The 57,671-nt window shown below is 66.9% G+C and carries 42 protein-coding genes (1 of these 42 running past the window's edge); 12 read left to right on the top strand and 30 right to left on the bottom strand.

Going from position 1 to position 57,671, the window contains the following annotated elements:
* From H609_RS0108705 to H609_RS0108660, 9 genes are all read right to left on the bottom strand, one after another.
* Positions 1–1,259, bottom strand: the 5' portion of a protein-coding gene (locus H609_RS0108705; RefSeq protein ID WP_028484762.1) for a nitrate reductase. 1,432 nt of this gene lie to the left of the window's left edge; the window shows 1,259 of its 2,691 coding nt (coding positions 1–1,259); the start codon lies at positions 1,257–1,259; its stop codon lies off the left edge, out of view.
* Position 1,260: 1 nt separating this feature from the next.
* Positions 1,261–1,632 carry a nitrite reductase small subunit NirD gene (nirD, locus tag H609_RS0108700; RefSeq protein ID WP_028484761.1) on the bottom strand — a complete coding sequence of 124 codons (372 nt, stop codon included), beginning with the start codon at positions 1,630–1,632 and terminating at the stop codon, positions 1,261–1,263.
* Complete coding sequence (nirB, locus tag H609_RS0108695) at positions 1,629–4,109, bottom strand: nitrite reductase large subunit NirB (RefSeq protein WP_028484760.1); 2,481 nt, start codon at positions 4,107–4,109, stop codon at positions 1,629–1,631. Before nirB ends, nirD begins: the two co-directional genes overlap by 4 nt.
* A complete protein-coding gene (locus tag H609_RS0108690) occupies positions 4,109–4,906 on the bottom strand; it encodes an ABC transporter ATP-binding protein (protein WP_028484759.1) in 798 nt (265 codons plus the stop codon). The genes nirB and H609_RS0108690 overlap by 1 nt, the downstream gene beginning before the upstream one ends.
* A gap of 10 nt (positions 4,907–4,916) precedes the next feature.
* Positions 4,917–5,864: a nitrate ABC transporter permease gene (ntrB, locus tag H609_RS0108685; protein WP_026280635.1), complete on the bottom strand. Its 948-nt coding sequence runs from the start codon at positions 5,862–5,864 to the stop codon at positions 4,917–4,919.
* Positions 5,865–5,875: 11 nt separating this feature from the next.
* Positions 5,876–7,294 carry a CmpA/NrtA family ABC transporter substrate-binding protein gene (locus tag H609_RS0108680; protein WP_018879832.1) on the bottom strand — a complete coding sequence of 473 codons (1,419 nt, stop codon included), beginning with the start codon at positions 7,292–7,294 and terminating at the stop codon, positions 5,876–5,878.
* Between the two features lie 486 nt (positions 7,295–7,780).
* On the bottom strand, positions 7,781–9,094 hold the full coding sequence (locus H609_RS0108670) for a nitrate regulatory protein (RefSeq protein ID WP_028484758.1): 1,314 nt from the start codon (positions 9,092–9,094) through the stop codon (positions 7,781–7,783).
* Positions 9,095–9,221: 127 nt separating this feature from the next.
* Positions 9,222–9,578, bottom strand: coding sequence for a DsrE family protein (locus tag H609_RS0108665; protein ID WP_017941855.1), 357 nt, complete (start codon positions 9,576–9,578; stop codon positions 9,222–9,224).
* A 90-nt stretch (positions 9,579–9,668) separates the two neighbouring features.
* On the bottom strand, positions 9,669–9,911 hold the full coding sequence (locus H609_RS0108660) for a hypothetical protein (RefSeq protein WP_019590155.1): 243 nt from the start codon (positions 9,909–9,911) through the stop codon (positions 9,669–9,671).
* A 303-nt stretch (positions 9,912–10,214) separates the two neighbouring features.
* Here H609_RS0108660 and H609_RS0108655 point away from each other — a divergent pair, with 303 nt between their 5' ends.
* Positions 10,215–10,772, top strand: coding sequence for a TMEM165/GDT1 family protein (locus H609_RS0108655; protein WP_028484757.1), 558 nt, complete (start codon positions 10,215–10,217; stop codon positions 10,770–10,772).
* Here H609_RS0108655 and H609_RS0108650 read toward each other — a convergent pair.
* The 6 genes from H609_RS0108650 to H609_RS0108625 form a co-directional block, all read right to left on the bottom strand.
* On the bottom strand, positions 10,707–11,483 hold the full coding sequence (locus H609_RS0108650; protein ID WP_018876968.1) for a TVP38/TMEM64 family protein: 777 nt from the start codon (positions 11,481–11,483) through the stop codon (positions 10,707–10,709). The genes H609_RS0108655 and H609_RS0108650 overlap by 66 nt on opposite strands.
* A gap of 5 nt (positions 11,484–11,488) precedes the next feature.
* On the bottom strand, positions 11,489–12,871 hold the full coding sequence (locus H609_RS0108645; RefSeq protein ID WP_028484756.1) for a replication-associated recombination protein A: 1,383 nt from the start codon (positions 12,869–12,871) through the stop codon (positions 11,489–11,491).
* 401 nt (positions 12,872–13,272) lie between these two features.
* Positions 13,273–13,932: an outer membrane lipoprotein chaperone LolA gene (gene lolA, locus H609_RS0108640; protein ID WP_028484755.1), complete on the bottom strand. Its 660-nt coding sequence runs from the start codon at positions 13,930–13,932 to the stop codon at positions 13,273–13,275.
* 135 nt (positions 13,933–14,067) lie between these two features.
* Positions 14,068–16,401: a DNA translocase FtsK gene (locus H609_RS0108635; protein ID WP_038036209.1), complete on the bottom strand. Its 2,334-nt coding sequence runs from the start codon at positions 16,399–16,401 to the stop codon at positions 14,068–14,070.
* A gap of 60 nt (positions 16,402–16,461) precedes the next feature.
* Positions 16,462–17,217: a DUF429 domain-containing protein gene (locus tag H609_RS0108630; RefSeq protein ID WP_018876972.1), complete on the bottom strand. Its 756-nt coding sequence runs from the start codon at positions 17,215–17,217 to the stop codon at positions 16,462–16,464.
* Positions 17,214–18,455: a methyltransferase domain-containing protein gene (locus H609_RS0108625; protein ID WP_028484753.1), complete on the bottom strand. Its 1,242-nt coding sequence runs from the start codon at positions 18,453–18,455 to the stop codon at positions 17,214–17,216. The genes H609_RS0108630 and H609_RS0108625 overlap by 4 nt, the downstream gene beginning before the upstream one ends.
* A 74-nt stretch (positions 18,456–18,529) precedes the next feature.
* Here H609_RS0108625 and H609_RS0108620 point away from each other — a divergent pair, with 74 nt between their 5' ends.
* Genes H609_RS0108620 through H609_RS0108610 form a run of 3 tightly spaced genes read left to right on the top strand, consistent with a single transcriptional unit; the run spans position 18,530 to position 20,381 of the window.
* Positions 18,530–19,654 carry a transporter substrate-binding domain-containing protein gene (locus tag H609_RS0108620; RefSeq protein WP_028484752.1) on the top strand — a complete coding sequence of 375 codons (1,125 nt, stop codon included), beginning with the start codon at positions 18,530–18,532 and terminating at the stop codon, positions 19,652–19,654.
* Between the two features lie 27 nt (positions 19,655–19,681).
* The gene (locus tag H609_RS0108615; protein ID WP_028484751.1) at positions 19,682–20,011 is read left to right on the top strand and encodes a hypothetical protein; all 330 of its coding nucleotides are present in this window, start codon (positions 19,682–19,684) and stop codon (positions 20,009–20,011) included.
* Positions 20,012–20,036: 25 nt separating this feature from the next.
* Entirely contained in the window at positions 20,037–20,381 is a 345-nt protein-coding gene (locus H609_RS0108610; RefSeq protein WP_018872340.1) for a hypothetical protein, read from the top strand.
* A gap of 7 nt (positions 20,382–20,388) precedes the next feature.
* On the opposite strand, the gene H609_RS0108605 is transcribed toward H609_RS0108610, so the two are convergent.
* Entirely contained in the window at positions 20,389–21,933 is a 1,545-nt protein-coding gene (locus tag H609_RS0108605; RefSeq protein WP_028484750.1) for a BCCT family transporter, read from the bottom strand.
* Positions 21,934–21,957: 24 nt separating this feature from the next.
* The gene (locus H609_RS0108600) at positions 21,958–22,389 is read right to left on the bottom strand and encodes a YbhB/YbcL family Raf kinase inhibitor-like protein (protein WP_018878013.1); all 432 of its coding nucleotides are present in this window, start codon (positions 22,387–22,389) and stop codon (positions 21,958–21,960) included.
* Between the two features lie 193 nt (positions 22,390–22,582).
* On the opposite strand from H609_RS0108600, the gene H609_RS0108595 reads away from it, so the two are divergent.
* The 3 genes from H609_RS0108595 to H609_RS0108585 are packed head-to-tail and all read left to right on the top strand — an operon-like array spanning position 22,583 to position 26,810.
* The gene (locus tag H609_RS0108595; protein ID WP_018879820.1) at positions 22,583–23,983 is read left to right on the top strand and encodes an MBL fold metallo-hydrolase RNA specificity domain-containing protein; all 1,401 of its coding nucleotides are present in this window, start codon (positions 22,583–22,585) and stop codon (positions 23,981–23,983) included.
* Positions 23,984–24,004: 21 nt separating this feature from the next.
* Entirely contained in the window at positions 24,005–25,675 is a 1,671-nt protein-coding gene (locus H609_RS0108590; protein WP_028484749.1) for a Na/Pi cotransporter family protein, read from the top strand.
* 31 nt (positions 25,676–25,706) lie between these two features.
* A complete protein-coding gene (locus H609_RS0108585; protein ID WP_028484748.1) occupies positions 25,707–26,810 on the top strand; it encodes an RNA ligase in 1,104 nt (367 codons plus the stop codon).
* Positions 26,811–26,860: 50 nt separating this feature from the next.
* On the opposite strand, the gene H609_RS0108580 is transcribed toward H609_RS0108585, so the two are convergent.
* Entirely contained in the window at positions 26,861–27,460 is a 600-nt protein-coding gene (locus tag H609_RS0108580) for an RNA ligase partner protein (protein WP_017941871.1), read from the bottom strand.
* A 131-nt stretch (positions 27,461–27,591) separates the two neighbouring features.
* On the opposite strand from H609_RS0108580, the gene H609_RS0108575 reads away from it, so the two are divergent.
* Both H609_RS0108575 and H609_RS0108570 read left to right on the top strand, forming a co-directional pair.
* Positions 27,592–28,443 (top strand): HDOD domain-containing protein, encoded by an 852-nt coding sequence (locus tag H609_RS0108575; RefSeq protein ID WP_019583116.1) that lies wholly within the window; start codon positions 27,592–27,594, stop codon positions 28,441–28,443.
* A gap of 53 nt (positions 28,444–28,496) precedes the next feature.
* Positions 28,497–29,078, top strand: a complete 582-nt coding sequence (locus H609_RS0108570; protein WP_018879817.1) for a BLUF domain-containing protein — start codon at positions 28,497–28,499, stop codon at positions 29,076–29,078.
* Here the strand turns inward: H609_RS0108570 and H609_RS0108565 are convergent.
* The 7 genes from H609_RS0108565 to H609_RS0108535 all read right to left on the bottom strand — a co-directional run bounded on the left by H609_RS0108565 (position 29,068) and on the right by H609_RS0108535 (position 47,341).
* Positions 29,068–30,777: a diguanylate cyclase gene (locus H609_RS0108565; RefSeq protein ID WP_028484747.1), complete on the bottom strand. Its 1,710-nt coding sequence runs from the start codon at positions 30,775–30,777 to the stop codon at positions 29,068–29,070. The genes H609_RS0108570 and H609_RS0108565 overlap by 11 nt on opposite strands.
* Complete coding sequence (locus H609_RS0108560) at positions 30,774–31,157, bottom strand: response regulator (RefSeq protein ID WP_018876984.1); 384 nt, start codon at positions 31,155–31,157, stop codon at positions 30,774–30,776. The genes H609_RS0108565 and H609_RS0108560 overlap by 4 nt, the downstream gene beginning before the upstream one ends.
* A 24-nt stretch (positions 31,158–31,181) precedes the next feature.
* Positions 31,182–34,256, bottom strand: a complete 3,075-nt coding sequence (locus tag H609_RS0108555) for an ABC transporter substrate-binding protein (RefSeq protein ID WP_255349533.1) — start codon at positions 34,254–34,256, stop codon at positions 31,182–31,184.
* A 2-nt stretch (positions 34,257–34,258) separates the two neighbouring features.
* The gene (locus H609_RS0108550) at positions 34,259–37,984 is read right to left on the bottom strand and encodes a PAS domain S-box protein (RefSeq protein WP_081659434.1); all 3,726 of its coding nucleotides are present in this window, start codon (positions 37,982–37,984) and stop codon (positions 34,259–34,261) included.
* Positions 37,985–38,055: 71 nt separating this feature from the next.
* A complete protein-coding gene (locus tag H609_RS0108545; RefSeq protein WP_019583112.1) occupies positions 38,056–39,126 on the bottom strand; it encodes an HD-GYP domain-containing protein in 1,071 nt (356 codons plus the stop codon).
* The gene (locus tag H609_RS0108540; RefSeq protein ID WP_028484744.1) at positions 39,123–42,170 is read right to left on the bottom strand and encodes a PAS domain S-box protein; all 3,048 of its coding nucleotides are present in this window, start codon (positions 42,168–42,170) and stop codon (positions 39,123–39,125) included. The genes H609_RS0108545 and H609_RS0108540 overlap by 4 nt, the downstream gene beginning before the upstream one ends.
* Positions 42,167–47,341 carry a PAS domain-containing protein gene (locus tag H609_RS0108535; protein ID WP_028484743.1) on the bottom strand — a complete coding sequence of 1,725 codons (5,175 nt, stop codon included), beginning with the start codon at positions 47,339–47,341 and terminating at the stop codon, positions 42,167–42,169. The genes H609_RS0108540 and H609_RS0108535 overlap by 4 nt, the downstream gene beginning before the upstream one ends.
* A gap of 578 nt (positions 47,342–47,919) precedes the next feature.
* On the opposite strand from H609_RS0108535, the gene H609_RS0108530 reads away from it, so the two are divergent.
* Positions 47,920–48,891, top strand: coding sequence for a manganese-dependent inorganic pyrophosphatase (locus H609_RS0108530; RefSeq protein ID WP_155988723.1), 972 nt, complete (start codon positions 47,920–47,922; stop codon positions 48,889–48,891).
* A gap of 331 nt (positions 48,892–49,222) precedes the next feature.
* Here the strand turns inward: H609_RS0108530 and guaA are convergent, their stop codons facing one another.
* Entirely contained in the window at positions 49,223–50,800 is a 1,578-nt protein-coding gene (gene guaA, locus H609_RS0108525; protein ID WP_028484741.1) for a glutamine-hydrolyzing GMP synthase, read from the bottom strand.
* Between the two features lie 64 nt (positions 50,801–50,864).
* A complete protein-coding gene (gene guaB / locus H609_RS0108520; protein WP_018866382.1) occupies positions 50,865–52,325 on the bottom strand; it encodes an IMP dehydrogenase in 1,461 nt (486 codons plus the stop codon).
* A gap of 193 nt (positions 52,326–52,518) precedes the next feature.
* On the opposite strand from guaB, the gene H609_RS0108515 reads away from it, so the two are divergent.
* Together H609_RS0108515 and xseA are read left to right on the top strand one after the other, a co-directional pair.
* Positions 52,519–53,292 carry a DUF4197 domain-containing protein gene (locus H609_RS0108515; RefSeq protein WP_028484740.1) on the top strand — a complete coding sequence of 258 codons (774 nt, stop codon included), beginning with the start codon at positions 52,519–52,521 and terminating at the stop codon, positions 53,290–53,292.
* Between the two features lie 11 nt (positions 53,293–53,303).
* The gene (gene xseA / locus H609_RS0108510) at positions 53,304–54,710 is read left to right on the top strand and encodes an exodeoxyribonuclease VII large subunit (RefSeq protein ID WP_028484739.1); all 1,407 of its coding nucleotides are present in this window, start codon (positions 53,304–53,306) and stop codon (positions 54,708–54,710) included.
* Positions 54,711–54,983: 273 nt separating this feature from the next.
* Here xseA and proB read toward each other — a convergent pair whose 3' ends face one another.
* From proB to H609_RS13385, 3 genes are all read right to left on the bottom strand, one after another.
* A complete protein-coding gene (gene proB, locus H609_RS0108505) occupies positions 54,984–56,102 on the bottom strand; it encodes a glutamate 5-kinase (protein WP_038035280.1) in 1,119 nt (372 codons plus the stop codon).
* Positions 56,103–56,113: 11 nt separating this feature from the next.
* Entirely contained in the window at positions 56,114–57,184 is a 1,071-nt protein-coding gene (cgtA, locus tag H609_RS0108500; RefSeq protein ID WP_018881249.1) for an Obg family GTPase CgtA, read from the bottom strand.
* A 362-nt stretch (positions 57,185–57,546) separates the two neighbouring features.
* On the bottom strand, positions 57,547–57,671 hold a 125-nt coding region (locus H609_RS13385), incomplete at its 5' end, for a 50S ribosomal protein L27 (protein WP_038036201.1).

Raw genomic sequence — 57,671 nt, 5'->3', positions numbered from 1 at the left:
TCGGCCAGGGCCTGCTCGAAGCGCGCGGCCTCGGGCAGGCTGAACAGCGGATTGGTGCCGATGATCCAGACCGCCTTCACCTGCCCCGACTCGACCGCGCGGAACAGGTCCAGCGCCTTCAGCCCCGGCTGGCGGGCGAGATTCGGCGCGCCCCAGAAACGCCCGACCCGGTCCAGGGCCGCGTCGTCGAAGCCCATATGCGCGGCCAGCTGGCTGGCCAGTCCGCCGACCTCGCGCCCGCCCATCGCGTTCGGCTGGCCGGTCAGCGAGAACGGGCCCATGCCCGGGCGCCCGATGCGGCCGGTGGCCAGGTGGACGTTGAGGATCGTCCCGGCCTTGTCCACGCCGCTGTCGGACTGGTTGATGCCCTGGCAGAAGGCGGTCACGGTGCGTTCGGTACGGGCAAACCACTGGAAGAACGTCGCCACCGCCTCCGGCTCCAGCTCGCAGGCCTCGGCGGTCGCGGCGATCGACGGGCTGGAGGCCCGCGCGGCCGCCAGGGCATCGGCAAAGCCGTCGACGTGGCGCTCCAGGAAGCCGGGGTCCAGCGCATCCTCCCGGCGCAGGTGGTCCAGCAGGCCGTTGAACAGCCAGGCATCCGTGCCCGGCGCCAGCGGCAGGTGCAAGTCGGCCGCCTGGGCGGTGGCCGTGCGCCGCGGGTCGATCACCACCAGCTTCATCCCGGGCCGCGCCGCGCGGGCGGCCTGCAGGCGCTGGAACAGGACCGGGTGGGCCCAGGCCATGTTGGAGCCCGTCACCACGACCAGATCGGCCTGCTCGAGGTCGGTATAGCTCCCCGGCACGCCATCCACCCCGAAGGCGCGGGTATGGGCGGCCACGGCCGTGGACATGCAGAGCCGGGAGTTGGTGTCGATATTGGCCGAGCCGACGAAGCCCTTCATCAGCTTGTTGGCGACGTAGTAGTCCTCGGTCAGGATCTGCCCGGAGACGTACAGGGCGACCGCATCCGGCCCGTATGCCGCGATGGTCTCGCGAAAGCCGTCCGCCACATGATCCAGCGCGGTCTCCCAGTCGACGCGCCGCCCGCCGATCTCCGGGTGCAGCAGCCGGCCCTCGTCATCGAGGGTCTCCGCCAGTGCCGCGCCCTTGGAGCACAGGCGACCGGCATTCGCCGGATGGGCGAGGTCGCCGCGCACCGCGACCGGAAACTCGCCTTCCGGCGTCGCGGTCACCTCCACGCCGCAGCCCACCCCGCAATAGGGGCAGGTCGTGCGGGTCACCGACTCAGCCGTGGCCATCTCAGCCCGCCTCGCGGCAGGCGACCGGCACTGCCGAGGGATCGTCCGCGGAATTGGCCGTGGCGCCGGAGAGATCCAGCCACACCTGACCGTCGGTCACCCGGATCGGGAAGGCATGGGTGCAGCCACTGTCCGCCCCGGTGGCCTCGCCGGACTTCAGGTCGATCACCCAGTTGTGCAGCGGGCAGGTCACGCGCTCGCCGTGGACGATGCCCTGCGACAGCGGCCCGCCCTTGTGCGGGCACTGGTCGCGCAGGGCAAACACGCGGTCATCCGCGGTGCGGAACACGGCGATGTCGCCGTTCGGGCCCGCCACCACGCGCGCACCCAGCGGCGGGATGTCCTCGAGCGGACAGATCGCGAGCCAGCTCATGCCGACACCCCCTGGCGCGGGGCCGCGTCCACCGGCGTGATCGGGATGAACTCGTGCGCCGCATGCCCGGCGGCCCGCTCGGCCCAGGGGTCCACCTGCGCCACCTCCTGCGACTCCAGGAAGCGGGCGTACAGCGCGGCGCGGTTCCCGGCGTCGTCCACCAGGCGTTCCTTCACCCGGGTCAGCCCGACGCGCTCGATCCACGGGGCGGTGCGCTCCAGGTAGCGCGCGTCTTCGCGGTAGAACTGCATGAAGGCCCCGGCGTACTCGAGCACCTCGGCCTCGGTCTCGACCTTGCAGAGGAAGTCGGTGGCGCGGACCTTCACGCCGCCGTTGCCGCCCACGTGCAGCTCGTAGCCCGAGTCCACGCAGACCACGCCCAGGTCCTTGATCGTGGCCTCGGCGCAGTTACGCGGACAGCCGGAGACCGCCATCTTGAACTTGTGCGGGGTCCAGGAGCCCCAGGTCATCCGCTCCAGCTGGATGCCGAGCCCGGTCGAGTCCTGGGTGCCGAAGCGGCACCACTCGGAGCCGACACAGGTCTTCACCGTGCGCAGGGCCTTGCCGTAGGCATGCCCGGAGACAAACCCGGCGGCGCCGAGATCGCGCCACATCGCCGGCAGGTCGACCTTGTTCACCCCCAGCAGGTCGATGCGCTGGCCGCCGGTGAACTTGACCGTGGGCACCTGGTAGCGCTCGGCCACCTCGGCGATCGCGCGCAGCTCGGCCGGCGTGGTCACCCCGCCCCAGATGCGCGGCACAACGGAATAGGTCCCGTCCTTCTGGATGTTGCCGTGGGCGCGCTCGTTGATGAAGCGCGACTGGGCATCGTCCTGGTAGTCCTTCGGCCAGGCCGCCAGCAGGTAGTAGTTGAGCGCCGGACGGCAGACATGGCAGCCGTTCGGGGTCTTCCAGTCGAGGGCCTCGAACACCGCCGGCATCGACTTCAGGCCGTCGCGGGCAATGGCCGCGCGCACCTCGTCGTGGCTGTGGTCGGTGCAGGCGCAGACCGGCTTTTTCGCCGGGGCGTCGGAGTAGTCGCCGCCCAGCGTGGTGGCGAGCACGGACTCCACCAGCCCGGTGCAGGAGCCACAGGAGTTCGACGCCTTGGTGTGGGCACGCACGTCCTCCAGCGTGAACAGCTTGTGCTCGCTGATTGCCTGGACGATCTCGCCCTTGCACACGCCGTTGCAGCCGCAGATCTCGGCCTCGTCGGGCATCGCCGCGACCCGCGAGGCCTCGTCGCCGTGGCCGGAGTCGCCGATATGCGCCTGGCCGAACAGCAGGTTCTCGCGGATGTCGGCCACTGGCGTGGCGTCCCGCATCAGCTGGAAGTACCAGGAGCCGTCCAGGGTATCGCCGTACAGCACGGCCCCCTGGATGCGGTTGTCCTTCAGCACCAGACGCTTGTAGACGCCGCGCGCGGCATCCTTGAACACCAGGTCCTCGGTGGTCTCGTCACCGGTGAAGTCGCCGGCGGAGAACAGGTCGATCCCGGTCACCTTCAGCTTGGTGGAGGTCATCGAGCCCTCGTAGCGCCCGATGCCGTACTCGGCCAGGTGGTTGGCGCAGACCTTCGCCTGCTCCCACAGCGGCGCGACCAGGCCGTAGGTGGCGCCACGGTGCTGCACGCACTCGCCGACCGCGTAGATCGACGGGTCATAGGTCTGCAGGGTGTCGTTTACCACCACGCCGCGCTCGCAGTGCAGCCCGGCGGACTCGGCCAGCGCGGTGTTCGGGCGGATGCCCACCGCCATCACCACCAGATCCGCTTCGATCTGGCTGCCGTCGGTGAAGCGCACGCCGGTGACGCGGTCCTCGCCCAGGATCGCCTCGGTCTGGTGCGCCATGCGAAAACGCATGCCGCGTTCCTCCAGCGAGCTGCGCAGCATCCCGGCAGCCTCGGCATCCAGCTGGCGCTCCATCAGGTGGTCCATCAGGTGCACCACGGTGACCTCCATGCCCTGGCGCATCAGGCCGTTGGCGGCCTCCAGGCCCAGCAGGCCGCCGCCGATCACCACCGCATGCTGGTGTGCGCGGCTGGCCGCGAGCATCGCGTCCACGTCGTGGATGTCGCGGAAGGCGACCACGCCCTCCAGTTCGTGCCCCGGCACCGGGATCATCACCGGATCGGAGCCGGTCGCCAGCAGCAGGCGATCATAGGGCGCCTCGGTGCCGTCCTCGGCGATCACTCGCCGGTTCACGCGGTCGATCCGCTCGATGCGCTTGCCCTTGTGCAGGGTGATGCCGCGTTCGGCATACCAGGCATCGTCGTTGAGCATGATCTCGTCGACGGTCTTCTCCGAGGCCAGCACCGGCGAGAGCATGATGCGGTTGTAGTTGCCCCAGGGCTCGGCACCGAACACGGTGATGTCGTACATGTCCGGCTTGAGCTTCAAAAGCTCCTCGACCGTACGCATCCCGGCCATGCCGTTGCCGATCAGGACCAGCCGCGGCTTGTCGTTCGCGGTATCCATCACGCGGCCTCCGACTCGGGGTTCTTGTGGCGCTCGTGGAGAAAGCGCAGCACCTCGGCCCGGTAGTGGTTGTAATCGGCGTTGTCGGCCATCGCCAGGCGCTCGCGCGGCTTCGGCAGGTCGATCTCCAGAATCTCGCCGATGGTCGCGGCCGGGCCGTTGGTCATCATCACGATGCGGTTGGACAGCAGCACCGCCTCGTCCACGTCGTGGGTGACCATCAGCACGGTGTTGCCCAGCTCGGCCTGCAACCTCATCACTTCGTCCTGAAGATGCGCCCGGGTCAGCGCATCCAGCGCACCGAAGGGCTCATCCATCAGCAGGACCTTCGGCTCCATCGCCAGCGCTCGGGCGATGCCCACGCGCTGCTTCATGCCACCGGAGGTCTCGCCGGGGTACTGATCCCTGGCATGGGTCATGTGGACGCGTTCGAGATTCTCCAGGGTCCAGGCGTCACGCTCGGCGCTGGCAGCCCCGCTGCGCACCTTGTCCACCGCCAGACGTACGTTCTCGTACACGGTCATCCAGGGCAGCAGGGAGTGGTTCTGGAATACCACGGCACGCTCCGGTCCGGGCTCCACCACCTCGCGATCTTCCAAAAGAACGCCCCCGGTGGAGGAACGCAGCAGTCCGGCCACGATGTTCAGCACGGTGGACTTGCCGCATCCGGAATGCCCGATGATGGACACGAATTCGCCTTGCTGGACCTTCAGATTGACGTTGTTGAGCACGTTGAGCGGCCCGCGCGGGGTGGCGAACGTCATGTCCAAATGGTCGAGATTGAGATAGTGACTCATGGGTCTCTCCTTACGCGGGTGCGTAGTCAAAGCGTTTCTTGATCAGGCCGACCGCGCCGTCCAGGGCGATACCCACCAGGCCGATGACGAAGATCGACACGATGATCGAGGCCACATTGAGGTTGTTCCATTCATCCCAGATGAAGAATCCGATCCCGACCCCACCGGTGAGCATCTCGGCCGCCACGATCACCATCCAGGCGATCCCGAGCGCGAGGCGCATACCCGTCAGGATGTAGGGCATGGTTGCGGGGACCAGGATCTTGCGCGCCGCTTCCAGACGCCCCAGGCGCAAAACCTGGGACACGTTGGTGTAGTCGCGCGGAATCGCCTGCACCCCAGCGGCGGTATTGATCACGATCGGCCAGATGCTGGTGATGAAGATCACGAAGATCGCCGAGGGGTTGACCGCCTGGAACACCAGCAGACCCAGCGGGAGCCACGCCAGGGGCGAAACCGGACGCAGGAGCTGCACCACCGGGCTGATGGCGCGACGAGCCGTGAGGGACGCGCCCATCATCAGTCCCAGTGGGATTCCCACCAGTGCCGCCAGGCCGAAGCCCGCCAGGACGCGACCGAGGGAATACAGCACCTGCCAGCCAATCCCCATGTCGTTCGGGCCGTAGTCATAGAACGGATTGCCAAGCAGATAGACCGCCTCGGCCCAGACCTGCCCCGGGGTGGGGAGATCCGGAGCGACCGTGGACTGGAGCCAGACCCAGCCCCCCAACAACAGGGCGAACGCGACCAGCGGGAGTACCAGCACCGGAAGCCAGCGCTGCAGTTTCTCCGCCATCACCTCGAACCGGTCATCGTGCACTCCACCGGCCTCTCCCGGCGTACCCACGCGTGCATCCGGTTCCGGTTCGGCCACCGTTTCGGCAACCGTACGGGCCTCGATATCGTCAGCGACCTCGCGATCCACCGCGAGACGCATGTCGGCGTAATTCGTAGACACGGGGGCCTCCTTTATCCGTTCGCCGCGGCAAGGTCGTCCAATGCGACTTTGCGGCTATGTACGTCGAATCCGGCGACATACCCCGTCAGGTCGTCGGGATCGTAAATCCGGCCATCAATGAACCGATCGGGGCCCATCGCGATGGGCGAGGAGGCCTCTTCCAATGTCCAGTGATCCTCTCGGGTGCCTTCCTTTTTCCAGTCGATTTCCGGATAGTCGACACCCACCTCGGCGGCCGCTTTCCGGTACAGGTCCGGTCGATAGACCTTCTCCGCAACCGCACGCATGTCGACCGGATCCTCCAACTGCCCCCAACGGGCCATCTGCGTGACGAACCAGGCCGCGTGCGAACGCCACGGAAAGCTGGCCGCGTAACGATGAAATACGTTGAAGTCCGGGAAGGGTTCGGGATCTCCGTCCGGGGTGAACTGCAGTGTGCCCGTCATCGACATGGCGACGACGTGTTCGGGCGCGTTGACAAAACGGCGGCCCGAAATGATGCGCACCACCTCTTCGCGGTTTTCAGGCTTGTCCATCCACTCGTTGGCCTCGATCAAGGCACGCAGCGCGGCCTGGTGCGTATTCGGATGTTTTTCCGCCCAGCTCTCGAGTACGCCGAACACCTTCTCTGGATTGTTGTTCCAGATCTCGTAGTTGGTCACCAGGGTCTTGCCGATCCCCATGTCCACCGCACGCATGTTCCAGGGCTCGCCCACGCAGTAGCCATCCATGTTGCCCGCGCGCAGGTTGGCCACCATCTGGGGTGGCGGGATCACGACCAGGCGTACATCCCGATCCGGATTGATCCCGGACGCGGCCATCCAGTAGCGCAGTTCATAGTTGTGCGTGGATACGGGGAACACCATGGCGAAGGTCATCGGGGCACGGCCAGCTGCCTGGTCGGCATCAATGACCTTCTTCAGGGCGCGCGCGGAAATCGGCCGTTCGTTCATGGCCTCGGGATCGGCCTCGACCATCCGGTCGTAGAGCTCGTTGGAAACGGTGATCGCGTTGCCGTTGAGGTCCATGCTGAACCCCGTGATCGTGTTGCGCTGGGTAGCACCCACGCCCAGCGTCGCGGCAATCGGCATTCCCGCCAGCATGTGCCCGCCATCCAGGCTCCCAACGGAGACCTTGTCGCGGATATTGGCCCAGGAAGCCTCCTTGGCCACATGGACGTCGAGACCGTGGCGCGCGAAATACCCCTTCTCCTGGGCAACGACCAGCGGGGCACAGTCGGTCAGGGGGATAAATCCGAACTCCAGGCTGGTCTTTTCCAGCCCTTCGGATCCCCCGGCATAGGCCGCCGCCCGGAAAAAGTCCGGATGCATCCCCAAGGCGGCGCCACCTGCCAGAACGCCGCCGGCCTGAAGGAAGCGCCGGCGCGACAGGCCGGCGGTCTTTTTCGTGTCATTCGTGTGATCGGTCATTGCGGGTTCACTCCCCTTGTCAGCAAACACATCCCAAAAACGAAAAAAGGCGCCGCATCAGCCCGGCCGCGTTTGCAGCCGGGTGATGGACGCCTTTGTCCAGTCCCATCGGAGGCCCGGTCACCGGGTCTCCCTGTTGTCAGGCGACGAACCGCCGTTGGCTCGTCTTACCGATACTCCTGCAGGAGGTGTGCCAATTCGCCGTTACGAATCGACCCCGCGAGGCACAATCGCGCCATGGCACGGGAAAATCGGATGGTTTCGAACATCGGGTCGAACGTTTGCGGGAAGCCCGAAGTCCCGAAGCCGATCCCGGAGGCACCAACCTGGGGCGCGCTGGCGGTGCAGATGAACCGGGCTGGTGCACTACCTGTAGGAGCCGCCCTGGCGGCGAAGCCCCTGCCAGTGTCCGCCACGGGCAGGGGCTTCGCGGGCAAGCCCGCTCCCACAGGGGCACCCCCACCGGCATCCCTTTCCCAAGGCTGGCTACAGGCCGCCCTTGCCCAGCAGATCGGACATCGCGACGGTCGCCTCGGCGACCTCGGCCAGGCGCCGGTTCTGGTTCATCGCCGTCTGGCGCAGGAGCTTGTAGGCCTGATCCTCGCTGAGGCCACGGTGCTGGATCAGCAGGGCCTTGGCACGCTCGATGGTCTTGCGCTCGGCCAGGGCCTGGCGTGCCGCATGCAGCTCGTCCTCCACCGACTGCAGCCGGGCCGCCTGGCGCTGCACCAGGTCCATCACCGAGTGTCCGACGATCGGTACGTTGAGTGCGGCATCGCCCTCCTCCTGCGAGGGCTCCAGCCCCTCCGGCGCGCCGAAGAACACCGCATACGGCACGCTGTCGCGCAGTTCCGACTCGGCGAGTTGCGCAACCCGGTCACGCACCGCGCCGAGGTCCGCGCGATCCGCCGTGATGCGTGCCGAGCAGCACTCGTTCAGGTGCATCTCCAGCAGATCCTCGATCTCCTTCATCGCGTCGATGCGCGCGGTGGTACAGGCAAACCATTCCTCGGCCCGGGCGGGGTCGTGGTGCCCGGAGGCCTCGGTACAGGCCCGACGGCGAAGGCGCTCGATGTCCGCCGCGAAGGCCGCCGTCTGCAGTTCGCGCCAGGCGGCACAGGCCGCCGGTGCCGCGAACTCGGAGAAGATACGGAACGCCCGTTCCTGGGCATCGATCCGATGGACCAGCGCCTGGCGCAGTTCGGGCTCGAAGTTCGCGGCGCCAAACCCGGCGGCCCCGATCGCGCGCTCCTGCCCTGCCAGTTCCTTGCCCTGCATGAAGTTCAGCAGGGCCACCAGGGCCCGCGAGACCTCGGGATCGGTCGCCGAATCCGCAGCCTCGAACACCAGGGCCATCAGGGCGCGAATCAGCTCGCTGAAGCCGCGAGTCGAGTCCATCGGGCTCAGGGTCAGCTCCAGGACCTCCTCGCGCAGGCTGCCCAGGCCGGACAGGCCATGCAGCGCCAGCGCCATGCGCCCCAGCAGCCGGCTACGGCCATGGGCGCAGGCGTCCGGGGCCAACCAGCCATCCAGGTGCTCGCGGAACGCGGCCGCGGCGGCGTCCGATTCGGCCCGGTACTGCTCCAGTTCGCGGGTATAGCGCTGGCCGCCGGACCCGATCCAGAGGCTGGAGGCCCCGCGCTCGCGCTGCAGGGCATGCACCAGCGCGCGGATGCGCCCGACCAGCTGCACCGCCTCCAGCAGGCGCTCCAGGCTCACCACCTCGCACTTGCGCGAGGCGACCAGGAAATCGCCAATGGACTCTTCGAGGGAAAAACTCGGGGGTGTGTTCTGGGTCATGCTCGTCGTCCGTGAATCACTCCCGGAACAAACAAGCATGCAATGTGCCAGTTCGACCGACTGACAGCGGGGGTACAAACAAAAACGGGCGGGGCATCACGCCCCGCCCGCGGAACGGCCCGGCCGATCAGAAGCTCATGGAGCGGTCGAACTCGGCGACGGCCTGGACGTAGTGGCCCATGCCGGCCATCTCGGCGTTCGGCAGGAAGTTGTGCTCGCCGACGTCGCGACCCTTGGCGCAGGCCTCGCAGGCCCAGAACGGAACGCCTTCACTCACCAGCGAATCCACGATGTCCTTCATTGCCGGCATGTTGTGGCCGACGATCTTGTCGTACACGTTGCGGTTGGCGATGTTCACGGCCTCGCCCTGCAGCCAGACGGTCACATCGTGGCCCTGCTGCTTGGCCACATTGGCGGCGATCATGCCAAGCGTGGCGCGGGTCGGGTCGTCGGTACCGGCGGTGACGGCAACAATAAAGCGCATGGGAATCTCCCGGGGTTGAAAAGGTGCGAAAACGGTAGCGGCCGGCAAGCGGCGCGTCGATTTCCCACAAGCCAGGGAGAAACAATCGGCTCAGGGGGCGCCCTTCGTGGTGAGACTGTTGCGATAGAGCTTGAACGCCATCAACAGCCAGGGCACGGCATGGACGACCAGGTCGAGCACGTCGAGTGGCCGGGTCAGCTCCCCGGCAAACAGCCAGCGCAGTTTCTCTGCGACATGCGGCTCGGGGATCCAGGGGGCCAGGCCGACGGTCGCAACCAGCAGTGCGAACAGCCAAAGGGGGGCCCGATCGACCCAGTAAAGGAAGCGTTTCATCGCGCGCATGCTACCCAAGCCTCGTCAGCGGCGCAGCCCGGAGCCGCGATCGTCCTTGCCCGCGCGGACCGGGATGACTAGAATCCGTCCAGCTTCAGGGGAGTAGCGACTCGGGTGGCCTGGCCTCACCGGGGTCTGCATCAACAGATTCGGTTCTCCGTTCGGAGGCCCGTGGTGCAGACAGCCCCGCCGCCGATGCGGCACCGGGCCCCGCGAGACCTGTGGCATTGCGCCAGCATCCGTGGCCGGGTGGATGGTGCGATGTCACTTGTCTTGCCCATCCACCCGGCCCGGAAGACCGTCATGGAAGCCCTGCTCGTCTCCACCGTCATCGTCGCCATCGCCGAGATGGGCGACAAGACCCAGCTCCTCGCCCTGTTCCTGATCTGCCGTTACCAGCAGACCTGGCCCATCATCTGGGGCATCGTGGTGGCCACGCTGGCCAATCACTTTCTCGCCGCGCTGGCGGGCGTCTGGATCGGCGCCAGCATCCCGGACGAATGGCTGCGCTGGGGGCTCGGGATCGGGTTCATCGTCATGGCCGCGTGGGTGCTGGTCCCGGATGGCGAGGACGAGCTGCCGGCCGCCTCGAAGCACGGCGTGTTCTGGACCACCACGGTGCTGTTCTTCCTGGTCGAGATGGGCGACAAGACCCAGGTCGCCACTGGCGCGCTGGCCGCGACCTTCGACAGCCTGATCCTGGTCGTGATCGGCTCGACCATCGGCATGGTGCTCGCGAATGCCCCGGTGGTGTGGCTGGGCCAGCGCTTCGCCTGCCACCTGCCCCTGCGGCTGTTACGCGCGCTCGCCGCCCTGCTGTTCCTCGCCCTGGGCATCGGGGTCCTGCTCGCCTGGGTCTGAGGAAGATACTGAGGTCAGCGGCGCCTCGGTGTGCAGTGTCTTCTGGCCCAGCCAGATGCGGCGCACCAGACGCGGCAGCAACAACAGAAGCGCCAGCACCGCGAGCAGGGCCAGCCCCAGCTGGACCCCGCTGTCGGCGCCACTGGCCATCTCCCGGGTGGCGTGCCCCAGCCAGGCATAGGCGAACAGGCTGGGGATCAGGGCGACCATGGTCGTCAGCGCGAAGACCGGCAGCGGCAGCCGGACCAGTCCCAGGGCGTAGTTCGTCGGCGCGAACGGAAACACTGGCACCAGACGGGTCAGGGCCACAACCCGCCAGCCCTCGGCCTCCACATCCGCCCGCAGCCGCGTGCTGCGCGGCCCCATGCGCGGGGCCAGCCAGGGCTGCAGCCAGGTACGCGCCAGCAGGAAGGCAATGACCGCCGCCAGGGTCGCTGCCAGCAGGCTGAGGGCGGCGCCGGTGAAGGGGCCGAACAACGCCCCGCCCAGCAGGATCCAGAAGGTACTGGGCAGCGGGAACAGGGCCAGCAACATGAAGGCGAGCACGAACACCAGATAGGCACCCGCACCCCAGCCCCGCAGCCAGGCCTCCACCTCGCCCAGCGGGAAGCCAAGGCTCGGCCACTCGGTGGTCAGCAGGATCCACGCCAGCGACACGCCGAACAGGATCGCCGCCACCGTCAGCCACCGCTTGTGATGCCGGATGCGCAACCCGGTCAGCCCTCCGCGCCGGGGTTGTCGCCCGCGTCGCGCAGGCGGTCCAGGCGCTCCGCCAGCGCGCGCTCGGTGCCGTCCCGGCGCGGGCTGTAGAAGCGCGCGTCCTCGAGGCCTTCCGGCAGGTACACCTGACCGCGCGCGAAACCATCCGGTTCGTCGTGATCGTAGCGATATCCCGCACCGAAGCCCTCCTCGCGCATCAACTCGGTCGGCGCGTTGCGCAGGTGCAGCGGCACACCCGCGCTGCCGCTATCACCGATCGCCGAACGTGCCTCGTTCAGGGCCGCATAGGCGCTGTTGCTCTTGGGTGCGGCGGCCAGTTCGATCACCGCCTGCACCAGCGCCAGGTCGCCCTCCGGCCGCCCCAAACGCTCCATGGTCTGCCAGGCGGCCAGTACCCGCGCGCCCAGCCCGACCGCGGCAAGGCCGATGTCCTCGTAAGCCATACGCAGCAGGCGCCGGCCCAGGTAGTCCGGGTCGCATCCGGCATCCAGCATGCGGGTCAACCAGTACACGGCGGCATTCGGATCCGAGCCGCGAACCGATTTGTGCAGGGCGGAGATCTGGTCGTAGAAGGCATCGCCCTGGCGGTCGAAGGCCAGGGACTGCGCGCCCATGACCGCGCGCAGGGCATCACCGGTAATGGCCCCGTCGCGGGCGAGATCGGAGGCGGTCTCCAGCCAGTTCAGTGCGCGCCGGGCATCCCCGTCCGCGGCCCGCGCCAGGCGCTGGCGCTCCTCCGGTTCCAGGGTCAGGCCGCGCCCGCCCAGGCCTCGCTCCGGATCCTCCAGGGCGCGCTCGATCAGGGACTCGACCGCATCCGCCCCCACCGCCTCCATGCGATAGACCCGCGCCCGCGACAGCAGTGCGCTGTTCAGGGCAAACGAAGGGTTCTCGGTGGTCGCGCCGACGAAGGTCAGCGTGCCGTCCTCGATATGCGGCAGCAGCGCATCCTGCTGGCCCTTGTTGAAGCGGTGGATCTCGTCGATGAACAGCAGCGTGCCGACGCCGTTACGCCGGCGCGCCTTCGCGGACTCCACAACGGCGCGCACGTCCTTCACCCCGGCCAGCACGGCGGACAGCGTGACGAGTCGCTGGGCGCCGGCCGCGGCCACCAGTCGCGCCAGCGTGGTCTTGCCGCAGCCGGGCGGGCCCCACAGGATCATCGACGGCGTCTGGCCCTGCTCGATCGCCTGGCGCAGGGCGGCATCCGGGCCGACCAGGTGGTCCTGGCCGACCATCTCGTCCAGCCGCGCCGGACGCATGCGTTCGGCCAGCGGCGCGGTCGGGTCGGGGCCAGCCGGGGGCGGCTCCGGTTCGGGTTCGGGCGACGCCATGTCCGGGTCCGGGCCGAACAGATCGCCATCGAGGGAATCGCTCATAACGGAGATTGTAACCCTTCGGGCGAAAACCCTTTTTTCACCACGAAGCGCACGAAGGCACGAAGAAGGTCAAGGCCGGATTGCACCACGGAGGGCACAGAGAACACGGAGAAGAGCTGGTGTTGGGGTTGGGAACATCCACGGCAAAAGGGATGTACGAACGCTCCGTCCGGAATGACAGCGCGCAGGGCGTCTGTCCAGACACACCATGACGGATGGTTCGGCGTTGCGGGGTGGACGGGATTACACCAACGTCGTCACGTAGCCCGGGCCGTCGGCATTCAGGCCAAAGCGCTACAGTTCCTGCGCCCTCCTTGCAGTCTACCCACCCTCCTGCAAAAGTCCTTGACCTTCTTCGTGCCTTCGTGAGCTTCGTGGTGAATAACAGGACGCGGGCTTGGTTACGGGCGGTAGATGTCGGTGCCGGACGGCGGGTCGAAGGTGAAGACGGCCGGGTCGAGGTCCGCGTTGCGCTCGGTCTCGTGGAAGCGGATCACGGTCTCCTGGCCGAAGATGTCGCGGAAGGCCATGCGGGTGAGTTCCCCCTCCGCGGTCAAGTCCAGGTCCAGGCTGGTGAAGTCGGCCTGCTCGTTGCGCGGCACCAGCACCAGGCGCAGGGCGTCACCCCCCGGCACCGGGCGCAGCGACATGCGGAAGTGTTCGTCCAGGCGCTCCGGCTGAGTGATCGCGGCGATCGGGGTCGCATCGAAGGCATCGCCCAGCGGGCGCACCGTGGCCTGCGACAGGTCCGGGTCGTACATCCACAGGTCCTGCCCGTCGGAGACGATGGTCTGCGGGAACGGCTCGGTCACCTCCCAGTGCAGGCGGTTGGGCATGCCCAGCTGCATGCGCCCGTCGGACTCCTGCAGCACGTACCCCGTGTCGTCGCGCACCGTCTGGGTGAACACGGCGGAGAAGCTCTCCAGCCCGTCGACAAAGCGATCCAGCGCGGCGCGGGCATCCGCAGCGGGCGTGCGGTCAGCCGCCTGCACGGCGCCGGCGAACAGCACGGTCGCGACGACCACGGCCACCAGCAAGCGGGGAAGAAGACGAACGTTCATGCAAGCTCCGGAAGGATGGTTGGCCTCATCCTGCGCCCGGTCGCTTAACCGGGCGTGAATGTATCGTTCGGGGATGGCGCACCACGTCACCGATCGGGAACATGGACCCTGTCGCTGCGCCGGGGTTCAAGGCACTCAGTCGTTCGGGCCGGGGACCAGGACCTCGCGGTTGCCGTTCGACTGCACCGGACTGACCAGGCCGGCGGCTTCCATGTCCTCGACCATGCGCGCGGCCCGGTTGTAGCCGATCTTCAACCGACGCTGGACGAACGAGATCGAGGCCTTGCGCGACTCGATGACCACCTGGACCGCCTGGTCGTACAGTGGGTCCGACTCGCTCTCGCCCCCGTCGGGCGATTCCAGCCCGGGGATGCTGGCGGCACCCGCCTCCGGCTCGTCGAGGATGGCCTCGTTGTAGTCCGGCTCGCCGGTGGATTTCAGGTACTCGACCACCTGGTGCACCTCGTTATCCCCGACGAAGGCCCCGTGCACGCGCTCGGGCATCGCCTTGCCGGGCGGGAGGTAGAGCATGTCGCCGTGGCCCAGCAGGTGTTCCGCCCCCATCTGGTCGAGGATGGTGCGCGAATCCACCCGCGAGGAGACCTGGAAGGCAATACGGGTCGGGATGTTCGCCTTGATCAGGCCGGTGATCACATCCACCGACGGGCGCTGGGTGGCCAGGATCAGGTGGATGCCGGCGGCACGGGCCTTCTGTGCCAGGCGCGCGATCAGCTCCTCGACCTTCTTGCCGACCACCATGATCATGTCGGCAAACTCGTCGACCACGATCACGATAAACGGCAGCGGCTCCAGCTCCGGCGCCTCGGTCTCGGTAATCGCCTCCTCGGGCTTGAACAGCGGGTCCTTCAGGGGCTCGCCAGCGGCCTGGGCATCGCGCACCTTCTTGTTGTAGCCGCCGATATTGCGCACGCCCATCGCCGACATCAGCTTGTAGCGCCGTTCCATCTCCGCCACCGCCCAGCGCAGGGCGTTGGAGGCATCCTTCATGTCGGTCACGACCTCGCACAACAGGTGAGGGATACCTTCGTAGACCGACAGCTCCAGCATCTTCGGGTCGATCAGGATCAGCCGGACCTCGTCCGGGGTCGCCTTGTACAGCAGCGACAGCAGCATGGCGTTCACGCCCACCGACTTGCCGGAACCGGTCGTCCCGGCCACCAGCAGATGCGGCATCTTCGCCAGATCGGCCATCACCGGGGCGCCGCCGATATCCTTGCCCAGCGCCATGGTTAGCGGCGACTTGTTCGAATCGAACAGGTCGGAGCGCAGGATCTCGGAGAGCGCCACGATCTCGCGATTCTCGTTCGGGATCTCCAGGCCCACCGTGGACTTGCCCGGGATCACCTCGACGATGCGCACCGCCATCACCGACAGCGAACGCGCCAGGTCGGTGGACAGCCCGGAGATACGCGAGGCCTTGACCCCGGCGGCCGGTTGCAGTTCGAAGCGCGTAATCACGGGGCCCGGCTGCACCGCGACCACCTCGACCTCCACGCCGAAATCCTTCAGCTTCAGCTCGACCAGCCGCGACAGCGCCTGCAGCGACTCCTCCGAAAAACCTTCGGGCGGCGGTGGCGGCTCGTCCAGCAGCGACAGCGGCGGGTGCGGATCGGCCCCGCTGCCCTCGGTGAACAGCGGGACCTGCTTCTCCTTCTGCACGCGCGGGCTGGGCGGCGGCGTCTCGATGCGCGGCTCTACCCGCGAGGGCGGCCGCTTCTCGGTGCGCTTGCGTTCCTTTTCCACGCGGGTCTCGCGCTCGGCGCGTTCGCGGGCGCCGATACGCCGGTCACGGGCTGAGTCGATCGCCGCGCGGGTCCGCTCCCAACCGCGCACGGCCAGCTGGCCAAGACGGTCCATCAGCAGAAACCAGGACAACCCAGTGAACAGGGTCACCCCCGCGAGGAACAGCGCCAGCAGGACCAGCGTGCCACCCACCAGGCTCAACCCGGCGACCGCCCAGCCACCGAACAGATCGCCCAGGATGCCGCCGGCATGCACCGGCATGCCGCCCGGCATCAGGTGCAGCGCGGCCAGCGCCGACCCGGCGATCAGCGCCACGATCAGCGCCAGGCCCCGCACGGTCAGCTCCATCGGGCTGGCGATCTGCGCCTCGCGGCGATGCCGGAACAGCCACCAGCCAATGCCGGCGACCGCCAGCGGGATCAGGTAGGCCAGATAGCCCAGCAGGTGAAAGGCGATATCCGCGAACCAGGCCCCGGTGGTACCGCCGAGATTGCGCAGGCCCTCGCCGTCGCCGGTGGTCGACCACGCCGCATCGCCGGGGTGATAGCTGGCCAGCGCCACCAGCAGATAGAGCGCCAGCATGCCGAAGATCAGCAGCGCGCCCTCGCGCAGCCCGCGCAGCAGCTGCCCGCTCAGGCTCGGCGGGGCCACCGGCTCCGCCGTCTTCTTGCCCTTGCCCCCGGTCTTGGCCTTGCTTGCGGCCATGCACTCCCCACTGGTCAGGCCCGCGCCGCGGGCAACTCGAATCATCGCGCAGTTTACCGGTTAAACCGGCGTTCGTGGGCGCGCCCGGCCCGGGCTGCGAACCGGTTCCGGGTCGGCGGACCAGATCCATCCCTCGCGCGCGGCGATCGCGGCCTCGTCTGCCGTCGGCGCAACCGCCTGCCCGTCCAGAAAATCGGCCCCGGCCAGTACGCACAGCACGGCATCCACCACATCGTCAGTGACATCGTCCAGGTCCGGCACGGACACCTCGAAGGACCCCGGAAGCCGGGCTCGGACGTCGACCCGAGTCTCCCAGCCTCGGACCTTGCGCAAGGCGGCCGGATACACCTCGATCGCGGTCGAATCGGCAATCGGCCCGGCCACCCTGGGCAGCGGAAGCGACTGCCCGCTGTGGTCGCGCAGGGCCTGCAACAGGTTGACCGCCGCCAGCGCGGTGCGCGCGATGAAGTTCGCCCCCACCTCCAGCGGGCGTTTGCCAAGGCGCTCCCGGATCACCCGGTCTGTATGACGGTGGAACATTGCATCGGCGTGCGCCGCGATGCCCGCCCCGGCCTGGTGCCCGGCCAGCTCGCTTGCCAGGCTCGATGGCCAGCCAAGCGGCGCATCCAGGCACAGCAGAACGGGCTCCGGCGTATCCATCCAGCCGCCCAGGATCGCGGCGGGCGGTTCAGTCGGGGATGCGCGCCGTGCCGCCTCCAGACGCAGAACCCCGCCGGACCAGCGGGCCAGAGCCAGGCCCGTCTTGCGTGGCTGGGTCGCACAATCGACGCCGATGATGCGGACGGTGCCGCTCACGGCCGCCGGCCCCAGACCGCGAACACCGGATCGGCATGCCCCAGTCGCCCGGCATACGGGTCGTCCGGGGGTCTCGGCAGCCCACGCAGGGAGAAGGTCGACAGATCCACGAAGCCGGCGCGCAGAAAGACGTCGAGGACCAGCCCCATGCGCTCGAAGTCGTACAGCGGCTCCCAGGCCGCGATCGCCTTGGTCGGAAAGCAGCGATCGGAGAACGTGACCATGAACACCCCGTCCGGGCGCAGCACCTCGCGTACCGCGCGGAACACCGCCTCGGGCTGCGTCAGGTATTCGACCGACGCGGTACAGACCACGGCATCGAAGCTCGCCGCCGCATACGGCAGTTCCGGACGGAGGTTCAGGTCGTGCACCAAGGATGACGTCAGCCGGGGGTTGTCCGCCAGTTCCTCGGCGTTCATGCCCAGCCCGATCACGGCTTCCGGTGCCTCGACCCGGTCCAGGTGGGACTCCCAGCTGCTCATCAGGTCGAGCACCCTAGCGCCTGGCGGGATGCAGGCGCCATACAGCGCGGCGATCTCGGCCCGCGCGGTCGCGTCCAGGTGGTGCACCCGGCGCGGCGCGGCATAGAACACCGCATCGGACCCCGGGTCCGCGCGCCCCAGCGCCCCGTCGACCCAGAAATCAGTCGGCCGTCCACGCCAGCGGGCCTGCATGCCCGGCCCGCGGGCCGTCAGCAGCCGGGCGACATCCACCGCCCGCTCATCGTCACGCCCAACCTCGTGGCGCGCCATAACCCGCGCCTGCAGCCGCAGGTCGTGCCCTGCCAGCGGATGATTCAGATCCGCCACCAGGTGATCACCCTCCAGCGCCCCGATCCGGAACAGCTCGCGATCCCCGGCCTCGATCCCCGCATGACCGGCAAGGAACGCACGCGGGTAGAAACGCCCCGCACGGGGCTCCACCCGGCGATGCCGGCGCAAGCCCCGGTTGAACGCCGACGCCGGGAGCTCCAGCACGCGATCGGGCTCCCCTTGCGGAACCAGGGCCGCGGCGGCCTCGCGGGAGGCCTCGTGCACCGCCCCCGCGCCCGAGCCGCGCAGGGCGGCCCCGAGATCGCCCGGCCAGCGGTCCCGTTCCAGCTCCAACCACGGCAGGAACAGACACTCCCGGTGACGGGCCTCGGCACTCGCCCAGTCCAGCGTGAAGCCGACATCCACCGCCATTCCCTGCGTCGGTCGCGCTTCACTGTTATTCGGATTGGCGAATGGATCCCGCATGAACACCCTCCCGTAGACTGCCTCGTTGACGATCTTCCGGTTATGGTACGGGCAAGCCCCCACCGGATGTCCGCATGCCCCGCACCCTCTGCTCGCCCCCGTTTGTGTCGCTGCTGGCCGGCGCAGTGTTCGTGTTCGCCACGTTGCTGAGCCTGCCGTCCGCTCAGGCCGAGGGAGATGGGGCCAGCGGCATCGGCGCCGACTCGCCCCTGCGCGTGGGGACGCGCTTCGTGCCACCGTTCGTGATTGCGCCGGAGGAGCCGGGCGCCGCTCCTTCCGGCATTGCCATCGAACTGTGGGAGCGGGTCGCCGAACGCATGGAACTGGACTCCGACTACCGGGAGACCAGCCTCGAGGGACTCATCGAGGACCTGGGGGATGACCGTATCGATATCTCGGTCGCGGCCCTAACCGCGACCGCTGAACGCGCCGAACGGGTCGACTTCACCCATCCGTACTACAGCACCGGGCTGTCGATTGCCGTGCCCCAGCAGGGCAACCCGGTCGCCGGGGCCCTGCGCGCGTTCATCTCCATACCCTTCCTGATGGTCATCCTCGCGCTCTCCGGACTGCTCCTGCTGGTGGGTGCGCTGCTCTGGCTGTTCGAGCGCCGGCGCAACGCTGACGAGTTCGGCGGCAGTGCCGCACAAGGGCTCGGCTCCGCGTTCTGGTGGGCCGCCGTGACCATGACCACGGTGGGCTATGGCGACAAGGCCCCGCGCACCCTGCCCGGCCGCGCGATTGCGCTGGTCTGGATGTTCGCGGCGCTGATCCTGGTCTCCACCTTCACCGCCGCCATTGCGACCACGCTGACCGTCAGTTCGCTGGACACCGGCATCCAGAATGTCTCCGACCTGGAGGGCCAGCGCATCGCCACCATCGGCGGCTCCAGTGCCGCCGCCTGGCTGGACGACCAGGGCTTTGCCTACCGTGACCATGCTGACCTCGCCACCGCACTGGGCGCAGTCGCCGAGGGCCGGGCCGACGCCATGGTCTACGACGCTCCGCTGCTGCGCTATCAGGTCCGCGAGCACTTTGCGGGGCAACTGGAGGTTCTGCCGGTCGAGTTTCTGCGCCAGGACTATGCCCTCGCCCTGCCCCAGGGCTCGCCGCTGCGCGCCCCGATGAACGTCGCTATCCTCGAGATTCTGGAATCCGACGAGTGGCAGCGGGTGCTGCGGCGCTATCTCGGCAACTGACGGAGCCTGTCACGGGGAGACACCATCATGGAGGAGACCTTTCTGATCGCGATCGTCGACCAGGACCGCGAGGAGCAGGCCCTGGCCATCGCCGCCGAGGAAGGCGGCGCGGACGGGGCGGTGATCCAGGGTTCGGGCCTTGGTTTCCCCGAGCACATGACCTTTCTCGGCGTGACCTACCAGGGCAACGAGTCGGTCTGCATCTGGCAGCTGGATACCGCGCGCGCCGAACGCATTGCGCAGCGCCTGAACCTGGAGCTCGACCTGTTCCAGCCCTACAACGGGCTTGCCTTCACCCTGGACGTGAGCGCCCTTCAGGGCATGGAGTTCGTCGGCCACCTGACCACCACGCCCTGACGCGCCCGGATACGGAGACTCTGCCATGCAATTCGTTCTGCTCGCCGCCGTCATCCCGCGCAGCCTGGCCGACCGCGCGATCGAGATCGTTCAGCGCGACGGGGCCGCCGGCCTGACCCTACTGGATGCCCAGGGCATCGCCCAGCTGCGGCGCAACCCCGTCATGGACCTGAAGGACACCTCCGGCCGCAAGGTGCTGCTGATGGTGCTGGAGTCCAGCCTTGCCCGGCGCATGCTGGACCACCTGGACGCGGAACTGGAACTGAGCCGACTGGGCAACGGGTTTGCCGTGACCCTGCCGATCAAGGACATCGCCGGCATCAAGCCGGAACAGATCGAGCACCTGCGCAAGACGCTCGGGAAACACTGAACGCGGCTCAACGCCAGGGCGGATCCACGCCCTCCACACGATACTCGCGGCCCAGCGCGCGCAGCAGGCTGAAGCAGCAGAAGACCAGGATGATTGCCACTGGCAGCCCGGCGGTCAGGGAGCCGGTCTGCAGGCTGTCCAGCGCGCGCTCGCCGCCGACGATCAGCAGCGTCGCGGCCACCGCGCCCTCGGTAATCCCCCAGATCACCCGCTGGCGCTTCGGCGAGTGCTTCGAACCGCGCGAGATCAGTGCGTCCACCACGTAGGTGCCGGAGGCCGACGAGGTGATGAAGTAGGTCGCGATCAGCAGGGTTGCCACGCCGGAGGCGATCGTGGTCCAGGGCAGCTGCGCGAGGGTTGCGTACAGGGCCACCGTGGTGTCCTCGGCGACCGCCGCGGCGATGCCCGCGCCGTCGTCGAACAGCTCCATGTGCAATGCGGTGCCGCCGAAGATCGCCATCCAGGCGAACACGAACAGGCTGGGCAGGGCGAGCACGCCGACGATGAACTCGCGGATGGTGCGCCCGCGCGAGATGCGCGCGATGAAGATGCCGACGAACGGCGACCAGGCGATCCACCAAGCCCAGTAGAACATGGTCCAGTCCTTCTGCCACTGCGAACCGCCGATGGCGTCGGTGTGCAGGCTGAGTTGGATGATCTGCTGCAGATAGCCGCCGGTGGAGTCGAGGAAGAAGCGCAGGATGAACAGCGTCGGCCCGACGATCAGCACGAACAGCATGAAGCTGATCGCCAGCACCAGGTTGAACACGCTGACCCACTTCAGCCCGCGATCCAGCCCGGAGATCACCGACAGCACCGCCACTGCGGTGATCGCGGTAATGATGCCCACCTGCCACCAGTGCGAGACCGGCATGTCGACCAGCACGTTGAGCCCGGTATTGAGCTGCATCGCCCCGAACCCCAGCGAGGTGGCCAGCCCGAACAGGGTGCCGAATACCGCGAGGATGTCGATCACATGTCCGATCGGGCCGTAGATGCGATCCCCCAGCAGCGGGTAGAAGATCGAGCGGATGGTCAGCGGCAGGCGGTGCCGGAAGCTGAAATAGGCGACCGACAGCCCCAGCACCACGTACACCGCCCAGGCATGCAGGCCCCAGTGGAAGAAGGTGTAGACCATCGCCTGGCGTGCGGCCGCGTCGGTCTCGCCATCGCCGGTCGGCGGGTGCTGGTAGTGCAGGATCGGCTCGGCCACACTCCAGAACACGAGGCCAATCCCCATACCGGCGGAGAACAGCATCGCGAACCAGGCGGCAAAGCCGAACTCCGGCCGGTCGTCCGGCTGCCCCAGCCGGATCACGCCATAGCGGCTGAAACCCAGCCAGATCAGGAAGCCGAGGAAAAAGGTCACCACCAGCAGGTAGCCCCAGCCGAGATACTCGGTGATGAAGCCGTGGATGCTGGCGAACACCTCGCTGGCCGTGGACGGGAAGATCACCCCGAAGGCGACGAACACCACCACCATGATCGCGGAGGCGGTGAACACCGTCGGGTTCACCGTGGCGAAGAAGGCCTCCGGGCGATAGTGGCTCATGCCGCGGCCTCCCCGCGGGCCGGATCAGCCCGGCGCATCGGGATCCGTGCCCTCGTCGGCGGAGCACAGCGCCCCGGTGAGATCCGCCTCGTCCAGCACGTGCCCCTCGGCCACGGCATCGAACTGGCTGCGGGTCGCCCCCGCCTCCAGCTCCAGCTCGGCATCCAGCGCCAGCAGGCGGAAGCGGTAGTGATGACAGCCCTCCGGCGGTACCGGGCCGAGATAGCCGACCTTGCCGAAGGCATCCATCCCCACGCGCCCCTCGCGGGGCAGGTGCAGGGCATCCACGCAATGCGTATCCGGCGGCAGGTTCCAGACCAGCCAGTGAGTGACCTCCCCCAGCGGCGAATCCAGGTCCTCCAGGATCAGCGCGAGGCTGCGCGCGCCCGCCGGCACCTCGCGGATCTCCAGTTGCGGCAGCTCGTTGGCATCCCGCGCCGAGACCTCGACCGGCATCCGTTCTCCGTCAGCAAACGCCGGACTGCTCAATCGCATGGCCCGCATCCTCCTCCATGACCCGATTACAGGCTCGCCCGCGGCCGAGGGCGGGTCAAGCCGTGCGTCGGACAATCCGGGGCCGGATTGATCGGGATCAAGCCCGGACACTTTGACTGCCCATCGCACCCGCGTCCCGCGTACACTTCTCCCCATGGCACAACTGACCTTTCAGGGGGCGACCGGCGAGGTCACCGGATCGCGTTATCTCCTCGAGACCGACGACGCCCGCGTCCTGCTGGAATGCGGCATGTATCAGGGCAACAGCGATGCGGACGAGGCGAACCGCGCCCCGCTCGCCGAACTGGCGGAAAGCCTCGACGCGGTGGTGCTGTCACACGGCCACCTCGACCACTCGGGGCTCCTGCCCAAGCTGGTGCGCGATGGCTACCGCGGCCCGATCTACTGCACGCCGGGCACCGAGGAACTGCTCGAGATCATGCTCGAGGATGCCGCGTTCGTAATGAGCAAGGACATCGAGTGGGAGAACAAGTGGCGCCGGCGGGCGGACAAGCCGCTGCTGGAGCCGGTCTACGACATCGATGATGTCGCCACCACCCTCGGGCTGTGCGAGGCCGTGCCCTACGGCCAGGCGCGCAAGATCGCGGGCGGGATTGGCCTGACCTTTCGCGATGCCGGGCATATCCTCGGCTCCGCGATCGTGGACCTGATCGTGCCCGCTGGCGGTCGCGACCGGCACCTGGTGTTCTCGGGCGATCTCGGCAATGCCGACGCCGTGCTGATGCACGAGCCCGCGCGCCCGGAACACGCCGACCACGTGCTGCTGGAGAGCACCTACGGCGACCGCGACCACCGCCCGATGGAGGAGACGGTCGAGGAGTTCGCGCAGGTGCTGGCCGAGGCCGACAAGAGCGGCGGCAACGTGCTGATCCCGGCCTTCGCGGTCGGCCGTACCCAGGAGGTCCTCTACCACCTGAGCATGCTGCACCACGCCGGGCGCCTGCCGCAGCAAAAGGTCTTCCTCGACAGCCCGATGGCCATCAAGGTCACCGAGCTGTACGCCCGCCTGCGCCGGACGCTGGACCCGGAGGACATGGACCGGCTGCACCAGGCCGCGAATGGGGATCCGGCTGCCTACCTGCCCGGGCTGCAAGTCTGTCGCACGGTGGAAGAATCCATGGCGATCAACCGCATCACGGGCGGCGCGATCATCATCGCCGGCTCCGGCATGTGCAATGGCGGGCGCATCCGCCACCACATGAAGTACAACCTGTGGCGGCGCGAGGCGCACCTGGTGATCGTCGGCTTCCAGGCCGCCGGCACGCTCGGGCGGCGTCTGGTGGATGGCGCCGAGAAGGTCAAGCTACTGGGCGACGAGGTCGCGGTGAACGCCAAGATCCATACCCTGGGCGGCTTTTCCGCTCACGCCGGGCGCAGCCAGCTGCTCGACTGGGCACGCGGCTTTCAGGACCAGCCGGTGTTCCATCTGGTCCACGGCGAGCCGGAGGCGCGCGAGGCCCTGGCCGCCAGCCTGCGTGACGAGCTGGGGGCCGAGGCGCGTGTGCCCGCCTTCGGCGAGACCATCACCCTGTAACGCCGCATCCCCACAGCTGCGATGCCGGAGGCCGAAGCCGTCAGCACCTACGCCCTGATCGCCGGTTTTCTCGGCGGTCTCGGCCTGTTCCTGCTCGGGATGACCCTGCTGACCGACGGCCTGAAGACCGCCGGCGGCAAGGCGTTGCAGCATATCCTCGGGCAATGGACCCGCACCCGGCCGCGCGCCCTCGCCTCGGGCATGGGCGTGACCGCACTGGTGCAGTCCTCCAGCGCGGTCACCGTGGCCACCATCGGCTTCGCCAACGCCGGCCTGCTGACGCTCGGACAGTCGGTCTGGGTGATCTTCGGCTCTAACGTCGGCACCACCATGACCGGCTGGCTGGTCGCGCTGATCGGCTTCAACATCCGCATCGAGGCCTTCGCCCTGCCGGCGATCGGCATCGGCGCCCTGCTCTACCTGTTCATGAAGGCCGCGCGGCCGCGCTACCTGGGCCTGGCCCTGGCCGGCTTCGGCCTGCTGTTCTTCGGCATCGACGTACTGCGCGAGGCCTTCGAGGGGCTTAGTGCCACCTTCGACCTCGGCGCGCTGGCCCGCCCCGGCTTCCTCGGGCTGGTCATCATGGTCGGCATCGGCGCGCTGCTGACCGTGCTGATGCAGAGCTCCTCGGCCTCCATGGCCATGGCCCTGACCGCCGCGATGAGCGGTGCGGTCCCGCTGGAGGCGGCCGCCGCGGCCGTGATCGGCGCCAACCTCGGCACCACGGTCAAGGCGCTGCTGGTGGTGATCGGCGCGACCCCGAACGCCAAGCGCGTCGCCGCAGCCCATGTGATCTTCAACGGCCTGACCGCAATCGTCGCGCTGCTGATCCTGCCCTGGTTTCTGGCCGCGATCGCCTGGATCTGGGGCAGCACCGGCGAGGCCCCGGCCCCGGCGGTGCTGCTGGCGCTGTTCCATACCGCATTCAACCTGCTCGGGGTAGCGCTGATGATCCCGGTCGCCCCGCCTATGATCCGCTGGCTGCAGGGCCGCTTCCGCACCATCGAGGAAGACATCGCCCATCCCCGGTATCTGGACCGCCACAGCTCCGGGGTCCCGGATCTCGCCCTGCAGTCGCTGATCCAGGAGACCGAACGCCTGGCCGACATCGGCCACTCGATGGCGCGCGAGGCCCTGCAGACCGCACCGCCGGCGGCCGGCATCCTCGACCGCCGGCGCCTGGCCGCAGAGCAGCTGACCCAGTCCATCGCGGAGTTCGCGGCGCACACGGCCAACCACCCGATGCCGGAACAGGTTGGCCATGACATCGCCGAGGCCGTGCGCATCGCCCGCTACCACCGCGAGGTCGCCATACTGGCCGACGAGATCGCCGACCTGCGCCGCCAGTCCAGCGGCGAGGAGCGCCCGATCGTGACCGAGCAGCGCCGCGCCTGGCAGGAACAGGCGATACGCGCCCTGGACCTGTGCAACCTGGAGGCGGATGACGTCGACAATGGCCATGATCTGGCCGCCGCCGAGGCTGTGGACACGGTGGAGACCACCTACGCCGAACTGAAGGCCGCCCTGCTGCGCGAGGGTACCTTCGGCTCGCTGAGCATGGCCGAGATGGAACGCCAGCTGCGGATCATCAGCATGGCGCGGCGCCTGGTCACTCAGGCGGCCAAGGCGCGTCACCACACCGAGGCGCTGAAAGACCAGATCCGGGGGCTGCGCAAGGGAAACACGGATTGATGCACACGCTCGCGTTGGCAATGGAGAACGCATGATCGACCGGGACACGCTGCAGGACGCGATCGCGAACCACCGGGCCGAGGCCCTGACCTTTGACGGGCTGGAATACGCCCGGCTGCTGGAACCGGTGAACCACTACCCGCGTGGTTCCGTGGTGCTGCCGGACGGCTCGGTGGTGCCCGGCTACCCGGCCATTGGGCGGATCCAGTCACTGGAGGCCGGCTTGCCGCGCCAGTTCGAGCAGCCGTTCTGGGCGGAGGAAAAGATCGACGGCTTCAACGTGCGCATCCTGCGCCGGGACGGCCGGGTCTACGCCTTCAGTCGGGGCGGTTTCGTCTGCGCCTTCAGCACCGACCGGGTGCCCGATTTCGTGGACCTTGCGGTGTTCGACGCCGAGCCCGACCTGGTGCTGTGCGCGGAGATCGCCGGACCGGACACCCCCTATCTGGAGGGCTCCACGCCGCGCGTGGCACAGGATGTTGGCCTGTTCGTGTTCGACCTGATGCGGCTCGGCCGCCCCGGCTTCGTGCCGCAGGACGAGAAATTCGCCCTGATGGAACGCCACCAGCTACCCCCGGCACCCCTGCACGGACGGTTCACGCCCGCGGACAGCGCAGCACTGGGACGCCTGATCCGACAACTGGATGCGGAGGGGGCCGAAGGGCTGGTACTGAAGACCGCGGACGGCCAGCACCGCGCCAAGTACGTGGCCGGGGGCTCCTGCATCAACGACATCCGCGTGTGTTCCGAGCAGCTGCTGGACCTGCCGCCGGAATACTTCACCAACCGCCTGACCCGCCTGGCGGTGTTCCTCGCGGAGCATCCCCCCACCGAACCTGCCGCCGTGGAACGGGAACTGGGCGAGGCCCTGCTGTCCGGGCTGGCGACCGCGGTGGACAAGAGCCGGCGCGAGGGACGCGTCGGCCATACCTACCGCTGCCGCTTTCGCGAGCACGCGGGGGCGCAGCGCTTTGTCGACCACATGCAGGCAACCGGCGGGCGCCACGTGCGCTTCCTGCCGGACACCCCGCGTCAGGAAGAAAGCGGCTACTGGCTGCTGGAGTTCGAACGCCTGTTCGACCGCATCACCGGCACCCTCGCCTCCGCCCTGGCCGGAGACCGGCAATACGACTGAGCCCTTCGCCTGCTTGCAGGCGAACTCGGGAAAGGCCCCGACTTGCGGCCTCAGGCTCCGCCCTGACCGGGGATGCCCGACTCGGAGAGGTTCTCCATCACCTGGCGCAGGTAGTCGGCGGTGACCAGCTTGATGCCCATGCGGTTGCCCAGCTTGCGCATGCCCTCGTCGGCGCTGGCCAGCTCGGCATCCAGCTCCATCGCCAGCAGCACGGCATCGACATCCTCGCGCGAATCCACCAGCCCCTTGCGCATGGCCTCGCGGAAGCGCTCGCGCAGCTGCGTGATCAGCTCCGGGCGCAGCGACTCGGCCGCCCCGGCCTGGCGCGTGTGTTCCTCGGCGATGCGCAGGCCGCGATCGATGCGCGTGCGCACCTCGTCGATGAACTCGTAGAGGATGTCGCTCGGCAGGGTCAGCGCAAAGCGACGCGGCGAGCGCACCCAGACCACGGTCTCGAAGTCGGCCGCCAGGGCCTCGAGGTCGCGCATGCCGCGAAACTCCTCGTACACGGACAGCGGCATGTAGAACTCGGCGGGGCAGTGGCGCGCCAGGTTGAGAAAGGTCCGCAGGATGTCCTCGGGGTCCTCGCCGAACTGCCCGGCCACATGCGGGTTGGTAAAGACGCTGGTATCCAGCACGAATCGGCGCATCACGACCTCCTGTCGGCTCCCTTCATCATCGGCAGGGGCCGGCGGCCCGTCAACCGGCCCGCGACACCCCGCCCACGCCAACGCATGTGGCATAATCGGCGCGTCTTTACCCAGCCGGACACGGATTGCCCTTGGCCACCCGAGCGGAAGTCGAAAAATTCCTGGAGCGCCTGCGCGAGGACCTCGAACGTCACCAGATCGAGATCCCGACCCTGCCCGATGTCTCGGTGCAGGCGCTGTTCATCACCCAGGACGAATCCAGCTCCATCGCCGATCTGGTCAACCTGATCTCGCGCGACACGGCCCTGGCTTCGCGCCTGGTGCGCCATGCCAACAGCCCGGCCTACCGGGGGCTGACCCGCTGCGCCACCATCCGCTCCGCGGTCACCCGCCTGGGCATGGAGCGCGCCCGCCAGACCATCATCGCGCTGTCCATGAAGGAGGTCTTCCAGAGCGGGAACGAGGCCATCCGCATCCGGATGGAAGAGCTGTGGAATCACAGCCTGGAGGTGGCGATCATCAGCTACCTGCTGGCCCGTCGCCACCCCCATCTGGACCCGGATACCGCCCTGCTCGCCGGGCTCGTTCACGACATCGGCATGATCCCGATCCTGCGCCGCGCAGAGAAGACCCAGGAGATCTACGAGGATCCGCGCGCCCTGCAGGCCGCGGCCGATGCCGCGCACGTCGCCATCGGCCGCGCGATGCTGAAGAGCTGGAACTTCGAGCCGGAGATCATCCGCGCCGTGGCCGAACACGAAAACCTCAAGCGCGAGCCGGAGGAAGGCGAACCGGTCAATTACAGCGACATTCTGCAGGCCGCCAACATCGAGAGCCACAACGCCACCCGGCATCGACTGGCCCATATCGACCGCAGCTCGGTCGCCTCCATCCGCCGTCTGGCGGCCAAGCCCGGCACCACCCGGCTGAACTGGGAAGACGACGCAATCGGCCTGGAACACGTCAACCAGATGATCGAATGAACCCCGCGGGGCGCAGGCGGTCTTCTTCATATCGCCCCGGAACGGACGCCCGCATGCCCGCCATTCTCCAGCTCGTCTACGCCTCTCGCGCCACCTTCCGCGAGAACACCTCCAGCCAGGGCATCGAGCCCGAAGTCAGCCGCATCCTGATGCAGTCACGCCAGAACAACCCGCGCAGCGGGATTGTCGGCGCGCTCTATTACGGGGATGGCCACTTCTTCCAGTGTCTGGAGGGCGAGCCCGAGGCCGTACGCGACACCCTGGAGCGGATCCGGCGTGACGATCGCCACGAGGAGGTCCGGGTGCTACGCGAGCAGTCACTGGACAGCCCGGGATTTGGCGAATGGTCGATGAAATACGTCCCGGCAGCGGGGGACGTCCGTCAGCTGCTACAGCGCTTTGGCCAGCGCCAGTTCGACCCCTTCGCCTTCGACGATGACCGTATCGACGCGATGCTGGACCTGCTGCGTCAGGGCCGGGACAACGCACCTGCCGAGGGAGCGGGATCGACGGGCGGCAAGGCGGAAGATGCCACTCGGGGCAGCACCCGTGCGCTGTTCGGGATCGGCCTGGTCGCGGTGGCGATCGTGCTCGGCGTGATCGGAGCCGCGACCTACCTGCTCGTCACGTCGTAGAGGCCTCGGAACATTCCGGCAGCGCGGGCGCCGGGAACGCCCGCTGGATTTGATCGCGCCCACCCCACTTGGCCCGGTATAGCGCCTCGTCGGCAACGACCAGCAGATCGGGACCATCCTCCTCGGGATAGTCGGCCGAACACACCATACCGATCGAGATAGTGCAGCCGAAGCGCTCGTCCCGATGGTTGAAATCCAGGGAAGCGAAGTTCCGGCGGATATCCTCGAGCACCCGCCGGGCATTCTCCGCGTCGCACTCCGGCAGCACCGCGACGAATTCCTCCCCGCCATAGCGGCCGATGATGTCGGACTGGCGCAGGCGCTGTCGCAGCAAGGTCGCGATCGACATAATCACGACATCTCCCACGGCATGCCCGTAGGTATCGTTGACTCTCTTGAAGTGGTCGATGTCGAGCATCGCAAGCGTGACGGGTCGCCCGATCCGTCTAGCGCGCAACACCTCCCGACTGGCGGCCTCCTTGATGCTGGCGTGCTTGAGCAGTCCGGTCAGACTGTCTTTGCTGATCCGCTCCTCCAGCTGGCGTGCGCGCGCGATCCGCGAGCGGGCAGCTGCCACCAGTTGCACGTCGGAAATCGGCTTGGTCAGAAAGTCGTCCGCGCCCCAACCCATGGCCTCGATCTGGCGCTCGATATCGGTTTCCGCAGACAGATACACAATCGGCAGATGGATGTAGGCCTCGTGCTGGCGAATCAGCCCCGCCAGGTCGGTGCCCGCGTATTCGGGCATATACAGATCCATCAGAACCAGTTCCGGCCGAAACGCGGCGATCGTATCCATGATCTCGCGCGGCATATCCAGCACCCGGGCCTCCATCCCGGCCGCGGTCAGCACCAGCCGCATATGCTCGGCTAGATCGGCGTCGTCGTCCACGATCAGCACCCGTTGCGCCGGCGCATGGCGCTCCTCGAAGATCTGCGAGATGCGGCTCACGAGCCGGGGTACATCCAGCGGTTTCAGGAAATACCCCTGCGCGCCCAGCTGAACCGCGCGCACACGCGACGGAAAGTCATCTTTGTCGGAGAGAAAGATCAACGGGCACCCCAGCGCTTTCAACTCGGGGCAGTCCACCAGCCTGGTGGTTGCATTTTCACGGCCTTCGTCCAGCATCACGTCGATCAGCAGCAAATCCGGCTGCTCACCCTCCACTGCACGCTTGAGCGCATCAATGCCGTCGAACACTCGAACCGCATAATTGAAAGACTGGAGCTGCTGCCCGAGCTGGCCGGCCAGTTCCGCATCGTCTTCGACCAGCCATACCTTCTGGACACTGCCCGCAGTGCGTGGAGTCTCCGGGAGCACACCCACCCCCGATTGCCCCAGGGGCTCGAGCGATTGGGCGGGTACCGTGCGGGAGAGTCCTGCGATCTCGTCCGCCAGCCACTGACGACTCGCACGATCCAGTGCCAGCGCCTTCGCCCCAAGCCAGCTTCCGATCCGCTGTTCCAGCACACGCGCGGCGGCACTCAACTCCGCACAGCCGAAACTGCCCCCGCTGCCGGCCAGCTTGTGCAGACGCTGTTGCAGTTCGTCCAGCACCTCGCGGTCCTGCTCCTTCCCGGCCAACCGGCCCTGCAGAGAACTCAATGCAGCCAGCTCATCCGGGAGGTGTTGCAGATACCGAGCACGCAGTTGTGCCAGGCGGTCCTTCAAGGCCTGCTCGGCGCCAGCACTTGTCATGCCGCCCCCTGCCAGATCCGCCGTACCTCGTCGGAAAGCGTCATGGGGTCGAACGGTTTGGCGATCACGTCACGCGCCCCCAGCGACTTGTAGTGTGCGATCTCGGAGGGCTGCACCTTGGCGGTCATGAACGCCACCGGCACCTCGGCCAGCGCCGGAATCCCGCGTAGGGCCTCCAGGGTCGTGGGACCATCCATCCCGGGCATCATCACATCCAGCAGGATCAGGTCTGGTGCAAATGCCTCGGCATCGCGTACCGCCTCCTCGCCCGAAGCACAGGTCTTCACGGTGTAACCACCCACCGTCTCCAGGGCCAGTTCGGCAACCGCCTGAATATCCGGCTCGTCTTCGACATAGAGAATGCGTTGCAACTCGGACACTTTCGACTCCCCTGGGGTGAACCGCTACGGGTCCGTGACGTGCGGGCCGTAGCCGGACCCTGGTTCTGAACTGGATGGATAACCATTCGCATCGCGGGCAAGCGGCAACTCGAACCAGAATGTCGCTCCCTCGCCCTCCACGGAGTCAAAGCCTATACGCCCGCCCATATGTTCTACCAGTTCCCGGCTAATCGCGAGGCCGAGCCCGGTCCCGCCCTTCGTTCGGCTGTCGGAGCCATCCGCCTGTGCGAATTTCCCGAAGATCTGCTCGCGGAAGTTGTCCGGAACACCCGGCCCATCATCCGCCACACTGACCCGGACGCCTGCGGTCGGATCGCTCACTGACTGCACCGACACCCGCACGCTGCCGCCCGGGGGCGAGAACTTCACCGCGTTCGACAGAAGATTGGCGAGCACCTGCAACAGGCGCTGGTCATCGACCCGAACCGCAACCCCGGGCGCGCCACTATCGAGCACCAGCTGGACCTGGTGTTGTTCGGCATAACCCCGATAACTCTCGAGCGCCTGTTCGAGCAGCGGCTCGAGCCGCTCCGCACGCATATCAAAGTGCAGCTTGCCCGCCGCGATCTTCTCCATATCGAGCAGATCGTTGATCAACAGCGTTAGCCGCTGGCTGTTGCGCTGGGCAATCGTGACCATTTCGCCGACCTTGCCGGGCAGTTCGCCGAGCGCGCCGCTGGCAATCATCCCGAGGGCGCCCGAGATCGACGTCAGTGGTGTCCGCAGTTCGTGGCTGACCGTGGAGACGAATTCGTTCTTCATGCGCTCCACCCGCTTGCGTTCGGTGATGTCACGCACAACCCCCACATAGAGGGGCTCGCCGTGTTGCGTGACCTCCGATACGGCGAGTTCCATCGGGAACACGGTTCCATCCTTGCGGCGCCCCTGCAGTTCCCTGCTGGTGCCAATCACCCGCCGGTTGCCAGTGGCCTGATAATTACGCAGGTATACGTCATGGCTCTCACGATCAGGCCCGGTCATCAACACGCTTACATTGCGACCGGCAACCTCACGGGGCATATACCCGAAGATGCGACTTGCACCCGGATTGAACGACTGGATCAACCCATCGCGATCGATCGTGATGATCCCGTCTACGATGTTATCGATGATCGTCTGCGTGCGAAGCGCCTGCTCCGCCAGGGCTCGCTCCGCCTCTATACGCTCGGTTACGTCTTCGTTCACGCCAATCGCCCGCACGACCACACCTGCCGCATCGGTTATCGCCTGTGCCATAGCGCGAATATGACGTGTCGCCCCATCGCCCCGGAGAATTCGGAACGTGAACTCGCGGGGTGTCCCGGGACGTTCAAGGATCGTTTCGAGGCTGGCTTCTGCGTGCTCCACGTCTTCGGGCAGCAAGGCGCGCCTCCAGTCATCGGCATGGTGACCAAAATCGCGGGGTAACACGCCGTAAAGACGGAACATCCCGGAATCCCAGTCAAGCCGCCCACTAGTCAGGTTCAAATCCCATACACCCAGCTGCGCCGCCTCGGTGGCCAGCGTCAACTGCTGGGTGGCATCCCGGAAGCGCTGCTCGCTCTCGCGCAATTTGCGTTCAGCCTGCTTGCGGTCGGTTATGTCGGTGTAGACGGCAAGCCACACCTCTCCCTGTACCGGGTGAGTGAAGGTGCTGAAAGAAACCATACAGTCGAGTTCGGTGCCGTTCTGGTGCCGCTGTCGCAGTTCCCCTTCCCAGGCGCCATGTTGCAGGATGCTGGTGGCGACATCCTCCAGCCGACTGGCGCCAGATTCGCGACCAGGCGGGCCGAGCTGCTGCCACGGAGTGTTGACCAGTCCGCCACGCTCGTATCCGAACATCTTCTCAGCGCCGGCATTGGCGTAGATGACGGCCTGGCTGCCCGAATCGATGAGCAACACCCCACCCTGCATCTGCTCCAGCATTCGCGCCTGCAGACGAATATCGTCCTCCAGGGTGGCGTGACTGCTGATTTTCTGGTGACGGTAACGCTCGGGAATCACCGGTGGCTGTAGTTCGAATGCCTGGATGATGTCGAAGACACCCTCGCGGTTGCATCGGGTCAGATAGCAGTTGACCGCGGCATGCTGGGTCTCCGGGTCCATCACCACACTGCCCTGCGGAGCCGTCACGCGGACGGTCTTGAGTGCATCGACCAGCGCCTCGGAATCGGTGCTGCCGGCGGCATTGGCTGCCGTGGCAAATGCCTTCACACAGACATAGGCGCCCTCGCTGAAGTTGGTGACGGTGCCATTGCCATGCGGCCAGATGCCATTGACATCGGGCATCTGTGCAAGCCGCTCCATAAAATCACGATTGGCATCGCTGTCAACGCTCATGAAATAGGTGTTGCTGGAGTACAGGCCTTCACGCACCTCTGGCGGCAGCTTGCTCGCCATCATCTCGTCGTAGTGCCCCATAACCACAGCAATACCTGACTTGAGTCCACGCTCGGAAAAGCGCGTAAGCAGGTTGATCTGGTCGGCTCCGGCAAAGTAGGGCACAAAGACGTCGGGGGCTGCCGCCGCAACAACATCGAGCAGGCGATCAATCTCCTCTACGGCCACGCCGAGGTCGCGGTATTCCTCACCCAACGACTCACCGCCGCACTTCGCCAACGCGTCCTTGGCGGCTGCAATGGAGCCGCGGGGCCATTCGTAGTTGTTGCCAGCAAAGAAAAACCGCGGGCCGTACTGCTCCCGCATGTAGGGGATCATGCGGTCGATCTGCTGATTGGGCAGGGCGGCGAAGTGGAAGAAATAGCGGCTATCGATACTGCCTTCGTGGAAGGAAAAATTGAGCTGCGGAACCCGGTTCGGTTCGGCCACGCGATAGGCAACGGCGATACGGGAGTTGGACAGCAGGTTGCCAATGATGGCGGCGCAGCCATGCTGCTTGACCAGTTTTTCCGCTGCGGCGACCGCGCTCTCCGGCAAACTGCCGTCATCCTCGACCACAAGCTCCAGTGGCCGGCCCAGCACACCGCCCTGTTCGTTGATCTCGGCACAGGCGATCTCGGCGGCGCGGAGGATTTCCGTTCCGTATATGCTGACCAGGCCGGTCAGTGGCGGCATCAGGCCGAGCCTTACGCTCCCCACATTCACTGGGCACCCCCATGCTTGCCCCGGCCCTGTCCGGTCAGTGGCAGGTCGAACCAGAAGGTCGCCCCCGCGTCCGGCACGGAGTCGAACCCGACCTCACCGCCCATGCGCTCCACTAGCTCCCGGGTGATCGCCAGCCCCAGGCCGCTACCGCCCTTCTGGCGGGTGTCGGAGGCATCGGCCTGGGAAAACTTCTGGAAGATGCGTTCGCGGAACGCCTCCGGGATCCCGGGGCCGTGATCGATCACCGAGACGCGCACCTGCGCCTCGCCATGCTCCACCGCCACCCGCACCTCCTCACCCTCCGGCGAGAACTTGGCTGCGTTGGAGAGCAAATTGGCCAGCACCTGTTGCAGGCGGTCGGCATCCACCTCGACCCGAACCCCGTCGTCCTCCGCATCCAGCACCAGGTGCACCTCGTACTGGTCGGCATAGCTCTGGTTGCTGCGCACAGCCTGCTCCAGCAACGGAAACAGCGGCTGCTCTCGCATCTCGAAGCGCATCTTGCCGGCCACCAGCTTTTCCATGTCCAGCAGATCGTTGATCAGCAGCCCCAGGCGCTGGCTGTTCTTGTGGGCAATCTCCAGCATCTCCTGCATCCGCTCCGGCAACGCCCCTGCAGCCCCGCCCGTCAACAGCCCCAGGGCCCCGGAGATGGACGTGAGCGGCGTGCGCAGCTCGTGGCTGACCGTGGAGATGAACTCGTTTTTCATGCGCTCGATGCGCTTGCGCTCGGAGATATCCTCGATGATCGACCAGATCAGTTTGCGACCGGACTTGTCGTGCACGACCATTCCGTTGAGCAGTACGGGATACCGGGTGCCGTCCTTGCGGATGTATTCCTTCTCGTAGGGGCCGTAACGGCCCGTCTGTTCCATGCTCTCCAGTTGCTGCGCTTCCTGCGCTGCGTACTCCCGGGGCGTGACATCCCAGTAGCTGAGTGCAACGAACTCCTCGCGGGTATAACCGGTCGGGCGCAACAGGGCCGCGTTGAGATCCACAAACGCCCCGGTCTCGTAATCGTTCAGCGCGATCCCCACCGGTGAGAGCTCGAACAGCCCCCGCAGGCGGGCCTCGCTGTCCGCGACGGCCAGCTCGGCCTCCTTTTCATCCGTGATATCCCGAATATATCCGTGCCACAGCGTACTGCCGTCGTCGAGGGGCTCGGGCGAGGCGTGACCCTGCACCCACCCCACGCGACCATCATCCCGCAGGGTGCGATACTCGCAATGCCAGTTGCTAAGTTCCCGCCGCGACCGTTCGATGGACTGCGCCACCCGATCCCGGTCCTTCGGGTGCAGACTGCGGAACACCGCGCTGGCATCCTCGCGTGCCGCCTCTGCGCTGATGCCGTAGATGTCCCGGATGCCGGGGCTGCTGTACGGGAAGGCCACGCGGCCGTCCGGCCACTGCCGATACTGATACACCATACCCGGGACCAGTGAGGTCAGCTTCTTCAACTGCTCGTGCGACTGTTCCCGCTCCAGGCTCGCGGCCACCCAGCGCCCCAACAGACGCACGAACATGCGTTCACCCTCGCTGAACGCGGCCGGTCTGGGGTGCGCCGACGAAAAGTTCAGGGTGCCAAAGCGCTGTCCCTCAACCTCCAGCACGACACCGATGTAGGCTTCCAGGCCGAAGTCCGCGTAACACGGGTGGCCCTGGTGCTCGGACGCGGCCATGTGCTCGATCGTCAGCAGGTCGTTGTGCGCAAGGGTCAGCGCACAGTAGGTACGCCCGAGCGCAAAGCGCTGACCACGCTCGAGGGGGGCGCCAGCCGGCGCGACGAACGCCCGCACCGTATAGTCGTCGCCGCGGATCCGGCTGACGATGCCCAGTTCCAGCCCCAGAAAGTCGGCCCCCATTTGTAGCGCGCGCTCGAGCTGGTCATCGAGGTCCAGCGCCACCAGGGATGCAATCTCGTTGAGCGCCGCGAACGCGTCCAGCTGGCGCTGATGCTGTTCACGATGTTCCCGTTCCCGGGTCGCATCGAGGATGAAGCCGTCGAGGTAGCGTACTCGGCCATCCGGATCACGAATGGCGGAGCCCCGTTCCTGGGCCCAGCGGATACTGCCGTCACGATGCCAAATACGGTATTCAACGGACCAGTCGTTGCCGGCGCTCAAGGCCTGTTCCACCGCATCCTGGACTCGTGCCTGGTCATCCTCGTGGATCACGCTGGCGTAACTGCGCACGGAATTGTCGATGAAGTCGCTGGCAGGGTAGCCCGACAACGGATCCACCTGGTCGCTCATGTAGAGCATGGTCCAGTCCGCATCCGGCAGGCAGCGATAGGTGATTCCGGGGATATTGTCGACCAGCGAGCGGAACTGTTGCTCGCTCTCGCGGATCCGCTCGGCATCCTCGCGTTCCCGGGTCACATCGGACTCGATCGCGATGAACCCCTGCAACATCCCCTGCTCGTCGCGCAACGGAGTGCACTGGATACGCACCCAGTACGGGTGGCCGTCGATCCGGTAGTTCAACAGCTCTTCAACGAATGGTTCGCCCCGCGCCAGTGCCTCACCGATCCGGGCTACCGTCTCCGGATCGGTCCCGGCACCCTGCAACAGTTCACCCGGCTGGCGGCCAAGCATTGCGTCCAGGGTATAGCCACTCAAGCGGGTAAAGCCGTCGTTGATCCACTCGACCCGGCCGTCGGCGTCGGTAATGATCACGCCATTGGTCGTCTCGCTCGCCACTCGGGACAGCCGCGCCCGCTCCAACTGGCCCGCCCGGTAACGACGACGGGTGCGAGCCGCATCCACCAATTGCCCCAGCGTGGCGAGCAGCGGCTGCAGAAACTCCACCATGCCCGGGTCGTAGCCACCCGGACGGTTGGCGATCCCCAGCACGGCGATCCGCTCGCCCCCGTGCTCGATGGGTATCCCCAGAAAGGCCTTGAGCGGCGGATGTCCTTCGGGCAAGCCCCCGCTGCGCGGGTCTCCCGCGGGGTCGTTGGCAATCACCGGCCCCGCGCCGGTCAGGGCCGCGCCGAACAGGGTCTCCAGGTTGTGAAACTCCAGCCCCTGGGGTGCGTTGGCCGCGTAGAAGGCGCGGGTCGCGTCATCCCAGGCGATATTGGTGATGGCACTGGTCTTGAGGTAAGGCGAACCTTCAGGCGTGTGCAACACCTCTCCGATAAAGCCGTATTCGCTGAGGGTCAGCTCGAGGGTATCCGCAAGCAGTCCGTCGAAGACCTGCCCACGGTCCTGATCGGCATCGCGAATAAACGCCGACTGCGCACGGGTAATCACCTCGCCAAGTTGCCGCAGATCGGTCAGCGCATTGCCAAGCGCTCGTTGCTCGGTGGAATCGATTTCCGCCTGGACCGCATCGGCGAGGTCACGCAGGGAGCGTCGCTCGTCCTCGCTCAACTGCCGCGGCTGGCTGTCAATCAGGCAAAGTGTTCCGATCCGGTAACCGTCGGAGGCGGATAGTGGCGCGCCGGCGTAGAACCGGATGTGCGGCTCCCCGGTCACCAGTGGGTTGTCGGCAAACCGGGCGTCCGCGCGCGCATCGGGAATCTCGAAGATATCGCCCCCGAGAATCGTATGCCCGCAAAAGGAGACATCACGCCCGGTCTCCGCCACCTCGAGACCCTGCCGCGACTTGAACCACTGCCGGTCCTCGTCCACCAGCGAAACCAGCGCGATGGACACCCCGAACATCCGCCGCGCCAGACGCGTGAGTCGGTCGAACCGCTCCTCAGCCGCGGTATCCAACAGCCCTCGAGCCCGCAGCGCTCGCAGCCGGTCTTTTTCGTTGCCGGGGCAGGGAGGCGTTGAAAAGGCCATCAGCCATGGGGCTCCGGGTCTGCGAAACGCTGACGAATCTCCTCGACTTCGGGCAGCACATCCAGAAACACGTCCACCAGCGTCGGGTCGAAGTGCCGGCCACGGTTCTCGCGAAGCAGCTCCACCGCCGCCTCCACCGTCCATGCTTTTTTGTAAGGCCGCACCGAAGTCAGGGCATCGAACACGTCGGCCAGGGCCGCGATGCGTCCGGCCATGGGGATAGCCTCGCCGGCCAGGCCATTGGGGTAGCCGCTACCATCCCATTTTTCGTGATGGGTCAGGGCAATCTCCCGAGCCATGCGCAGGAGATCGCTGTCATCGCCGTCCAGCAGATTGGCACCGATGCTGGCGTGGGTCTTCATGATCTCCCACTCGTGCGGCTCGAATTTGCCCGGTTTGAGCAGGACCGCATCGGGAATGCCGATCTTGCCGATGTCGTGCATCGGGCTCGCGTTCAGGATGAGGTCGCACTGGGCCTCGTCCCACCCGATCTCGCGTGCCAGCAGGGCACAGGTATGGCTCATGCGCAGGATATGGTAGCCGGTCTCCTCGTCGCGATATTCCGCCGCCCGGCCCAGCCGCTGCACCACCTGCAGCCGGGTGGAATACAGCTCGTGGGTGCGCTGCGCCACCAGCCGGTCCAGCGCATCTTTCTGGTCATGGACCAGCCGGTGCGCCAGCTGTGCGTCGAGCAGATTGTGCACCCGCATCAATAGTTCGCTGCGATCAAAGGGCTTGGTAATGTAGTCGCGCGCGCCCGCGCTCAACGCCCGCAGCAGAAAGTCCTGAGCGTGCTGCGCGGTGAGGATGACAATGGGGGGCAGCAGAGGATCATCCAGCGCCTTGAGCTGTTCCATCACCTGGTAGCCGTCCAGGTGCGGCATGTTGATATCCAGCAGGATCAGGTCCGGGCGCGCCGTCTGGTAATGGGTCAGAACCTCGCGCGGATCGTCGATCAGCACCAGGGCCTCGTACCCCTGGCTGCGCAGCATCTTGTCCAGCAATTTGAGATTGGCGGGCTCGTCGTCGACTAAAAGGATTCGGGCGAGCGCGTGCTGTTCGTTGCTCATGATGTTCTCTTGGATGAGGCAAGGTGCGTGTCGATGGCGGTATACAAATCCCGCACGTTGATCGGTTTGACGAGGTAATCCTGAAACCCCGCGGCCATGCCACGTTCGATATCGCGCTTCATGGCGTTGGCACTGACGGCGATCACCGGGATGGCAAGGGTGCCCGGGTCGGCCCGCAGGCGCTGCAGGGCCTCGAAGCCGTCCATGCCCGGCAGGTTGAGATCCAGCAGGATCAGGTCCGGGCGCTCCCGCCCGGCCAGCAGCAAGCCGTCCTCGGCGTTTTCCGCGGAAAGCAGCTCGATATCGGCGCGTTTGTCCAGGATCTTCTGCACCAGACGCAGGTTGGCCGGGTTGTCTTCGACATACAGGATAGTATGCAATTTTCCCTGGGTTGCAGGCTCGGCAATGCTCGTCGACACAGGCGTGTCGTGATCCATGTCTGCGCTGTCATCGCTGAGCGGCAGTTCGAACCAGAAGGTGCTGCCCTCGCCGGGCACGCTGTCCACGCCGATGCTGCCCTGCATACCCTCGACCAGTTGTTTCGCCAGGGCCAGACCAATGCCGGTGCCCTCGATGCCTTCATAGGCCGACTCCAGACGCTCGAAGGGCCGGAACAGGCGTGCCTGCTGTTCGGTGCTCAGGCCATGGCCGGTGTCGCGCACACTCACCCGCACCTGCCCGGGCGTCGCCGGTTCACACCCGACGTCGATCTGACCCCCATCGCGATTGTACTTGACGGCATTGGACAGCAGATTGAGAAGCACCTGACGCAGGCGCAGAGGGTCGGCCAGCACCGTGCTGGGCTCATTCGTCTGCAGCGTCAACGGGATGTTACGTTCCCTGGCGCGCATCTCGATCTGGGCTACGGCATGCTCAAGGACCGGAACCAGAGCCACCGGTTCGGGGGCGATCTCCAGCTGCCCGGCCTCGATACGGGCCAGGTCCAGCACCTCGTTGACCAGACCCAGCAGGTGCTCCCCGGCATGATGGATCTCGCGGACATTATCGGCCTGCTGCGTACTCAGAGGCGCGCCCCCCGGAAGCTGCAGCACCTGCGTAAAGCCGAGGATGGCATTGAGGGGCGTGCGCAGCTCGTGGCTCATGCGCGACAGGAATTCGTTCTTCGCGGCGTTGGCGCGCTCGAGTTCGGCCGTGCGTTCGCGCACCCGCGCCTCCAGCGTCTCGTTCAGATCCTGAATGCGCTGCGCTTCGATCCGACGCTGACTCACATCTCGAAAAATACCGACCATGAGCGAGCGGCCTGACACGGTGACCCAGCTGGCCGATATATCGGCGTAAAACACCGAACCATCGCGACGCAAAACGGGGATATCCCGGGCCACTGTTTGATGCCGACTGGCCAGCTCGTTGAACTGCTCCAGCACCCAGGACAGAGCATCTGGTGGATGAAGGTCCCGCACCGACAACCGGGCGATCTCTGCCTGCGCATACCCCAGCATGTCGGCAAAGCTCGAATTGGCACTCACGAGGTTTGTGGACTCGGCATTGGCGTACACGATCCCGTCGGTGGAAAGCTCGAACAACTGGCGGTACCGCGATTCACTCTCGGCCAGGGCGGCCTCGGCACGCTTGAGCTCGGTAAGGTCGGTGATCACGTTCGCGATGGCTGCCGACGCTCCCGCCTCACCGGGAAGGGCGAACACACTGTTGAGGGTCGAAATGTAACGCCCATCCAGGGCTTTTAGCGCGAGTTCGCCGGTCCATTGGCCGCTGGTCGCGACCGTCGGCAGAACCGTGGATTCAAGAAACGCAAAGACCTCGTCATCGTAGAACGACTGAACGCGGTAACCATCGGAGGGGTCCGCATCCTCCGGCATCGCCAGCAGATTCCGGAAAGCCCTGTTGAAATACAGCACGGTTCCATCGGGGTCTGCCCAGCCCACCGCCTGCGGTGCCCCTTCCACCAGCGCCTGCATGCGGCGGCGAGCCTCCTCGGCCCGATGACGTTCGTCATCATTGCGGACAAGGCCTTCCAGGTACAGCAGTTCGCCGCGGGCATCGAAATGACCACGGCCCTCCTCGTAACACCAGCGAACGCGACCTGCGCGATCGAACATGCGGTATTGCAAACGGTACTCGCCACGCTGCGCCAGTGCGGCCTGGACCTCGTTCCACACGTGCTCCTGATCATCGGGATGAATCTGGTCGGCAAAGTGGCGTGCGCCGCGCTGGAAGTCGGCCGCCGGGTATCCGGTCAGGGTCTCCCCACCCTCGGACATGAAGGTCACGGTCCAGTCGCGATCATTGCGGCAGCGGTACACGAACCCGTCGAGATTGTCCGTCACCCGGCGCAGGGTGGTGGCGGCAAGGGCATCGCCTTGCCGATTGAGGATCACAAAACCCGCCGCCAGCAGCACCGCAAGCGCTGCATGCACCAGTTGCACCGGCCATCCGGTGGCGGCCAGGAAATCCGCCGTCGTGGGCAGCCATTCTGCCAGCAGCCGCCCGGAAGCCGGGGACGGCAACAGTGTCAGGACGGCATAGCCCAGCATGGCGAGGGCTGCGATGCGCAACCAGCGGATGCGCGCGAGGGTATCCTGCGCACGGGTCGTGGCCCCCGCCAGGGAGAGCAGCCCGATGCCGGTCAGGGCCGCCGCCGGTGCCCCAAGCAGGTAGCGTGTGCCCAGTTCCAGCCCGGCAGCGGCAGCGGGGGCCACCCACATGGCAGCGCCGACACCCAGACCGGTCACGGCAAACAGGGGCAGCGCGGCCAGTCGGTGCCCCCCGGGCCGCTCGTTCCACAGGCGCCGACCGAACTCCAGCAGCGCGGCAAACGAGCTGACCATCAGAACGGCACTCAGCACCGCGAGCCAGGGGGCAGGATCCCGCAGGCGCTCGCCGTCAATGAACCCCTGCAACCCGTGCAGCATACCGAAGGCGGCCAGCCACCCAAGATGGGCCACCAGACCGGTGCCGCGCTCCCGGCGCATGCCGTGCAGCGCGGCAATACCCAGAACAAAGAACGCCAGCGCGTAGACCTGGAAGATCAGCCCCAGAGAGGTCTCGCCCCACCCAGGCGTCATGTCGTACGTTTCGCGAGGTGGCGCTGCACCGTGTCCAGAAACTGCCCGACATTGAGCGGCTTGGTCAGATAATCCGCAAAACCCGCCGCCATGCCACGTTCGATGTCGCGCGGCATGGCATTGGCGGTGACCGCCACCACCGGGGTTCGCTCCAGCTCGGCCTCGGCCTGGAGCACCTCCAGTACCTGGTAGCCATCCATGCCCGGCAGGTTGATGTCCAGCAGGATCAGATCCGGTCGATGCTCCCGAACCAGATCCATACCCAGCCACGGGGTATGGGCGGTGAGCAGGCGGACCTCCGGCAACTGCCCAACCAGCTGCTCCACCAGCCTCAGGTTCGCGGGGTTATCCTCGATGTACAGCACGGTCCGGCTCTGCTCATCGGAGAGCCCGCAGTCCTCGGGAGACGCCCCCCGGGGCAACGCAGGCTCCGCGCCGCGGAGCGGGCTCCCCTCCGCCCCCGCCCCCGCCAGCGGCAGCTCGATCCAGAAAGTACTGCCCACTTCCGGCTCGCTCTCCACCCCTACCGTGCCACGCATCAGTTCCACCATACGCCGGGTGAGCGTCAGGCCGATGCCAGTGCCCTCGATCCCGCTATTCTCGGCATCCAGACGGTTGAAGGGATCGAACAGATCTTCCAGCTTGTCTTCCGGGATGCCCTTGCCGGTGTCGGCAACCCGGATCCGGAGCCGGTCGGAGCCTTCACGGTGCGTGTCGACCTTCACGTGACCGCCGTCGCGGTTGTACTTGACCGCATTGGAGACCAGGTTAAGAAGTGCCTGTTTCAATCGGGTCAGGTCCGCCCGTACCACGACACCCTCGGTCCCCTCGTGGTGAAGGTGGATATGGCGCTGGTCGGCCGCCGTACCCACAAGCGAGAGACATTCCTGAACGACCGGATCGACTTCCACTGGCTCCAGCGACATATCGATTCTGCCGGATTCGATCTTGGCCAGATCCAGGATTTCGTTGATCAGTTCCAGCAGATGCTTGCCAGCCCGCAGGATCTCGCTGACATTCTCCTGTGGTTCCTCGCCAAGGCTGTCGTCGTATTCCAGCAACTGGCCGAACCCGAGGATCGCATTCATCGGCGTCCGCAGCTCGTGGCTCATGCTCGAGAGGAACTCGGACTTGGCCTGATTGGCGCGATCGGCTTCCTCGCGCGCGGCGACCAGGGCCTCTTCGGCCTGCTTGCGCTCGCTGATGTCACGGAGCAACCCGACAAAGTACTGCTGCCCGGCAATCGCAATTTCGCTGACCGAGACCTCCAGCGGGAATTCGGCCCCATCGGCCTTCTGCCCGGTCACCTCGACGAGTCGATTGATGACGCGCGCTTCACCGCTGGCCCGATACCGCTGCAGGTAGCCGTCGTGTTCCGAACGCACCGGGTCCGGCATCAGCATGGATACATTATTGCCGACCAGGTCCTGCTGGTCGTATCCAAAGATGGCCCGAACCGCGGGGCTGGCCAGCTGGATCACGCCCGCCGCGTCGATCACCAGCACGCCATCCAGCACGGAATTGACCACATGCCGGAAGATCTGCAGGGTCTCTTCAGCGGCCTTGCGCGCATCAATGTCGCTGTGGATGCCGATCATGCGTACCGGATCACCCCGGACATCGCGTTCCACCACTGTGCCCCGGCACAGCACCCATTTGTAACTGCCGTTCTTGCAGCGCAGCCGCAACTCCACGTTATATCGGTCACTGTCTCCCGCGAGATAGTCAGCCAGCTGTTGCTGTACCCCCCCCAGGTCTTCGGGATGCACCGAGCCCTTCCAGGACTCGACACTCGGCTCCAGTTCACCAGGCCGGTAACCCAGCATGGGTTCATATTGGCCGGAGAACGTCATGCGACCGCTTTTGATATCCCAGTCCCAGACGCCATCGCCGGCCCCTTCCACCGCAAAGACGAAACGCTCTTCGCTCTCGCGTATGCGCTGTTCGGCCTCGACCTGCTCGGTCACGTCCTGCACGGTACCCGTCAGGCGAATCAGGTTGCCATCGGCGTCCGTTTCCGCCTGCGCGAGTTCGTTGACGTGGCGAATGCTGCCGTCGGGCCGAACGATGCGGTGCACGACATCGTGGCGGCCGGTCCTTTCGGCTTCCAGCACATCGTCGCGAACCCGCTGGAGGTCATCCGGATGAACGGCTGCATAAAACACGTCGACACTCGGGGTGATACTGCCGGGCTCATGGCCAAAGATGCGGTAGATCTCGTCGGACCAGAACAGCTCACCGCTGACCAGATCGGCCCGCCAGTTTCCGAGCGATGCCAGGGCCTGTGCCTCCACGAGTTGCCGCTCCCGCTCGGCCAGCGCCAGTTCGGCGTTCTTGCGGTCATCGATGTCCTGGACCACCCCGATCATGCGCAAGGCCCTTCCATCGGCATCACGCACTGCAGCACCGCGCTCCATGAGCCAGCGCACGGTGCCATCTGGCCACACCACACGATGCTCGATGTCGTAGGGCACATCGTCCGCCACACAGGCGTTTACCGCGGCAATCACCGCGTCGCGGTCTTCCGGGTGGATAGCGGCAAGAAAGTTGTCGTAGGAGGTTTCCAGTTCGCCTTCGAGGTACCCGAACAACGGCGGGATGCGCTCCGACCAGTACAGCTCGCCCGTGACGATGTTCCATTCCCAGGTACCGATATTGGCGAACATCTGCCCCCGGCGCAGGCGCTCCTTGGCGGTCTCCGCCGCCTGCTCGGCAAGCTTGCGCTCGGTGATGTTGGCGTGACTCACCACGACACCACGTCCTTCGTGTGTCAACGGCAGCACCGTCATCTCGTACCACTGAGCCCGGGTAGGCGAATGGCAGGGATACTCGAGCCGGAAACGAGGTGAGCGTCCTGCGATGACTGCCTCGATCCCTCTGGCCGCGTCACTGGCCGTTGGCTCTATGGTGTCCTCGGCGTGCCGACAGATCTCGAGGTAGTTGGTACCAACATCGTCACCCCGATCCGCGTCAGCCGGTTCGGGGGCGTTCTCCGCCCCGTAGCGTCGCCAGGGTTCGTTGACCGCCACGATCACGCCGTCGCGATCGAGCACCGCGATGTGCGCGGAAACCGAGTCCAGCACGTCCTGGGTAAAACGCTGCTGTTCCCGGATCTCCCGGTCGACCGCAGCACGAAGCAGCGCACTGCCGACCAGACCGGCCAGCAAACCCAGCAGATCCAGATTCGTCGATGCCAAAGGGGTGCCGACTCGATGATGGAAGCAGATGGCCCCCAGGCTCTTCCCGCCGCGCCGGATCGGAAAGTCCGAAAAGGACCGGATACCCATGGATTCGAACAAGGCCTTCTCCGCCGCCGCCTCGAGCGGAAGTGCGGCCACGTCGGAAACCATTACCGGCTGGTCGCCCAGGAGATGGGCCCGCCACCAGGGAACCGCCGTCAGCGGAATATCCTGCAGATCCTCCTGCTTGCGATCCACCCCGGGCGCGCACCATTCGTGGCTGCTGCCCATGCGCGTACCATCTTCCGAGAACTGGAACAGGTAGGCGCAGTCGGCCCCCAGGTGCATACCGATCCGACGCAAGGTCCGATCAATAGCCGCATCCAGCGAGTCGGCACCGGCCGCGAGCAAGTCGGCCGCAGCCTGACCCACCACCTTGCGCATGGCGTTCTGCGCGCGCTGCGCGGCCTCGGCCGCCTTGATACCCGTGATGTCGGTGCGGATCGAGACGTACTGGTAGGGCAGTCCGTGCTCGTCCAGAAACGGCGTAATGGTGGACTGCACCCAGTACAGCGAACCGTCCTTCGCCCGGTTGCAGATCTCGCCATACCAGACCTGTCCCGAGGAGATCGTCTCCCACATCGCCTCGTAGAACGCCCGTGAGTGCTCCTGCGACTTGAGCATGCGGTGGTTCTGGCCGATCAGTTCTGCGCGCTGGTAGCCACTGATCTCGCAGAACTTGTCGTTGGCATAGATGATGTTGCCCGCGACGTCGGCCATACTGACGATGGCGTGCTGATCCAGCGCGAGGTGCTCGCGTTCCCGTTCGTACAGCGTGTCCTGCAGGCGCTGCTGCATCGCGGCATGCTGGCGCGAGCGGCGCGCCCGGGCGCTGACCGCAGCAATCAGGTGATCGGCCTCCACCGGCTTGACCAGGAAATCGTCACCCCCCTGGCTGAGCGCTTCCAGTTGCAGGCTTTTGTCGGTCTCGGCAGACAGGAACAGGATGGGCAGGGCCAGATACTCATCGCGCTCTCGCACCAGCGCCGCGAGTTCGGGCCCGCGAAGCTCGGACATGTGGACGTCCAGCACCACAACATCGGGGCAGAAGGCGTCCAGTGCTTCCAGGGCCTCGAGCGGCCGGCTTAGCGCCTGCACCGCCATGCCGGCACCGCGCAGCACGACGGACTGGGCCTCCAGCAACAGGGGGTCGTCATCCACCAGTAACACCCGGAAGGGATTCGACGGCATGCGGCCCGTAAGGACATCCAGCAGTTCGACAAGCGCCTGCGGGTTTATCGGCTTCAACAAGTAGCGACGGGCACCGCCTCGAAGGGCGGCGAGACGCGCCTCGATGTCGTCGCGTACCGAAGTCACCACCACCGGCGGGCTGCCCTTGCTGCCCGCCTTGAGTTCGGCCAGGAGTTCGGCGCCTGCGGTATCACCCTCGGGAAAGACCATGTCCAGGACAACGGCATCGGGCGCATCATCCGCGCCGCGGAACTCATCCGGCGCGGAAAATATCCGCACACGGTACTCTGCGTCCCTCAGGATCCGGGCCAGGTGTTCAGCCTGCTCGGTATCGTCCTCGACGATATCGATCAGCGGTGGACGGTCGAGGCGCGGTGTGGCCTGGGGCGACGTCAGGGTGGGCGCTTCGCTATGGAGCGGGCTGTGCGCCAGTTGTTGGAGACGCTCCAGCTCCGCGCCGATGGCGGCCCAGGCGTCCTCCTCCGGGGCCGCCCCGGAATCCACGATGGCCTTGAGGCGAATTTCAAGTTGCCGTGCCGCAGCCGATACCGACTGCATGCCGAAGGTGCCGGCACTGCCAATCAGGCTGTGGATATGACGGTGCAGTTCCGCCGCTGCGTCCACCTGCCAGGCACCGGGGCATAGCCCACGGTAACGCTCGTGCAGAACATCCAGCCTCTCGGGCAAGCCGGCCACAAACTGACGCTGTAGTTCACGCAGGGAATCATCGATCACGGACATGCGGACAGGAACCCCCGGAGCAGCAACAATTTCCGGTGCGTAACAGCATCGGTGCTCGGGCCGTCGCGGCGGCCGACACACGTCCAGCCCTCAAGAAAACTATCCCAGAATATTCTGGCCTCCAGTCAACCCCTTAAAATATTAATGGATATTGCCCGCGGGTGCCCATGCCGCCCCGACCAGCCCCGGGCCGCCGTCCCGCTGGGCAAGAAGACCGGGTTCTGGTACAGGTGGGCAACAGCGGCGTAGGGAAACACTGATGAATGTACACGCTCGCGCTCGAGTCGCTTTTGCTTGCGTTTAATGCGCGGTGACTGCCGTGCAGTCATTCTGCACAAGGGAACCGCAACACCGTGAGCGCGCCCGTTTTTGATAACAGCAGGCGGCCGAGCCCCTGCATTCAATCGCTTGCGGGGTTGGCACCCCAGGTTCCCCGATCCGGCGTTGCGCCGCTTGACCGTAGAATGACTACGGCGCTGCACGGCGCGCCTTGTCTCGGAAAACCGGGGGTGCCAACGCGAGCGTGTACATTAATCATTGTTTCCCTGGTGCAACCCGCTCGGATGTCGGGAGGTAACGTGGCATCGACAGTCCATGTGATAGGACATCGCAACCCGGATACGGACAGCGTGTGTTCGGCGATCGCCTATGCAGAGCTCAAGCAGCGCCTCGGCCATGCCAACGTGCGCCCGGCGCGGGCCGGCGAACTCAATGCCGAGACGCGCTTCGTCCTGCAGTCCTTTGACGTTCCCGTACCGGAGCAGCTGGCAGATGCGACCGGACAGGAACTGATCCTGGTCGACCACAACGAACGGGCCCAGGCGGTGCCGAACATCGAACACGCCACGATTCACGAGATCTGGGAACACCACCGCCTCGGGGATCTGCGGCCGCCCACCCCGATCGTGTTTCATTGCGAACCGGTCGGGGCGACGGCCACCCTGATTGGCGAACAGTACTTCCTGCACGGCCTTGAGCCGTCGCGTTCCATGGCGGGGATGCTGCTCGCGGCGATCTGGTCGGATACCGTCAACCTCCGCTCGCCCACTACCAGCGACAAGGACCGGCACATGGTCGCGCGTCTGGAGCCATTGGCCGGCGTCGATGCGGCCTTCGGGGAGGCGATGATTCGCCTGCGCTCCGAGTCGGTGGCCGCGCGCCCGGCGGCCGACCTGATCCGGGAAGACCACAAGGAGTTCGAGTTCGCGGCGGGCCGCGTCGGCGTCGGCCAGATCGAGGTCCTGGACCCCGGCATCCTGGCGCCCCGCAGCCACGAGATCCGGGAACAGATGCGCGCATTGCGCGAGAGCTCCGGACTCCTGCAGATCATCCTGATGGTCACCGATATCACGGCCGGCGCAAGCGAGCTATGGGTCGAGGGGGAGCGTCTGGATCTCTTCGAACGCGGTGTGGGTCCGCTGCGGGATGGCGCCCTGCACTTCCCCGGCTGCATGTCGCGCAAGAAGCAGGTCATCCCGTTGCTGGAACGGGCATTCAGCACGCCGGATGCGACCGCGAACCCGAATGCGCAACCCGCTCAGCGCCACTGAAGCCTCAGTGCTTCCCGGCGCAGCCAAACTCCAACAGTGCCAACAGGCAGAAACAGCACCTGCATCACCATTGAAGTCAGCCGCAACATCGCGGGTCAGGGGCAGGACACAGGAGCGGAGCGTCAAAGGTTTCCCAGGTAGCACAAGGACACCACGCAGGGCACCTGTTCGTTCAAGCGGTCAGATGGGCGGCGGCTGTTGTCGATGCAGGCGTCCGAGGATCAACTCCGAAGCCGGAACCTCCTTGTCTGAGATCGACCAGCGCCCGGCCACCGGTTAGAGGCGCCACCACGGTAGATCCGGCCGGGACGCGATGGCCGGGTCAGGCCCGTTATTCCCACTCGATGGTGGCCGGGGGCTTGCCGGAGATGTCGTAGGTCACGCGCGAGATACCGGGGATCTCGTTGATGATCCGGCGCGAGACGTGATCGAGGAAGTCGTAGGGCAGGTGCGCCCAACGGGCGGTCATGAAGTCGATGGTCTCCACCGCACGCAGCGCGACCACGTAGTCGTAGCGCCGGCCGTCGCCCATCACCCCGACCGACTTAACCGGCAGGAACACCGCAAATGCCTGCGAGGTCTTGTCGTACAGATCGGCCTTGCGCAGTTCCTCGATGAAGATCGCATCCGCCCGGCGCAGCAGCTCGGCGTATTCCTTCTTCACCTCGCCCAGGATGCGCACGCCCAGCCCCGGCCCCGGGAACGGGTGGCGATAGACCATCTCGGTGGGCAGGCCCAGCTCCACGCCGATCTTGCGCACCTCGTCCTTGAACAGCTCGCGCAGCGGCTCCACCAGACCCAGCTTCATGTTCTCCGGCAGCCCGCCCACGTTGTGGTGCGACTTGATCACATGCGCCTTGCCGGTCTTGGAGTCGGCCGACTCGATCACGTCCGGGTAGATCGTGCCCTGGGCCAGCCACTGCACGTTGTTCAGCTTTGCGGCCTCCTCGTCGAACACGTCGATGAACAGCCCGCCGATGACCTTGCGCTTGGCCTCCGGATCCTCGACCCCGGCGAGCGCCCGCATGAAGCGGTCCTCGGCATCCACGCGGATCACGTTCACGCCCATGTGGCGGGCGAAGGTCGCCATCACGTGGTCGCCCTCGCCCTCGCGCAGCAGTCCGGTGTCCACGAACACGCAGGTCAGCTGGTCGCCGATCGCCTTGTGCAGCAGCGCACCGACCACCGAGGAGTCCACCCCGCCGGACAGGCCCAGCACCACGTGGTTATCCCCAACCTGTTCGCGCACCCGCGCGGCCATGTCGTCGATGATGTTGTCGGCGGTCCACAGCGCCTCGCAGCCGCAGATCTCGTGCAGGAAGCGTTCGATGATGCGCTGGCCCTGGGTGGTGTGCGTGACCTCGGGATGGAACTGCACGCCGTAGAAGCCGCGCTCCGGGTCGGCCATGCCGGCGATCGGCGCGGAGTCGGTGGAGGCCATCAGGCGAAAGCCCTCCGGCAGTTCGGTCACGTGGTCGCCATGCGACATCCACACGTCCAGCAGGCCGTAGCCCTCCGGTGTGGTGTGATCCTCGATGTCGCGCAAAAGCGGGGTATGACCGCGGGCGCGCACCTGGGCGTAGCCGAACTCCCGGCGCTCGGAGGGCTCGACCCGGCCGCCCAATTGCGCGGCCATGGTCTGCATGCCGTAGCAGATCCCCAGCACCGGCACGCCCAGCTCGAACACGGTGTCCTCGGCGCGCGGCGGCTGATCGATATTCACCGACTCCGGGCCGCCGGACAGGATGATCCCGGTGGGATTGAACGCGCGGATGTCCGCCGCCGGCATGTCCCAGGCGTGCACCTCGGAGTAGACCCCGGCCTCGCGCACGCGGCGGGCGATCAGCTGAGTGTACTGGGAGCCGAAGTCCAGCACCAGAATGCGGTGGGCGTGAAGATCCTGGGTCATGAGGTCATCCGCTATACCGGCCGGACGGCCGGTGGGGTATCGGGACCGGGCCGTGACGGGCCGGTCAGTCCATTCGGTAGTTCGGGGCTTCCTTGGTGATCGCCACGTCGTGCACGTGGCTCTCGCGCATGCCGGCGGCGGTCACGCGGACGAAGTGCGGCTTGGTCCGCATCTCTTCGATGTTGTGCGCGCCGACATACCCCATGGACGAGCGCAGCCCACCCATCAGCTGGTAGATGATCGCGACGATCGAGCCCTTGTACGGCACGCGACCCTCGATGCCCTCGGGCACGAACTTGTCGGCCGATGCGTTCGGGTCCTGGAAATAGCGATCCGAGGAGCCCTGCTGCATCGCGCCCAGCGAGCCCATGCCGCGATAGATCTTGTAGGAGCGGCCCTGGTAGAGCTCGACCTCGCCCGGGGCCTCCTCGGTCCCGGCGAACATCGAACCCAGCATCACGCAGTCCGCGCCCGCGGCGATCGCCTTGGCCAGGTCCCCGGAGAAACGGACGCCGCCGTCGGCGATCAGCGGCACGCCGGTGCCCTGGAGCGCCTCGGCCACATCCGAGATCGCGGTGATCTGCGGCACGCCCACGCCGGCCACAATGCGGGTGGTGCAGATCGAGCCCGGCCCGATCCCCACCTTCACGCCATCCGCCCCGGCCGCGACCAGGTCCTTCGCGGCGGCGGCGGTGGCGATGTTGCCGCCGACCACCTGCACGTCCGGGTAGTGCTTCTTCACCCAGGCAACGCGGTCGAGCACGCCCTGGGAATGGCCGTGCGCGGTATCCACCACCAGCACATCCACCCCGGCCTCGACCAGCGCGGCCACGCGCTCGTCCGTGCCATCGCCCACGCCGACCGCCGCGCCCACGCGCAGGCGGCCGCGCTCGTCCTTGGAGGCATTGGGATGCTCGGTGGACTTCTGGATGTCCTTGACGGTGATCATCCCGCGCAGCTGGAAGTCGTCGTTGACCACCAGCACCTTCTCGATGCGATGCTTGTGTAGCAGTTCCAGCACCATCTCGCGGTCGGCCCCCTCGGGCACGGTCACCAGTCGGTCGCGCGGGGTCATGATCTCGGTGACCGGCGCCTCCATCCGCGTCTCGAAGCGCAGGTCACGGGAGGTCACGATGCCGACCAGATCGTTGCCATCCACCACCGGCACGCCGGAGATGTGATTGGCCTCGGTGAGCTCCACCACCTGGCCGATGGTGGCGCCCGGGCCGATGGTGATCGGCTCGCTGATCACGCCGCTTTCGTATTTCTTGACCTGCCGGACCTCGGCCGCCTGGGCCTCCACCGACATGTTCTTGTGGACGATACCGAGCCCGCCCTCCTGAGCCATCGCGATCGCCAGGCTGGCCTCGGTGACCGTATCCATTGCCGCCGACACCACCGGGGCGGACAGCGTGATCTCGCGGGTGATCCGGGTACTCAAGTCGACATCGCGCGGAACGACATCCGAATGTCCCGGGATCAGCAGCACGTCATCAAAGGTAAGGGCTTCACCGAGTATCCGCATGCACCACTCCAGGACAGACCCGCCGGGACGCAGGGGGAGGAAATCCCGGGGGTAGATAAATAGCCCTTCAGTATAGAATTCGCACTCTCCCGCGACAAGCGCACACAGGCCTGCGAAGGGCGGATCGCAGACGCTGCCGGAGCACCCTGATAGGATGCCGGTTCACTCCGGACCCTCCGCCAGGCGAGAACCCATGCCCGAACGCGCGCCCCCGGCCCGCATCACCCGCCGCTCCGCGCTGGCCCTGCTGCTGGCCCCCGGCCTCGGCCTGGCCACCGCGTCCAGCGCCCAAGCCGACTGGTGGCGCTTCGGCCAGGACATGTTCCGCGCGCTGATCACACGGCCGCCAGAGTTCTCCGGGCTGTCCACCTCGGAGCTGATCGAGGCCGTCCACGAAGCACTGGTCATCGCGACCCACGCGGCCTCCGAGACCCTCAGCCGGCGCAACGGCTTCTACGGCAATCCCGACGTGCGCATCCCCCTGCCCGAGGTACTCGCGACCACCCGGCGCTCCCTGGGGCGCCTGGGTATGGCCGCGCCGCTGGACACCCTGGAGGAGCGCATGAACCGCGCAGCCGAGGACGCCGTCTGGCAGGCACGGGAGCCCTTCATCCGGGCCATCTTCGCCCTCGACCTGGACAATGCACGGAGCATCCTGCTGGGCGACGAGGACGCCGCCACCCGCCATCTGGAGGCCCACATGCGCCCGCGCCTGACCGATGCCATGCGCCCGGCCGTGGAGAACAGCCTGGACGCCGTGGAGGCCCTGACAACCTATCGCGAACTGGAGGCGCGCATGCGCGACATCCCGTTCCTCGCGAACGTGCGTCTGGACCTTGCCGAGCATGTACTGGAACACACGATGGACGGCCTGTTCCATGCCATGGCCGAGGAAGAGGCCCGACTGCGGGTCGACCCGGTCGGGCGCGGCACCGACGTGTTCCAGCGCGTCTTCAGCCGCCTGTAAGCGAGGGCCGCATGAGCGATACCCCGGTCTTTTCCGTCACCGAACTCAACCAGTGCGCCGACGGGCTGCTCCGCGACGGCCTCGGCGTGGTGCGCGTCGAGGGCGAAGTCTCCAACCTGCGCCAGTATGCCTCGGGCCACCAGTACTTCTCGCTGAAGGACGAGAACGCCTCGGTGAACTGCGTGCTGTTTCGCGGCAAGGCGCGCCAGGCGGCGCGTTTTGCCGACGGCGACGCGGTCCAGATCCGCGGGCGCGCCGGGATCTACGGCGCCCGTGGCCAGTTCCAGATCATCGTCGAGGCCCTGCAGCCGGCCGGCGAGGGGCGCCTGCTGGCCGCCTTCCAGCGGCTCAAGGAGAAACTCGCCGCCGAGGGCCTGTTCGACGCCGAGCGCAAGCAGCCGCTGCCCGCCTGGACCCACCGCCTGGGCGTGATCACCTCCACCCAGGGCGACGTGCGCCACGACATCGAGCGCACCCTGGCGCGGCGCTTCCCGCTGCTGCCGGTCACGCTTTACCCCACCGCCGTCCAGGGCGCGCAGGCCGCCGGCCAGATCGTCGCGGCGCTGGAACAGGCTGCGGCCGAGGGCCGGGTCGACGTGATTATCCTCGCCCGTGGCGGCGGCTCGCTGGAGGACCTGCAGGCCTTCAACGAGGAGAGCGTCGCACGCGCGATCGCCGCCTGCCCCATCCCGATCGTCACCGGCGTGGGGCACGAGACCGACACCACCATCGCCGACTTCGTCGCCGATCTGCGCGCCTCCACGCCGACCGCCGCGGCGGAGGCCGTCAGCCCGGATGCCGCCACCCTGCGCCACCAGCTGGCGCGGGCCCGCGAACGCCTCACCGGCCTGCTAGGCCAGCGCATCGCGCGCCACCAGCAGACCCTCACCGCCCTGCACACCCGCCTGGAGCGCCGCCACCCCAGCCAGCTCCTGGAGCGCAATGCCCAGCGCCTGGACGACCAGCGCGAGCGCCTGAACCGCGCCTGGTCACGCCTCGAGGAACGCGCCCGATCGCGGCTGCAGCGCGCCCAGTTGCGCCTGGCCGGGGCCTCGCCCGGCAACCGCCTGACTGCCGCGCGCATGCGTCTGGAGCACCTGCGCCAGCGTCTGGCCCGGGTGCGCCCCGACCACGACATCACCCAGCGGCGGGAGGCCCTGGCGCGGCTCCAGCGGCAACTGGAGTGCGCCACCCGGCAGGCGCTCGCCACCCGCCAGCGCCACCTGGATGCCACCGCGCGCCAGCTCCGCTCCCTGGACCCGGAGGCGGTACTGGAACGCGGCTACGCGATCCTGCAGACCCCCGAGGGCGAGGTCCTGCGCCGCGCGGACCAGACCGCCCCCGGCCAGCACCTGCGCGCACGCCTGGCGCGCGGCCGCCTGGACCTCGACGTCACCGCCACCCAAACCGACGACTGAAGCGCGCGACCTCCTGGTCTTTAACCACGGAGGCCCTGAGCCCGTAGCAGGGCCCCGTGAGGCGCGGGGTCATCCCGGGCCGCAGCGCGGCGCAGAGCCGGGATGGCGATCGGCTCGGCACACGCAATACACCGTGGGAGCGTGCTTGCACGCGAAGCCCCTGCCCGCGTCCGACTCTGGGAGGGGCTTCGCGTGCAAGCACGCTCCCACAGGGGGTGCATGGAGCCCCGCCGAGGGCGGCTGGGTACGAACGCGTACGCGCTCGCAGGCGAATCAGGATAGCAGGACGAGATTGTCGCGGTGGATCAGCTCCGGCTCCAGCAGGTAGCCCAGCTCCGCCTCGATGCGGTCGGCGCGCTGGCCGCGGATGCGCTGGATCTCGCTGGCCCCGTAGTTGGTGAGCCCGCGCGCCACCGCGACCCCGTCCGGGTCCAGGCAGGTCACCACCTCGCCGCGGCGGAAATCGCCCTCGACTCCGACCACCCCCACCGGCAGCAGGCTGCTGCCCGACTCGCGCAACACGCGCGCGGCCCCGGCATCCAGCTGCAACTGCCCGCGCGAGTGCAGCTGATCCGCCAGCCAGCGCTTGCGCGCCGCCAGGGGTTCGCGGTCCGGCTTCAGCCAGGTCCCCAGCGGCTCGCCCTTCAGCACCCGCCCCATCACCTGCGCCTCGCGCCCGGAGGCGATCACGGTATGCGTACCGGAGCGCGCCGCGCGTTCGGCGGCCAGCAGCTTGGTCGCCATGCCGCCGCGCCCCAGGCGCCCGAAATCGGCGGCCACGTAGTGGTGCAGCTGGGCATCCGAGGCCCGGCCTTCGGCGATCAGGCGGGCGTCCGCATGCTTGCGCGGATCGCGATCGAACAAGCCATCCTGGTCGGTCAGGATCAGCAGCAGGTCGGCCACCACCAGGTTTGCGACCAGCGCCGCCAGGGTGTCGTTGTCCCCCAGCCGGATCTCCTCGTAGGCCACCGTGTCGTTCTCGTTGACCACCGGGATCGTGCCCATCTCCAGCAGCGCCTGCATGGTGCTGCGGGCATTCAGGTAGCGCGAGCGATCGGCCAGATCATCATGGGTCAGCAGGACCTGGGCCGCGTGCAGGTCGTGGCTGGCGAACTCGCGCTCGTAGGCCTGCACTAGCCCCATCTGGCCGACCGCCGCGGCCGCCTGCACGTGATGCAACTGGTGCGGCCGTTCGGTCATGCCCAGCCGCCGCATGCCCTCGGCCACCGCGCCACTGGAGACCAGGATCACCTCCAGGCCACGGCGGCGCAGCGCCGCGATCTGGTGCGCCCAGGACTCCAGCGCCGGGCGGTCGAGCCCGGCCCCATCCGCGGTGATCAGGGCACTCCCGATCTTGACCACCACCCGGCGGATCGCCGGGAGCGCACGCATGTCCCCCGCGGTCACGCGGGGTCCTCCGGGTTGGCGATCGCGTCGCGCCGGCCGGCCTCGGCCGCTGCCTGCGCGGTCTCTTCGACATGGCGCATCACGGCCTGGAGCAGGGCATCCACGCCCTCGCCGGTCGCGGCGGAGATGGCGAACACCGGACGTTCCGACCCCTGATCGGCGCGCACCCGCTCGACCAGGGCCGCCAGATCCTCGGGGTCCAGCAACTCCTTCTTGTTCAGCACGATCCAGCGCGGCAGTGACGCCAGCTGGTCGCTGTGGTGCTCCAGCTCGGTGATCGCGGTGCGCAGATCCACCAGCGGGTCGGCCTCCGGGTCGGGCGGCGCCACATCCACCACGTGCAGCAACAGCCGGGTGCGCGCCAGGTGCTTGAGGAACCGCGTGCCCAGGCCGGCCCCCTCGGCCGCGCCCTCGATCAGCCCGGGGATGTCGGCGATTACGAAGCTCTGGTTCACACCGATGCGCACCACGCCCAGCTGCGGGATCAGGGTAGTGAACGGATAGTCGGCGATCTTCGGGCGCGCGGCGGAGGCGCGCGCGAGCAGCGTGGACTTGCCCGCGTTCGGCAGCCCCAGCAGCCCGACATCCGCCAGCACCATCAGCTCCAGCGACAGCTTGCGCAGCTCGCCCGGCGTGCCCGGCTTGCTCTGGCGCGGCGCCTGGTTGGTGGAGGACTTGTAGCGCGTGTTGCCAAGCCCGTGGAAGCCCCCCTGCGCGACCAGCAGCCGCTGGCCCTCGTGGGTCACGTCGCCGAGGATCTCGTCGGTCTCGGCATCACGCACCTGGGTGCCGACCGGGACCGGGATCTCCAGGTCCTCGCCGGAGGCCCCGGTGCGCTGGCGCCCCATGCCGTTCTCGCCACGCTGGGCATCAAAGCGGCGCTGATAGCGGAAATCGGCCAGGGTGTTCAGACCCTCGTCACCGACCAGCCACACCGAGCCGCCATCGCCGCCGTCACCGCCATCTGGGCCGCCGAACGGGATGTATTTCTCGCGGCGAAAACTGACACAGCCGTTTCCGCCGTCACCGGCCTTCACCGTAATGGTGGCCTCATCGATGAACTTCATTGCTTGCTTCCCGCAGTACAGAACAAAAAAAGCCCCGTCGAACGGGGCTTTTCGCGAACGCTTCGCTAGGGAGACGCTGATTGAATCGCACGTCCGCGCTCGAGTCGCTTTTGCGTGCGAACAAGGCGCGGTGACCGCCGTGCAGTCATTCTGCACAAGGGAGCCGCAACGCCGTTCCCGCGCGAAAGCGGCCGAGCCCCTGCTTTCAATGGCTTGTGGGGTTGGTGCCCCCTGTTCCCCGATCCTGCGTTGCGCCGCTTGCGGGTAGAACCACTACCCGCTGCACGACGCGCCTTGTCTCGGAAAACAGGGGGCACCAACGCGGACGTGCGATTCAATCAGCGTCTCCCTAGCCGGCCGGCTTACTGCTGCGGCTGGATGCTCACGAAACGACGGTTGTGCGGACCACCCACCTTGAAGACGACCTGGCCGTCGACCTTGGCGAACAGCGTATGGTCCTTGCCGCAACCCACGCCCTCGCCGGGAT

It is taken from the genome of Thioalkalivibrio sp. ALE17 (assembly GCF_000425605.1).
Classification (GTDB): domain Bacteria; phylum Pseudomonadota; class Gammaproteobacteria; order Ectothiorhodospirales; family Ectothiorhodospiraceae; genus Thioalkalivibrio.
Note: the sequence above shows the minus strand (reverse complement) of the source record. Positions and strands in the feature narration are given on the sequence as shown.

Excerpts from the sequence above, each read along its gene's own strand:
- H609_RS0108600 (WP_018878013.1), bottom strand. The coding sequence starts at position 22,389 with ATGCCGGTCGAGGTCTCGGCGCGGGATGCCAACGAGCTGCCGCAACTG.
- H609_RS0108690 (WP_028484759.1), bottom strand. The coding sequence starts at position 4,906 with ATGAGTCACTATCTCAATCTCGACCATTTGGACATGACGTTCGCCACC.
- H609_RS0108590 (WP_028484749.1), top strand. The coding sequence starts at position 24,005 with ATGCCGGAGGCCGAAGCCGTCAGCACCTACGCCCTGATCGCCGGTTTT.
- H609_RS0108580 (WP_017941871.1), bottom strand. The coding sequence starts at position 27,460 with ATGCGCCGATTCGTGCTGGATACCAGCGTCTTTACCAACCCGCATGTG.
- H609_RS0108565 (WP_028484747.1), bottom strand. The coding sequence starts at position 30,777 with ATGACAAGTGCTGGCGCCGAGCAGGCCTTGAAGGACCGCCTGGCACAA.
- H609_RS0108570 (WP_018879817.1), top strand. The coding sequence starts at position 28,497 with ATGCCCGCCATTCTCCAGCTCGTCTACGCCTCTCGCGCCACCTTCCGC.
- H609_RS0108615 (WP_028484751.1), top strand. The coding sequence starts at position 19,682 with ATGGAGGAGACCTTTCTGATCGCGATCGTCGACCAGGACCGCGAGGAG.
- H609_RS0108610 (WP_018872340.1), top strand. The coding sequence starts at position 20,037 with ATGCAATTCGTTCTGCTCGCCGCCGTCATCCCGCGCAGCCTGGCCGAC.
- proB (WP_038035280.1), bottom strand. The coding sequence starts at position 56,102 with ATGCGTGCGCTCCCGGCGATCCGCCGGGTGGTGGTCAAGATCGGGAGT.
- H609_RS0108680 (WP_018879832.1), bottom strand. The coding sequence starts at position 7,294 with ATGACCGATCACACGAATGACACGAAAAAGACCGCCGGCCTGTCGCGC.
- H609_RS0108665 (WP_017941855.1), bottom strand. The coding sequence starts at position 9,578 with ATGCGCTTTATTGTTGCCGTCACCGCCGGTACCGACGACCCGACCCGC.
- nirB (WP_028484760.1), bottom strand. The coding sequence starts at position 4,109 with ATGGATACCGCGAACGACAAGCCGCGGCTGGTCCTGATCGGCAACGGC.
- guaA (WP_028484741.1), bottom strand. The coding sequence starts at position 50,800 with ATGACCCAGGATCTTCACGCCCACCGCATTCTGGTGCTGGACTTCGGC.
- H609_RS0108605 (WP_028484750.1), bottom strand. The coding sequence starts at position 21,933 with ATGAGCCACTATCGCCCGGAGGCCTTCTTCGCCACGGTGAACCCGACG.
- guaB (WP_018866382.1), bottom strand. The coding sequence starts at position 52,325 with ATGCGGATACTCGGTGAAGCCCTTACCTTTGATGACGTGCTGCTGATC.
- cgtA (WP_018881249.1), bottom strand. The coding sequence starts at position 57,184 with ATGAAGTTCATCGATGAGGCCACCATTACGGTGAAGGCCGGTGACGGC.
- H609_RS0108620 (WP_028484752.1), top strand. The coding sequence starts at position 18,530 with ATGCCCCGCACCCTCTGCTCGCCCCCGTTTGTGTCGCTGCTGGCCGGC.
- xseA (WP_028484739.1), top strand. The coding sequence starts at position 53,304 with ATGAGCGATACCCCGGTCTTTTCCGTCACCGAACTCAACCAGTGCGCC.
- H609_RS0108515 (WP_028484740.1), top strand. The coding sequence starts at position 52,519 with ATGCCCGAACGCGCGCCCCCGGCCCGCATCACCCGCCGCTCCGCGCTG.
- H609_RS0108545 (WP_019583112.1), bottom strand. The coding sequence starts at position 39,126 with ATGAGCAACGAACAGCACGCGCTCGCCCGAATCCTTTTAGTCGACGAC.
- H609_RS0108645 (WP_028484756.1), bottom strand. The coding sequence starts at position 12,871 with ATGAGCGATTCCCTCGATGGCGATCTGTTCGGCCCGGACCCGGACATG.
- H609_RS0108535 (WP_028484743.1), bottom strand. The coding sequence starts at position 47,341 with ATGTCCGTGATCGATGATTCCCTGCGTGAACTACAGCGTCAGTTTGTG.
- nirD (WP_028484761.1), bottom strand. The coding sequence starts at position 1,632 with ATGAGCTGGCTCGCGATCTGTCCGCTCGAGGACATCCCGCCGCTGGGT.
- H609_RS0108625 (WP_028484753.1), bottom strand. The coding sequence starts at position 18,455 with ATGCGGGATCCATTCGCCAATCCGAATAACAGTGAAGCGCGACCGACG.
- H609_RS0108540 (WP_028484744.1), bottom strand. The coding sequence starts at position 42,170 with ATGACGCCTGGGTGGGGCGAGACCTCTCTGGGGCTGATCTTCCAGGTC.
- H609_RS0108655 (WP_028484757.1), top strand. The coding sequence starts at position 10,215 with ATGGAAGCCCTGCTCGTCTCCACCGTCATCGTCGCCATCGCCGAGATG.
- H609_RS0108670 (WP_028484758.1), bottom strand. The coding sequence starts at position 9,094 with ATGACCCAGAACACACCCCCGAGTTTTTCCCTCGAAGAGTCCATTGGC.
- H609_RS0108635 (WP_038036209.1), bottom strand. The coding sequence starts at position 16,401 with ATGGCCGCAAGCAAGGCCAAGACCGGGGGCAAGGGCAAGAAGACGGCG.
- lolA (WP_028484755.1), bottom strand. The coding sequence starts at position 13,932 with ATGAACGTTCGTCTTCTTCCCCGCTTGCTGGTGGCCGTGGTCGTCGCG.
- H609_RS0108660 (WP_019590155.1), bottom strand. The coding sequence starts at position 9,911 with ATGAAACGCTTCCTTTACTGGGTCGATCGGGCCCCCCTTTGGCTGTTC.
- H609_RS0108595 (WP_018879820.1), top strand. The coding sequence starts at position 22,583 with ATGGCACAACTGACCTTTCAGGGGGCGACCGGCGAGGTCACCGGATCG.
- H609_RS0108585 (WP_028484748.1), top strand. The coding sequence starts at position 25,707 with ATGATCGACCGGGACACGCTGCAGGACGCGATCGCGAACCACCGGGCC.